Source organism: Marinobacter sp. 1-3A (assembly GCF_016597775.1).
Classification (GTDB): Bacteria; Pseudomonadota; Gammaproteobacteria; order Pseudomonadales; family Oleiphilaceae; genus Marinobacter; species Marinobacter xiaoshiensis.
The window spans coordinates 115,343-168,618 of the sequence record NZ_VCGZ01000010.1 but is presented as its reverse complement, the minus strand read 5'-3'; the positions used below and the strand labels follow the sequence as shown (position 1 = coordinate 168,618).

The 53,276-nt window shown below is 54.6% G+C and carries 73 protein-coding genes, 2 tRNA genes and 1 riboswitch (2 of these 76 running past the window's edge); of the genes, 16 read left to right on the top strand and 59 right to left on the bottom strand.

The features are described from left to right. Positions 1-139, top strand: the 3' portion of a protein-coding gene (locus FE848_RS15590; protein WP_200204775.1) for a lactoylglutathione lyase family protein. It extends 362 nt beyond the left edge of the window; the window shows 139 of its 501 coding nt (coding positions 363-501); its start codon lies beyond the left edge, outside the window; the stop codon is at positions 137-139. 14 nt (positions 140-153) lie between these two features. On the opposite strand, the gene FE848_RS15585 is transcribed toward FE848_RS15590, so the two are convergent. Both FE848_RS15585 and FE848_RS15580 read right to left on the bottom strand, forming a co-directional pair. Further along, positions 154-753, bottom strand: coding sequence for a DUF938 domain-containing protein (locus tag FE848_RS15585; protein WP_200204774.1), 600 nt, complete (start codon positions 751-753; stop codon positions 154-156). A 45-nt stretch (positions 754-798) separates the two neighbouring features. Further along, positions 799-1,746 (bottom strand): AEC family transporter, encoded by a 948-nt coding sequence (locus tag FE848_RS15580; RefSeq protein WP_200204773.1) that lies wholly within the window; start codon positions 1,744-1,746, stop codon positions 799-801. A gap of 132 nt (positions 1,747-1,878) precedes the next feature. On the opposite strand from FE848_RS15580, the gene FE848_RS15575 reads away from it, so the two are divergent. Continuing rightward, positions 1,879-2,283, top strand: coding sequence for a DUF1330 domain-containing protein (locus FE848_RS15575; RefSeq protein WP_200204772.1), 405 nt, complete (start codon positions 1,879-1,881; stop codon positions 2,281-2,283). A 9-nt stretch (positions 2,284-2,292) separates the two neighbouring features. On the opposite strand, the gene FE848_RS15570 is transcribed toward FE848_RS15575, so the two are convergent. Then, positions 2,293-2,643: a branched-chain amino acid transporter permease gene (locus tag FE848_RS15570; protein WP_200204771.1), complete on the bottom strand. Its 351-nt coding sequence runs from the start codon at positions 2,641-2,643 to the stop codon at positions 2,293-2,295. Then, positions 2,636-3,340 carry an AzlC family ABC transporter permease gene (locus FE848_RS15565; RefSeq protein ID WP_200204770.1) on the bottom strand — a complete coding sequence of 235 codons (705 nt, stop codon included), beginning with the start codon at positions 3,338-3,340 and terminating at the stop codon, positions 2,636-2,638. The genes FE848_RS15570 and FE848_RS15565 overlap by 8 nt, the downstream gene beginning before the upstream one ends. Positions 3,341-3,427: 87 nt before the next feature. Here FE848_RS15565 and FE848_RS15560 point away from each other — a divergent pair, with 87 nt between their 5' ends. From FE848_RS15560 to pgsA, 4 genes are all read left to right on the top strand, one after another. Next, a complete protein-coding gene (locus FE848_RS15560; RefSeq protein ID WP_200204769.1) occupies positions 3,428-3,679 on the top strand; it encodes a hypothetical protein in 252 nt (83 codons plus the stop codon). A gap of 98 nt (positions 3,680-3,777) precedes the next feature. Continuing rightward, entirely contained in the window at positions 3,778-4,437 is a 660-nt protein-coding gene (gene uvrY / locus FE848_RS15555; protein ID WP_200204768.1) for a UvrY/SirA/GacA family response regulator transcription factor, read from the top strand. After that, on the top strand, positions 4,421-6,283 hold the full coding sequence (gene uvrC, locus FE848_RS15550; protein ID WP_200204767.1) for an excinuclease ABC subunit UvrC: 1,863 nt from the start codon (positions 4,421-4,423) through the stop codon (positions 6,281-6,283). Before uvrY ends, uvrC begins: the two co-directional genes overlap by 17 nt. Positions 6,284-6,290: 7 nt before the next feature. Next, on the top strand, positions 6,291-6,842 hold the full coding sequence (pgsA, locus tag FE848_RS15545; RefSeq protein ID WP_200204790.1) for a CDP-diacylglycerol--glycerol-3-phosphate 3-phosphatidyltransferase: 552 nt from the start codon (positions 6,291-6,293) through the stop codon (positions 6,840-6,842). Here pgsA and FE848_RS15540 read toward each other — a convergent pair. The 7 genes from FE848_RS15540 to thiB are packed head-to-tail and all read right to left on the bottom strand — an operon-like array spanning position 6,839 to position 13,806. Then, positions 6,839-7,465 (bottom strand): ABC-type transport auxiliary lipoprotein family protein, encoded by a 627-nt coding sequence (locus FE848_RS15540; protein WP_200204766.1) that lies wholly within the window; start codon positions 7,463-7,465, stop codon positions 6,839-6,841. The genes pgsA and FE848_RS15540 overlap by 4 nt on opposite strands. Then, complete coding sequence (locus FE848_RS15535; RefSeq protein WP_200204765.1) at positions 7,462-8,400, bottom strand: MlaD family protein; 939 nt, start codon at positions 8,398-8,400, stop codon at positions 7,462-7,464. The genes FE848_RS15540 and FE848_RS15535 overlap by 4 nt, the downstream gene beginning before the upstream one ends. Positions 8,401-8,406: 6 nt before the next feature. Beyond that, the gene (locus FE848_RS15530; RefSeq protein WP_200204764.1) at positions 8,407-9,234 is read right to left on the bottom strand and encodes an ABC transporter ATP-binding protein; all 828 of its coding nucleotides are present in this window, start codon (positions 9,232-9,234) and stop codon (positions 8,407-8,409) included. Positions 9,235-9,237: 3 nt separating this feature from the next. After that, positions 9,238-10,419, bottom strand: coding sequence for an MlaE family ABC transporter permease (locus tag FE848_RS15525; RefSeq protein WP_413785016.1), 1,182 nt, complete (start codon positions 10,417-10,419; stop codon positions 9,238-9,240). Positions 10,420-10,460: 41 nt separating this feature from the next. Next, positions 10,461-11,075, bottom strand: a complete 615-nt coding sequence (locus FE848_RS15520) for an ATP-binding cassette domain-containing protein (RefSeq protein ID WP_200204763.1) — start codon at positions 11,073-11,075, stop codon at positions 10,461-10,463. Continuing rightward, positions 11,068-12,792 carry a thiamine/thiamine pyrophosphate ABC transporter permease gene (gene thiP / locus FE848_RS15515; RefSeq protein ID WP_200204762.1) on the bottom strand — a complete coding sequence of 575 codons (1,725 nt, stop codon included), beginning with the start codon at positions 12,790-12,792 and terminating at the stop codon, positions 11,068-11,070. The genes FE848_RS15520 and thiP overlap by 8 nt, the downstream gene beginning before the upstream one ends. Positions 12,793-12,801: 9 nt before the next feature. Beyond that, a complete protein-coding gene (gene thiB, locus FE848_RS15510) occupies positions 12,802-13,806 on the bottom strand; it encodes a thiamine ABC transporter substrate binding subunit (RefSeq protein WP_200204761.1) in 1,005 nt (334 codons plus the stop codon). Between the two features lie 67 nt (positions 13,807-13,873). Then, a riboswitch (TPP riboswitch) is annotated at positions 13,874-13,971 on the bottom strand. 52 nt (positions 13,972-14,023) lie between these two features. Here thiB and FE848_RS15505 point away from each other — a divergent pair. The 4 genes from FE848_RS15505 (at position 14,024) to FE848_RS15490 (ending at position 18,127) form a co-directional block, all read left to right on the top strand. After that, on the top strand, positions 14,024-15,157 hold the full coding sequence (locus FE848_RS15505) for a metallophosphoesterase family protein (RefSeq protein ID WP_200204760.1): 1,134 nt from the start codon (positions 14,024-14,026) through the stop codon (positions 15,155-15,157). Further along, a complete protein-coding gene (locus FE848_RS15500; RefSeq protein WP_200204759.1) occupies positions 15,154-17,802 on the top strand; it encodes an AAA family ATPase in 2,649 nt (882 codons plus the stop codon). Before FE848_RS15505 ends, FE848_RS15500 begins: the two co-directional genes overlap by 4 nt. Positions 17,803-17,914: 112 nt before the next feature. Then, positions 17,915-17,990: transfer RNA gene (locus FE848_RS15495), tRNA-Gly, on the top strand. 63 nt (positions 17,991-18,053) lie between these two features. Next, positions 18,054-18,127 (top strand) — tRNA-Cys (locus tag FE848_RS15490). 109 nt (positions 18,128-18,236) lie between these two features. Here the strand turns inward: FE848_RS15490 and FE848_RS15485 are convergent. The 23 genes from FE848_RS15485 to FE848_RS15375 form a co-directional block, all read right to left on the bottom strand. Continuing rightward, a complete protein-coding gene (locus tag FE848_RS15485) occupies positions 18,237-18,836 on the bottom strand; it encodes an antA/AntB antirepressor family protein (protein WP_200204758.1) in 600 nt (199 codons plus the stop codon). Position 18,837: 1 nt separating this feature from the next. Then, on the bottom strand, positions 18,838-19,077 hold the full coding sequence (locus FE848_RS15480) for a hypothetical protein (RefSeq protein WP_200204757.1): 240 nt from the start codon (positions 19,075-19,077) through the stop codon (positions 18,838-18,840). Between the two features lie 248 nt (positions 19,078-19,325). Then, a complete protein-coding gene (locus FE848_RS15475) occupies positions 19,326-20,579 on the bottom strand; it encodes a hypothetical protein (RefSeq protein ID WP_227715388.1) in 1,254 nt (417 codons plus the stop codon). A gap of 1 nt (position 20,580) precedes the next feature. Further along, complete coding sequence (locus tag FE848_RS15470; RefSeq protein ID WP_111496118.1) at positions 20,581-20,820, bottom strand: hypothetical protein; 240 nt, start codon at positions 20,818-20,820, stop codon at positions 20,581-20,583. Beyond that, entirely contained in the window at positions 20,817-21,107 is a 291-nt protein-coding gene (locus FE848_RS15465) for a hypothetical protein (RefSeq protein ID WP_200204756.1), read from the bottom strand. The genes FE848_RS15470 and FE848_RS15465 overlap by 4 nt, the downstream gene beginning before the upstream one ends. Then, positions 21,100-21,276: a hypothetical protein gene (locus FE848_RS15460; RefSeq protein WP_200204755.1), complete on the bottom strand. Its 177-nt coding sequence runs from the start codon at positions 21,274-21,276 to the stop codon at positions 21,100-21,102. The genes FE848_RS15465 and FE848_RS15460 overlap by 8 nt, the downstream gene beginning before the upstream one ends. Further along, the gene (locus tag FE848_RS15455) at positions 21,269-21,502 is read right to left on the bottom strand and encodes a hypothetical protein (RefSeq protein ID WP_200204754.1); all 234 of its coding nucleotides are present in this window, start codon (positions 21,500-21,502) and stop codon (positions 21,269-21,271) included. The genes FE848_RS15460 and FE848_RS15455 overlap by 8 nt, the downstream gene beginning before the upstream one ends. Beyond that, a complete protein-coding gene (locus FE848_RS15450; protein ID WP_200204753.1) occupies positions 21,499-21,909 on the bottom strand; it encodes a hypothetical protein in 411 nt (136 codons plus the stop codon). Before FE848_RS15450 ends, FE848_RS15455 begins: the two co-directional genes overlap by 4 nt. Next, on the bottom strand, positions 21,906-22,403 hold the full coding sequence (locus FE848_RS15445) for a hypothetical protein (RefSeq protein ID WP_200204752.1): 498 nt from the start codon (positions 22,401-22,403) through the stop codon (positions 21,906-21,908). Before FE848_RS15445 ends, FE848_RS15450 begins: the two co-directional genes overlap by 4 nt. Next, complete coding sequence (locus FE848_RS15440) at positions 22,396-22,818, bottom strand: hypothetical protein (protein WP_200204751.1); 423 nt, start codon at positions 22,816-22,818, stop codon at positions 22,396-22,398. Before FE848_RS15440 ends, FE848_RS15445 begins: the two co-directional genes overlap by 8 nt. After that, positions 22,815-23,045, bottom strand: coding sequence for a hypothetical protein (locus FE848_RS15435; RefSeq protein ID WP_200204750.1), 231 nt, complete (start codon positions 23,043-23,045; stop codon positions 22,815-22,817). Before FE848_RS15435 ends, FE848_RS15440 begins: the two co-directional genes overlap by 4 nt. Then, positions 23,042-23,647 carry a hypothetical protein gene (locus FE848_RS15430; protein ID WP_200204749.1) on the bottom strand — a complete coding sequence of 202 codons (606 nt, stop codon included), beginning with the start codon at positions 23,645-23,647 and terminating at the stop codon, positions 23,042-23,044. The genes FE848_RS15435 and FE848_RS15430 overlap by 4 nt, the downstream gene beginning before the upstream one ends. Continuing rightward, complete coding sequence (locus tag FE848_RS15425) at positions 23,631-23,867, bottom strand: hypothetical protein (RefSeq protein ID WP_200204748.1); 237 nt, start codon at positions 23,865-23,867, stop codon at positions 23,631-23,633. Before FE848_RS15425 ends, FE848_RS15430 begins: the two co-directional genes overlap by 17 nt. Continuing rightward, a complete protein-coding gene (locus FE848_RS15420) occupies positions 23,864-24,238 on the bottom strand; it encodes a hypothetical protein (protein ID WP_200204747.1) in 375 nt (124 codons plus the stop codon). Before FE848_RS15420 ends, FE848_RS15425 begins: the two co-directional genes overlap by 4 nt. A gap of 10 nt (positions 24,239-24,248) precedes the next feature. Beyond that, positions 24,249-24,470: a TraR/DksA C4-type zinc finger protein gene (locus FE848_RS15415; RefSeq protein WP_200204746.1), complete on the bottom strand. Its 222-nt coding sequence runs from the start codon at positions 24,468-24,470 to the stop codon at positions 24,249-24,251. Beyond that, on the bottom strand, positions 24,463-24,690 hold the full coding sequence (locus tag FE848_RS15410) for a hypothetical protein (RefSeq protein WP_200204745.1): 228 nt from the start codon (positions 24,688-24,690) through the stop codon (positions 24,463-24,465). The genes FE848_RS15415 and FE848_RS15410 overlap by 8 nt, the downstream gene beginning before the upstream one ends. Before the next feature lie 73 nt (positions 24,691-24,763). Continuing rightward, entirely contained in the window at positions 24,764-25,057 is a 294-nt protein-coding gene (locus FE848_RS15405) for a phage antirepressor KilAC domain-containing protein (RefSeq protein WP_200204744.1), read from the bottom strand. Between the two features lie 13 nt (positions 25,058-25,070). Next, positions 25,071-27,776, bottom strand: a complete 2,706-nt coding sequence (locus tag FE848_RS15400; protein WP_200204743.1) for a toprim domain-containing protein — start codon at positions 27,774-27,776, stop codon at positions 25,071-25,073. A gap of 15 nt (positions 27,777-27,791) precedes the next feature. Continuing rightward, positions 27,792-28,130, bottom strand: coding sequence for a hypothetical protein (locus FE848_RS15395; protein ID WP_200204742.1), 339 nt, complete (start codon positions 28,128-28,130; stop codon positions 27,792-27,794). Further along, positions 28,127-28,657, bottom strand: a complete 531-nt coding sequence (locus tag FE848_RS15390; RefSeq protein ID WP_200204741.1) for an ogr/Delta-like zinc finger family protein — start codon at positions 28,655-28,657, stop codon at positions 28,127-28,129. Before FE848_RS15390 ends, FE848_RS15395 begins: the two co-directional genes overlap by 4 nt. After that, complete coding sequence (locus FE848_RS15385; RefSeq protein WP_200204740.1) at positions 28,654-28,842, bottom strand: hypothetical protein; 189 nt, start codon at positions 28,840-28,842, stop codon at positions 28,654-28,656. The genes FE848_RS15390 and FE848_RS15385 overlap by 4 nt, the downstream gene beginning before the upstream one ends. A gap of 12 nt (positions 28,843-28,854) precedes the next feature. Beyond that, complete coding sequence (locus FE848_RS15380; RefSeq protein ID WP_200204739.1) at positions 28,855-29,076, bottom strand: hypothetical protein; 222 nt, start codon at positions 29,074-29,076, stop codon at positions 28,855-28,857. Positions 29,077-29,096: 20 nt separating this feature from the next. Next, a complete protein-coding gene (locus FE848_RS15375; RefSeq protein ID WP_200204738.1) occupies positions 29,097-29,300 on the bottom strand; it encodes a hypothetical protein in 204 nt (67 codons plus the stop codon). A 100-nt stretch (positions 29,301-29,400) separates the two neighbouring features. Between FE848_RS15375 and FE848_RS15370 the strand changes: the two genes are divergently transcribed. Genes FE848_RS15370 through FE848_RS15355 form a run of 4 tightly spaced genes read left to right on the top strand, consistent with a single transcriptional unit; the run spans position 29,401 to position 32,794 of the window. After that, positions 29,401-30,069, top strand: a complete 669-nt coding sequence (locus FE848_RS15370) for a S24 family peptidase (RefSeq protein WP_200204737.1) — start codon at positions 29,401-29,403, stop codon at positions 30,067-30,069. 27 nt (positions 30,070-30,096) lie between these two features. Beyond that, positions 30,097-31,038 carry a hypothetical protein gene (locus FE848_RS15365; RefSeq protein WP_200204736.1) on the top strand — a complete coding sequence of 314 codons (942 nt, stop codon included), beginning with the start codon at positions 30,097-30,099 and terminating at the stop codon, positions 31,036-31,038. After that, positions 31,035-31,922: a hypothetical protein gene (locus FE848_RS15360; RefSeq protein ID WP_200204735.1), complete on the top strand. Its 888-nt coding sequence runs from the start codon at positions 31,035-31,037 to the stop codon at positions 31,920-31,922. Before FE848_RS15365 ends, FE848_RS15360 begins: the two co-directional genes overlap by 4 nt. 2 nt (positions 31,923-31,924) lie before the next feature. Next, the gene (locus FE848_RS15355; RefSeq protein ID WP_200204734.1) at positions 31,925-32,794 is read left to right on the top strand and encodes a hypothetical protein; all 870 of its coding nucleotides are present in this window, start codon (positions 31,925-31,927) and stop codon (positions 32,792-32,794) included. On the opposite strand, the gene FE848_RS15350 is transcribed toward FE848_RS15355, so the two are convergent. From FE848_RS15350 to FE848_RS15225, 25 genes are all read right to left on the bottom strand, one after another. Further along, positions 32,791-33,777, bottom strand: coding sequence for a contractile injection system protein, VgrG/Pvc8 family (locus FE848_RS15350; RefSeq protein ID WP_200204733.1), 987 nt, complete (start codon positions 33,775-33,777; stop codon positions 32,791-32,793). The genes FE848_RS15355 and FE848_RS15350 overlap by 4 nt on opposite strands. Beyond that, complete coding sequence (locus FE848_RS15345; protein ID WP_200204732.1) at positions 33,777-34,262, bottom strand: phage tail protein; 486 nt, start codon at positions 34,260-34,262, stop codon at positions 33,777-33,779. Before FE848_RS15345 ends, FE848_RS15350 begins: the two co-directional genes overlap by 1 nt. A gap of 6 nt (positions 34,263-34,268) precedes the next feature. Further along, a complete protein-coding gene (locus FE848_RS15340) occupies positions 34,269-36,380 on the bottom strand; it encodes a hypothetical protein (RefSeq protein WP_200204731.1) in 2,112 nt (703 codons plus the stop codon). Next, positions 36,380-36,496 (bottom strand): GpE family phage tail protein, encoded by a 117-nt coding sequence (locus FE848_RS15335; RefSeq protein WP_200204730.1) that lies wholly within the window; start codon positions 36,494-36,496, stop codon positions 36,380-36,382. The genes FE848_RS15340 and FE848_RS15335 overlap by 1 nt, the downstream gene beginning before the upstream one ends. A gap of 23 nt (positions 36,497-36,519) precedes the next feature. Beyond that, a complete protein-coding gene (locus FE848_RS15330) occupies positions 36,520-36,804 on the bottom strand; it encodes a phage tail assembly protein (protein ID WP_200204729.1) in 285 nt (94 codons plus the stop codon). A 14-nt stretch (positions 36,805-36,818) separates the two neighbouring features. Next, positions 36,819-37,328: a phage major tail tube protein gene (locus FE848_RS15325; RefSeq protein WP_200204728.1), complete on the bottom strand. Its 510-nt coding sequence runs from the start codon at positions 37,326-37,328 to the stop codon at positions 36,819-36,821. A gap of 13 nt (positions 37,329-37,341) precedes the next feature. After that, positions 37,342-38,517, bottom strand: coding sequence for a phage tail sheath protein (locus tag FE848_RS15320; RefSeq protein WP_200204787.1), 1,176 nt, complete (start codon positions 38,515-38,517; stop codon positions 37,342-37,344). A gap of 720 nt (positions 38,518-39,237) precedes the next feature. Next, positions 39,238-39,978, bottom strand: coding sequence for an SGNH/GDSL hydrolase family protein (locus FE848_RS15315; protein WP_200204727.1), 741 nt, complete (start codon positions 39,976-39,978; stop codon positions 39,238-39,240). Positions 39,979-40,125: 147 nt separating this feature from the next. Then, positions 40,126-42,315 carry a phage tail protein gene (locus tag FE848_RS15310; protein ID WP_200204726.1) on the bottom strand — a complete coding sequence of 730 codons (2,190 nt, stop codon included), beginning with the start codon at positions 42,313-42,315 and terminating at the stop codon, positions 40,126-40,128. Beyond that, positions 42,308-42,934 carry a phage tail protein I gene (locus FE848_RS15305; protein ID WP_200204725.1) on the bottom strand — a complete coding sequence of 209 codons (627 nt, stop codon included), beginning with the start codon at positions 42,932-42,934 and terminating at the stop codon, positions 42,308-42,310. The genes FE848_RS15310 and FE848_RS15305 overlap by 8 nt, the downstream gene beginning before the upstream one ends. Then, a complete protein-coding gene (locus tag FE848_RS15300) occupies positions 42,927-43,838 on the bottom strand; it encodes a baseplate assembly protein (protein ID WP_200204724.1) in 912 nt (303 codons plus the stop codon). The genes FE848_RS15305 and FE848_RS15300 overlap by 8 nt, the downstream gene beginning before the upstream one ends. After that, positions 43,838-44,200: a GPW/gp25 family protein gene (locus FE848_RS15295; RefSeq protein WP_200204723.1), complete on the bottom strand. Its 363-nt coding sequence runs from the start codon at positions 44,198-44,200 to the stop codon at positions 43,838-43,840. Before FE848_RS15295 ends, FE848_RS15300 begins: the two co-directional genes overlap by 1 nt. Before the next feature lie 7 nt (positions 44,201-44,207). After that, positions 44,208-44,405, bottom strand: coding sequence for a hypothetical protein (locus FE848_RS15290; protein ID WP_200204722.1), 198 nt, complete (start codon positions 44,403-44,405; stop codon positions 44,208-44,210). Between the two features lies 1 nt (position 44,406). Continuing rightward, positions 44,407-44,967, bottom strand: a complete 561-nt coding sequence (locus tag FE848_RS15285; protein WP_200204721.1) for a phage baseplate assembly protein V — start codon at positions 44,965-44,967, stop codon at positions 44,407-44,409. A 73-nt stretch (positions 44,968-45,040) separates the two neighbouring features. Next, positions 45,041-45,499, bottom strand: coding sequence for a phage virion morphogenesis protein (locus tag FE848_RS15280; protein WP_200204720.1), 459 nt, complete (start codon positions 45,497-45,499; stop codon positions 45,041-45,043). Continuing rightward, a complete protein-coding gene (locus FE848_RS15275) occupies positions 45,489-45,953 on the bottom strand; it encodes a phage tail protein (protein ID WP_200204719.1) in 465 nt (154 codons plus the stop codon). The genes FE848_RS15280 and FE848_RS15275 overlap by 11 nt, the downstream gene beginning before the upstream one ends. Continuing rightward, entirely contained in the window at positions 45,950-46,210 is a 261-nt protein-coding gene (locus FE848_RS18795; RefSeq protein WP_265091952.1) for a hypothetical protein, read from the bottom strand. Before FE848_RS18795 ends, FE848_RS15275 begins: the two co-directional genes overlap by 4 nt. Before the next feature lie 318 nt (positions 46,211-46,528). After that, positions 46,529-46,738 carry a hypothetical protein gene (locus FE848_RS15260; RefSeq protein WP_200204716.1) on the bottom strand — a complete coding sequence of 70 codons (210 nt, stop codon included), beginning with the start codon at positions 46,736-46,738 and terminating at the stop codon, positions 46,529-46,531. Continuing rightward, entirely contained in the window at positions 46,735-47,538 is an 804-nt protein-coding gene (locus tag FE848_RS15255) for an N-acetylmuramidase domain-containing protein (protein ID WP_200204715.1), read from the bottom strand. The genes FE848_RS15260 and FE848_RS15255 overlap by 4 nt, the downstream gene beginning before the upstream one ends. Continuing rightward, positions 47,535-47,978, bottom strand: coding sequence for a hypothetical protein (locus FE848_RS15250; RefSeq protein WP_200204714.1), 444 nt, complete (start codon positions 47,976-47,978; stop codon positions 47,535-47,537). The genes FE848_RS15255 and FE848_RS15250 overlap by 4 nt, the downstream gene beginning before the upstream one ends. A gap of 2 nt (positions 47,979-47,980) precedes the next feature. After that, entirely contained in the window at positions 47,981-48,187 is a 207-nt protein-coding gene (locus FE848_RS15245; RefSeq protein WP_200204713.1) for a tail protein X, read from the bottom strand. Next, positions 48,187-48,648 (bottom strand): head completion/stabilization protein, encoded by a 462-nt coding sequence (locus FE848_RS15240; RefSeq protein ID WP_200204712.1) that lies wholly within the window; start codon positions 48,646-48,648, stop codon positions 48,187-48,189. The genes FE848_RS15245 and FE848_RS15240 overlap by 1 nt, the downstream gene beginning before the upstream one ends. 103 nt (positions 48,649-48,751) lie before the next feature. Further along, positions 48,752-49,414 (bottom strand): phage terminase small subunit, encoded by a 663-nt coding sequence (gene gpM / locus FE848_RS15235; RefSeq protein WP_200204711.1) that lies wholly within the window; start codon positions 49,412-49,414, stop codon positions 48,752-48,754. Between the two features lie 11 nt (positions 49,415-49,425). Further along, positions 49,426-50,430 carry a phage major capsid protein, P2 family gene (locus tag FE848_RS15230; RefSeq protein WP_200204710.1) on the bottom strand — a complete coding sequence of 335 codons (1,005 nt, stop codon included), beginning with the start codon at positions 50,428-50,430 and terminating at the stop codon, positions 49,426-49,428. Positions 50,431-50,442: 12 nt separating this feature from the next. Continuing rightward, complete coding sequence (locus tag FE848_RS15225; RefSeq protein WP_200204709.1) at positions 50,443-51,258, bottom strand: GPO family capsid scaffolding protein; 816 nt, start codon at positions 51,256-51,258, stop codon at positions 50,443-50,445. 159 nt (positions 51,259-51,417) lie between these two features. Between FE848_RS15225 and FE848_RS15220 the strand changes: the two genes are divergently transcribed. Beyond that, positions 51,418-53,181 carry a terminase large subunit domain-containing protein gene (locus tag FE848_RS15220; RefSeq protein ID WP_200204708.1) on the top strand — a complete coding sequence of 588 codons (1,764 nt, stop codon included), beginning with the start codon at positions 51,418-51,420 and terminating at the stop codon, positions 53,179-53,181. Continuing rightward, positions 53,181-53,276 carry the beginning of a phage portal protein gene (locus FE848_RS15215; protein ID WP_200204707.1) on the top strand. Its footprint extends 894 nt past the window's final position, so the window shows 96 of its 990 coding nt (coding positions 1-96); it begins with the start codon at positions 53,181-53,183; its stop codon lies off the right edge, out of view. Before FE848_RS15220 ends, FE848_RS15215 begins: the two co-directional genes overlap by 1 nt.

Here is a 53,276-nt window from a genome sequence, read left to right as displayed (position 1 = left end):
GAAGAGAATGGAAAAGCCGCGGTACTACTACCCAGGCGAAAAGCCTTACCGCATGATCTATATGGAAGACCCGTTTGGTAACATTGTGGAGATTTATAGCCACAGCTACGAGCTGATATACAGCGAGGGTGCATACTGAGGCCGGCCCCGATGCTAGCATCGCCTCCAGACCAGCAACCGGTTGTTGGCAGGCATTTCGAAGTCGGATTCCAGAACCAGCCCGATCGCATCGCCGGTTCGTTTGAGGTCATCCATATCCCGAATACCCATTTCCGGGTTTCGCTGCTTCAGATGAGTATCAAACTGCCGGTTGCTGGGGCTTGTGAATTGGCCTCCGTAGTTGAAAGGCCCGTACAGGCAGAAGGCTTCGCCCGCATCGAGAATGGCAGCCACGCCCCGGAACATTGCTTCAACCTCAGGCCAGGACATGATGTGTGCTGTGTTGGCAGAGAAAACACCATTGATTGGCGGGAGTCGCCAGTCAGGCGCGCTGACATCCAGAGGCAAGGGGGTGTTGATGTTTGGCAGGTTCGCATCTTCCAGCCAAGGCATACACAGCTGAGCGTTATTTGGGTGGTCGCTGGGCTGCCACTGAAGGTGCGGAAGGTGCTGGGCAAAATGAACCGCATGCTGCCCGGTACCTGTGCCAATTTCCAATAGAATTCCAGGCTCATTGAACACAGTGGCAATCTTTTCGAGAATAACTTGTTTGTTGTTCTCGCAGGCTTGGGAGTACGGCTTTCCGTCAGTCATTGGAGGCTCTGATTGGTTGTTGGAGGTTCGAGCGTAGACAGATGTTTATATCAGGCCAGCGCCCTTCAGGACAAATACTCCCAAGGTTACGGTGACGCTTGCCATCAGTGTGGTTATTGCAATGATGTTCGCCGCCAATCGGTCGTTGCCGCCAAGCGCCTTGGCCATCACAAAGCTTGCAGCTGCTGTCGGACTCGCGAAGAACAAGAACAGTAGGCCAAGCTCGGGCCCCGAGAAACCCACCGCCCAGGCAGCGCCAGTGCACAGTGTTGGCAAGAAAACCATTTTCATCAGGGATGAACTAAATGCCGTTGAGCTGTCATTGCGCAGGGCGCTGAAGGACACGGTTGCGCCGATGCATAACAAGGCCAGTGGAAGGGTGAGCGATGCAAAGTAGTCGCCACTGGTAAGAATCCATTCTGGCAATTGCAGATCAAGCCAGGCCACAGGGATGGCGGCGAATACTGAAAGTATCAGCGGATTGCGCAGGATATCCTGAAAAATACGGTGCCATTGGGCGGATTGCCCGGGCTGATAGGCAGTGAGTACGATCACAGAAAGCGCATTGTAGGAAAGAATGACTACAGCCAATAAAATGCTACCCGCCGAAAGACCAAAGTCTCCGTAGAGGTTCGCTGCCAGTGCGAGCCCGACAATACCGCAGTTGCCCCGGAAGGCGCCCTGAACATACACACCGCGATCTTCGTGGGCAACGCGCCAGCGCGCCCATAGCCAGGCCAGGGCGAAGCTGGCGAGGGTGGCAAAAAGATAGAAAGTTAGCAGGCGCAGATTCAGTGAGGTGCTGAGATCAGCTTTTATGATGCTCAGAAACACCAGTGTTGGCAGTGTGGCCTTGAATACCAGTGCAGAAGCTGTGTGAACGAACGTATCGTCAATCCAGCCAACCCTTCGTAATCCAAGCCCGATAAACACCATGGCAAAAACCGGGAGGGTGGTTTCCAGTGTTTGTTGGAAGAGTGTGATCAAATCCATGTAAGGTGGCCGAAAAGCTGAAGAGTTGAGTGTGTATGATAGATCTGACGGAACGGTAATGAAATCACTTGCCGAAGCCCGTAAAGGGTGGGCTATAGTATGGTGCAACCGATAACATCAAAAAGGCCCAGCATGAACGCCGTTAATCCTACGCCGGAACAGCTGAAGAAGGTTCTGGCTGATACGCCCAAAGACCAGCCAGTGGTAATGCTGAACCTGCTACGGTTTCGCGACAAAGCAAGTTATGTCGATGAATCCGGTGAGCGAAGCGGTCGAGAGGCATACCAGCTTTATATGCAGGAAGCGGCTGCGTGCGTGAGCGCTGTGGGTGCCGAAGTTATCTGGTCTGGTCGTAGTGTTGGTTCTCTTATTGCACCGCCTGATGAATCCTGGGATCAAGTGCTGCTCGTGCGTTATCCGTCAATTGACGCATTTATGGCAATGATTCAAAGCTCTGAATACAAGGGTGTGGTTAAACATCGCACCGCTGCTTTGAGTGATTCGAGACTGGTTGCCAATCTGGAAGGTCAGCGCTGAGGCAATACTTCAGCCCGCGAGCCCTGAATCCAGTATGCCAGTCTGTCGTATCAGCATGTATGCCGCTGTGCCTGCAGCGATAGAAAGTAGGGCATTGCGGCGCCAGAGATGAATAATCACCACAAGCATTCCCGCCAGAATGGCATCAAGCCCGGGCACTGTGGCTGACCAATCCCCTGAACGCTGCAAAAACACAGTCGCCAGCAAAGCCATAACTGCCGCCGGTAAGTATCGCCCCAGGTGCTTGATGAGTGGATGCTCGGTATGACGTTCAAAAAACAGAAACGGTATGATTCTGGTTGCGAAGGTTGCGATTGCAGCAACAGCCACAAATGCCGCCAGATACACTGTATCAGACATGACTGTGGCCCTCCGCGATGGATTTGGTGCGCAGGTGCCGGTACTGCAGCAGTAGCACAGCAGTCACTATGGCTATAGCGCCAATTAGCTGATGCGCCGGTGGTAGCAGGATCATGGCAACACCGGCAGCTGCTGCGCCAGCCCACACCGGAAACGCATCCCCCAAGGCTTTGAACTGTTCAATTGTGAGTACGATAAATAGCGCCACAAGTGCAAACTCGATTCCTGTGCTGTCGAACGCCACGTTACGACCCAGAAGCGCCCCCAGAGTGCAGCCAATCACCCAGTAAACCTGATTGAAGGCCGTTATACGGAAATCCACGTCCAGCTCATGAAGTCTATCCTGAGTGCGCGCCCGGCTGGTGAGAAGTGAGTAGGTTTCATCGGTAAGGCCAAAAATAAGATAGAGCTTGCGCCAGCCGGCCCCTCGGAACTGCCCGAGCAGAGACAGGCCATAGAAAAGATGGCGGGCGTTGAGTACAAACATAGCGATGAATACTTCCAGCAAGCCGGCGCTCGCCGCTAACAGGCTGACCGCGAGAATCTGGCCGGCCCCAGCGTAGATTACTACGCCCATGAGCGGTGCTGCCCACCATGCATAGTCGAGCTGAGTTGTGAACAGCACCCCGAAAGCCATGCCCAATGGGAGGTAGCCGAACAGGATTGGTAGTGTGAGGCGAAAAACCAGAGAGTTCATTAGCATCCAAACATTCTGAAAGTGAAGGATGATAGAGAATCGATCCGAATTTTGAAAGTGGGTATAGTGGCCCGTACAGGAGATACTATGAATCATGAAACCGGGCACCAGTCACAATCCGATCCTCGCGAGGAAAAGTTCATTGTAGACAAGGAGTTGTTGGCCGAGGATCAGTTGCTTGGCTTGGCAGAAGAGTACTGTACTCGCTACCATGGTCTAAATGATAACGAAAACCCCTTGGCAGAACTGAGCGGCGTGCAGGCGGCAATCAAGAGGGGAGATCTGGTGGTTTGGTTTGATCCGGTAGAGAACACTGCCGGGCTTGGCGTACCGGAATGAGTGCTCAACCTCGAAGAGTATTTCGGTTTGCACCTACCCGGGGGCGACCGTAACCGGTACAATCGCGCAGTTCTTTGAAGCGGTTTGCGAGGTGAAATTTGATCAGGGTATTGGTTGTAGATGACCATGAGCTGGTTCGTTCCGGGATAACCCGGATGCTCGCGGACAATCCCGATATTGATGTTATTGGTCAATCTCCATCCGGAGAAGACGCCATAGAATTCGTGCGTAAAGAACGCCCGGATATCGTATTGATGGACATCCGGATGCCTGGCATTGGCGGCCTGGAAGCTACCAGGCGCATCCTGCGAATCGATGACTCTATTCGTGTGATCGTGGTAACCGCCTGTGCCGACGACCCTTATCCAGCTCGCGTAATGCAAAGCGGAGCCTCCGCTTACATCACCAAAGGTGCGGATATCCGGGAAATGGTTCGTGCCATTCGTATGGCCCACTCGGGCCAGCGCTATATCAGCCCCGAAATAGCTCAGAAAATGGCCCTCAAACAGCTGGGTGGCGACAAGGAAGAGGAAGGCGAGCTATCCATGTTTGATCGCCTGTCTGAGCGCGAGATGCAGATAGCCATGATGGTAGTGGACTGCCAGAAAGTGCAGGACATTTCAGACAAACTCTGCCTTAGCCCGAAAACTGTTAACAGCTATCGTTACCGGATTTTCGAAAAGCTGGAGATCTCCAGCGACGTTGAGTTGGCCCTGATGGCAGTACGGCTCGGGTTGCTCGATGCCCACAAGGTCTGATTCCACCGGTGAAAGCAGCGAGGGGTTTGACAGCAAGCACTTCCTGAAACAGCTAACCGAGCGACCTGGCGTCTACCGAATGTACGACGACGGTGGCTCGGTGCTGTATGTGGGTAAGGCCGGAAATCTGAAGAAGCGGGTCAGCAGCTATTTTCGGAAGACTGGCCTGGCGCCCAAAACGGAAGCCCTGGTCGCAAAGATTGCCTCCATTGAAGTCACTATTACCGGAAGTGAGACAGAAGCTCTACTGTTAGAGCAGAACCTGATCAAGTCTCTGCGCCCGCCATACAACATCCTGCTTCGGGATGATAAATCCTACCCCTACATTTACGTGTCTGCCCACAGTGATTATCCCTCGCTGACCTTTCGGCGTGGGCGCACCAAAAAGGGTGGAGGCACCTGGTATGGGCCGTTTCCGAGCTCGGGTGCCGTCAAGGAAAGTCTTAATGTATTGCAGAAGGTCTTCCGGATAAGATCCTGTAGTGAAAGCTATTTTCAGAACAGATCGCGCCCCTGTCTGCAGTATCAGATCAATCGATGTACGGCGCCGTGCGTTGGATATATTTCGCCAGAGGACTACCTCCAGGATATCCGCCACGCCACCATGTTTCTCGAAGGCAAGAACCCCGCCATTATTCGTGACCTGATGGATGCCATGGAAAAGGCTGCCAAAAACCTCGAGTTTGAAAAGGCCGCTGCCTACCGTGACCAGATCAATCATCTGCGTCATGTACAGGAACAGCAGTCGGTGGATGGCGAAGGCGGGGATGCGGATGTGGTTGCCATTGCGCAGGATGCCGGTGTTGTGTGTATCGTGGTCATTATTGTGCGTGGTGGCAGGGTTTTGGGAACCAAGGATTACTTTCCCCGCTATTCTCTTGAGCAATCAGAAGGCGAGTTGTTAAGTGCGTTTCTGGGCCAGTACTACTTCGGTGGCAACACGCGCCGCGAGATTCCAAAAGATGTGCTGGTTCCGGTTGATGTTGACGGCCAGGAGTTGCTCGCTCAGGCGCTTTCTGATGCAGCCAATCGGGAAACCCGCATTCGTGGTAATGTTCGCGGGGAGCGGCGGCGCTGGCTGGAGTTGGCGATGACCAATGCCCGGCAAACACTGCTTACCCATATCGCCAGCAAGGAAACCGTTTATCGTCGTTTGCTGGCCCTGCGAGACATGCTGGAGCTGGCGGAAACGCCTTCGCGGATGGAGTGTTTTGATATTAGCCACAGCCACGGCGAAAACACCGTCGCATCCTGTGTTGTTTTCGATGAGAATGGTCCCCTTAAAAGTGATTACCGACTGTATAATATCGAGGGCGTGAAGGCAGGAGACGATTACGATGCCATGCGCCAGGTTCTGACTCGACGGTACCGCCGAATGGTTGCAGGTGAGGGCAAGCGCCCGGACCTTGTGTTTATTGATGGCGGTAAGGGGCAATTGAATATTGCCCGGGAAGTATTTGATGAACTTGGGGTTTCTGATATTCCCCTTATTGGCGTGGCCAAGGGTGTTACCCGGCGCGCAGGTATGGAGCAGTTGATCGATGCGATGACCGGTGACGTGTTTCGTGTGCCTGCTGATTCACCGGCTTTGCATTTGATTCAGCACATCCGGGATGAATCTCACCGCTTCGCCATCAGCGGACACAGGGCAGGACGCGATAAAAAGCGCCGCCAGTCTACACTTGAAGGTATTGAAGGGATTGGTCCCAAAAGGCGCCGGGAGCTGATTCGTTATTTTGGTGGAATACAGGAACTTCGCAAAGCCAGTGTAGACGAGATGACCAAGGTTCAGGGCATCAGTAAATCACTGGCTGAAAACATATACGCAGCATTGCATGACGAGTAACAACCGTATGAACTTACCAAACCTGCTCACACTCTCCCGCATCATTATGATTCCGGTCTTTGTGGCGGTGTTCTATCTCCCCATGCACTGGAGTTATATGGCAAGTGCGGCGATTTTTGGGCTGGCGGCGGCAACGGACTGGCTGGATGGCTATCTGGCTCGCAAGCTTGACCAGAGCACACCGTTCGGGGCTTTTCTCGACCCGGTTGCTGATAAATTGATGGTGGCTGTGGCTCTGGCGATGTTGATTCAGGAATACTCGGCAATTCTACTGACCATTCCAGCCACTGTAATTATCTGCCGTGAAATCGTGATTTCCGCATTGCGGGAATGGATGGCTGAAATCGGCAGCCGGGCAAGTGTTGCCGTGTCTTACATCGGTAAGATTAAAACCACCGCGCAGATGGCGTCGATTGTGGGCTTGCTGGCGTTTCCCCCCGGCCAACTTCTATCCGAAATTGCCGTGGGGTTATTGTATATTGCCGCCATTTTAACGCTCTGGTCTATGGGGTTGTATATCAAAGCGGCCTGGCCAGACCTGTTCCCCGAGAAGGGTTAGCTCGGAGTCGCTTCACAGCTTGTTGCCCAGGCAATAAGCTCATCTGCAAGTTGTTCTCCTGCGTTGCCAAAGGCCAGTACTACCGCATCAATGCTCGTGTCCTCCGCGGGTGTAGACACGGTGAAGCTCCTTGAGCACAGAATCCCCTGTGAACGGTTATTAACCAGCTGCCCGTAAACCGATACGGTTACCCGAGTACTGTCTCCCTGATTGATCGCATGAAAGGCGTTAATTTCTGTAGAAAGGCTCAAGTCAGCACTGCCTGGGGCAGGATCCATGACCACATGCTGAAAGCTTGCGCTGGCTCTGAAAGCGCCTGCCAACATGTCCCTTACCAGAACCGGTACCGTATCTCGCCACCGCACTCCGCCATACACTCTGAACTCCCACGGCTGAGGTTTTGCCAGAATCCGTGAGCTGTTGTACGGGTCAGATGCTACCGGCATATCAATCCTCAGGCTTTTGGATCTGCTGATGGCGTTGCTGTCGGGTTTAAGAGGGGTTGGGAAATCCATCACTCTGGGCGCTTCAGGTACCGGGAATACCGTGCAAGCGGCCATTGAGCCAGAAATTACAAACGCGACACCCGCAGCCTTTAAACCCTTGATCGCTAAACGGCTCACTGTGATACCTCCTTGATCGTTGGGGCGCCCAAGAGAGTGCCTCTGGGGTCTTCTTCCAAACGACGGGTAAATTGGTTCAGGTTTCTAAGGGTGCCACGAAGTTCTCTCAGTGCCGGTGCTAATTCGCCCATTCCCTGGAGCCCTGAATCCAGAGCACCTTCGTTTTTCCGGGTTAGGTCGTCGATACGAACAACCGCTTCCTGAACACGGGTCATGGCTGAACCCATGCTGCTTAATACCGATTTTGTCTCGTTTTGCAGCAGGGCGTTGGCGTTATCCGAAACCTTGGATACTTTTGATGCAGCTTCAGCGGCACGTTGACTGGCATCATCCATACGTTCGAGAAGGGCCGTCAACTGTTCACGGCTGTCCAGTAAGGATTCACTCGCTTCGCGGGTGTTGCGGAAAATCGCTGTCAGGTTCTCGGTGTTTTCCTTTGAGAGCAAGGTGTTCGCGCTGGTCAGCAGTTGCTCTGCCTTTGTCAAAAGGACCTCGCCATTGGTCAGTAGGCTTTTAAACGCTGAAGGTTCGGCAGTAATCTGCGCCGGATCAGTTCGGGTGCCCGTCAACACTGGGCTATCCTTGGTGCCACCGCTGAACTGAACGCTCATGCTGCCTGCAATATTAGCCAGCACCAAGCCCGCACGGGTGTTTTTCCGTACGGGAACAGTCTGTTCAACCCGCACCAGAACTCGCACGTGGCCGGGGTTGTCCGGGTCGAGTTTCAGTTCCAGTACATCGCCCACAGCAACGCCACTGTAAAGAACCGGGTTGCCTTTGGCGAGACCGCCCACGGCCTGGTCAAACACGATTTCGTAATAGGACCATTCGCGGTCTGCAGAGGACTTGACCAGCCACAATGCGAACAATAAGGCCGCCAGCACCGCAGTGAGCGTAAAAAGCCCAATAATAAGATGGTGTGCTTTTGGTTCCATAGCCTCTTACTCCGGTAACCGTCTCGTATCTTGAGCGCGGAATGCGTAACTGGCGGCCCGCCCGCGGGGGCCCTGAAAATAATCCTGAATCCATGCATCGTCTGTTGCAGCGACGTTTTCGATGGAGTCTGCAACCAGAACCTTCTTTTGTGACAGCACTGCCACCCGATCGCAGGTTGTATACAAAGTATCCAGATCGTGGGTGACCAAAAACACAGTCAGCCCCAGAGCATCCCGAAGGGTAACGATCAGCTTGTCAAATGCTGCAGCGCCAATAGGGTCGAGCCCGGCGGTTGGTTCATCCAGAAACAGAACTTCCGGGTCCATTGCCAGCGCCCGCGCCAAGGCAGCGCGTTTGACCATGCCGCCCGAGAGTTCTGACGGGTATTTTAGGGCGGAGTCTGCTGGCAAGCCCGTAAGAGCAAGTTTCATGTGGGCAAGCTCTTCCGCATCCGGGCGGGACAAGTCGCAGTGCTCAATTAATGGCAGTGAAATATTCTGAAGCAGATTCAATGAGGTGAACAGCGCGCCTCTTTGAAACAGAACGCCAAAGCGCTGCTCGGTTTGCGAGCGTTCTGCAGCGCTCAGTTCATCGAGATCTTTCCCGAAAACCCTTATACGGCCGGCTGAAGGTTTGAGGAGGCCCACTATGCTTCTCAGGAGCACCGACTTGCCCGTTCCTGAACCGCCTACAACACCCAGGATTTCACCTTTGACGAGATCCAGATCCAGGTTTTTGTGGACTACATGACTACCAAAGCGGTTATCAAGCCCGCGCACTTCAATAACGGACGCTGGGCGAGTGTTGGCTGCGTGAATGGTCTGCTCTGCCATGGTTTACCAGCCCATTTCCATGAAGAAAAGTGCAGCCACCGCATCAAGAAGAATAACCATAAAAATCGACTGCACTACAGCAGACGTGGTGTGCACGCCAACGGACTGAGCGCTGCCGCCCACTTTGAATCCTTCAAGGCAGCCGATGGCCGCGATCAAAAAGGCAAAAATGGGCGCTTTCGACATACCTACAAGAAAGTGCTTTAGCGCAATGTCCCGCTCTACAATCGCCATGAATTGAGTTGGAGTAATGTCCAGAGCAAGAGCGCAGACCATGCCACCGCCAACAAGACCGGAGATAATGCCCACGAAGGTCAGAATCGGCAGGCTGACCATCATCGCCAGAACTCGCGGAATGACGAGCAATTCAACCGGGTCCAGCCCCAGAGTGCGGATGGCATCCAGCTCCTCGTTTACTTTCATGGCACCGATTTGTGCAGTGAAGGCGCTGGCCGTTCGGCCTGCAAGCAAAATGGCCGCAAGCAACACACCAAACTCCCGAAAAAATGAGAAGGCCACCAAATTGACCGTATAGATTGTCGCGCCAAAGTCCTTCAAAACCGTGGCACCTAAAAAGGCAACCACGGCGCCAACCAGAAAGGTGAGCAGGGCAACGATAGGTAGCGCGTTGAGGCCGGTAGCCTGAATTGCTGCGACAAACGGCGTGATACGCCAGCGTTTGGGTCGTGGCAGGATATACACCAGCATTGCGATAATCTGGCCGACAAACCCGGACAACAAGTAGGCAAGATGCCAAACGGCAGCAACTCTCTTGCCGGTTTCGGTCAGAAACTCAGCAACTGGCGTAAGACCCTCAGGCTCAGGGGATGGCTCTTCTCGCATTGCATCTGCCACTGCTTGCAGCAGTGCGCTTTGTTCCTGAGGCAGGGTTGTCGGGGTGTTACCATCCTGTTCAGTCAGCGAAATGAGGGTGTCCGGCCCAAGCAGGGTGGTCAGAAGCGATGCGCCGGCCGTATCAACTTTCCCCAGACCTTTCAGGTCTATGCGCTCAGCGGCCCACTGTTGGTCGGAATTCGCCTCAACACGCTTTTTGAGTGCTTTATAGTTGGCCAGAGTCCAGTCGCCCTGAATAACCAAGTTGCCATGTTCACTCGTCAGAGATCCTGGCTGACGGTGATTCAATGAGAGTTTTTCGTGTTCCGGGGAGCTGGCACTGATGGGCACGGGTGTCAGAATTCCAAAGGTTGGTTTATTAGCTTACTAGCTTAGAGTCTGTGAACGCTATCTGCCAGTAACTGGCGGTCTTCCTTATCATGGCTGGCGAGCACAATGAGTGTACCCCGAGCTTTCTCATCTAGCAGCAATTGTCGAAGAAGATCCCGTGCTTCGCTGTCCAGGCCCGTAAGTGGCTCATCAAGAAGCAGTATTGGCTTTTTGCGCAGCAGCGCCCGTAATAAGGCAACACGCTGTCGCTGGCCGCCAGAAAGGTCTCCGGGTAAACGCTTGCCAAAGCCTTCAAGACCAACGCTGTCCAGTCCCTGCTCGATAGCCTGCTGGTTCTCAGGTGTGAGTTTTAGCCCGGGGTGGATGCCAAGGCCGATATTCGTCTCAACATTGAGGTGTTCAAACAGGTTGTGCTCCTGGAACACGCTGGTGAATGGTCGTTGCCAGGGTGCCTGTTGGCGCAGGCTTTCATCCTGCCAAAGGATGTCGCCCGATTGTGGCTCAAGAAAACCTGCCAGCAGGTTCATCAGTGTGGATTTGCCCGATCCGCTGGCGCCGTGAATCGCAATGCATTGCCCTGGCTCCACGGTGAAATGAAAATTCCAGGGAGATTCCTGGTCCGGGTATGAAAATACCAGATTCCTTACTTCAAGCATGTTCAGGCTCCGGAACACTTCTGGGTGATTTGGTTACCAAACCGGTTTGGTGTAACGGCGATCCCAGCCTGTTAAAAACGCTAAACAGCACGAGCAAAAGTAGCACAAGCCAGAGCCCGGTGGCGGCCGCGGCATCCATTCGGTAACTGCCAAGCTGCTGATACAGCAGCACTGGCAGGGTAGGATGGCCCGGTGTGCCGAACAGCGCAATAACCCCGAAATCACCCAGCGATAAGCCTGTGCCGTAGGCCATGGCTAAAGCCAATGGCTTGCGCATTCTTGGCCAGTGCAGCCATCGCCAGCGATACCAGCCCAGCACGCCAAGCTGATCTGCTTGCTGGCGGCTGGCGGAGTCGAGGCTCCCCAGTGGGCCTTTGAGCATCTGCAATACAAAGGGCAGAGCCATCATCGCGTTGATTAGCGTAACCAGCACCAACCCTTCACTTGAACTGCCAAGGCTGGGTCGGAACAGCAGAAACAGGCCTGTGCCGAGAACCAGCGGTGGAATCATCAAAGGCAAATACGCTGCCACATCGGTTAGCTGAGTGATTGCAGGTCTCTTCGATACCGATCCCGAAGCCAGCATTAGTAGAGCAGCGCATACAGACATCAACCCGGCGGGCAGGGCGATTGCCAGGCTTCTCACTGTGGCGTCAAGTAAAGCTGGATTGACCGAGAAGCTGCCTTGCGGAAAGAAAGCGCTGCCCATACCGGGAAGGCCTCTAATTAAAATGGCCAACAGCGGCATTACCAGAAAGAGCACAAACAATCCGAGGACGGTGCCATCTGCCAAGCGCGCATGGAGGGAACTGCCTGCTTTGGTTCGGTGCGACGCAACGCGCCTGTCCGGCAGTAGAGAAGCCGTAAGCCCGCGGCGGGCTGCCAGCCACCAAAGGAACCCGCAAATAATAAGCTGAACCATGGCAAGAAGAGCAGCTTGGCCGGAATCGAATTCGAATCGCAAAGACTGGTAGATCGCAACTTCAATGGTGGTTGCCGCTGGCCCGCCGCCCAAGGTCATCACTATGGCAAAGCTGGTAAAGCACAGTGTGAATACCAGTGCCGCAACGCCAGACAAGACAGGCTTGATGGCAGGCCACTCCACCGCTCGCCAATACCACCAGCGCCCAAGCCCGAGCTGGGCGGCAACCCTGAGTTGCGATGGGGGTGCACCTTCAATTGCCTGCAACAGAATCCGTGCGGCCAGCGGCGCGTTGAAAAACACATGGGCCAACACAATGCCGTTGATGCCGTAGAGGTTCCATGATGCGCCAAGCCAGTCATGGGCAAAGCCGGTGAACCAACCTTGGCGCCCGTACACACCAACCAATCCAGATACCGCAACAATTGAAGGGAGCACCAAACTAAGCTCCATGAGGCGAAGAAGCACGGCGCGCCCGGGAAAAGCCGTTTGTCTTGCGAGGATTCTGGCAATCGGAATAGCCACAAGCAGGCTGAGTAAAACCGAAAGAAACGCCTGCCAAATCGTAAAGGTAACCACGGTGCGCAAATAGCGGCTTTGCCAGAGTTGGCTGATATCCGGTAGTGAAGCCTCCCAGATAAGGGCTGCCAGCCCCGCCACCGAAAGCAGCACCAGCGCACTGGCGATCGTAAGCCCGGGCCAGAGCTGCCACCCGGGGCGGCTGAAAGGTGCAGGCCGCCCGGGTGTCGAGTGCGAAGGTAACGCGTGTTGCTGGCGCTTAGCGAGGCTGCTCATGGGCCTTGATTACCGTGTCATGGCATCCAGCCACTCGTTCATCCATTGGCGGCGGTTATCGGTTACGGTTTTGGGGTCAAAATACAGTGCTTCTTCTGGCTGAATCAGCTTGTCGAAAACGGATGGCAATTCATCGCCCAAATCGGTAGCCGGGTACATCACGTTTTTAAGGGGAATGTGCCTTTGAAAACCCGCGCTCAGCATAAAGTCGAGAAATTCACGCCCGAGTTTTTTCTGATCGGATGAATCAACCAAGGCAGCCACTTCAACTTGCAGATAGTGACCCTCTTCGAACTGAGCGGCCTGGTATCGATCTGTTTTATCTACGGCCATGTGGTAAGCCGGGGAGGTGCTGTAGGAAAGGATCATCGGCGCTTCGCCATTCATGAACAGCGAAAAATAGCCGTCGCTCCAGCTTTTGGTTGTGGTGAGAATCTTGCCGTTGAGTTGTGCCCATTTTTCAGCCGCCTGGTCGCCGTATACATGGCGCATCCAGAGCAGCAATCCAAGGCCGGGGGTGCTGGTTCTTGGGTCCTGGATGATGATCTTCAGGTCGTCAGGGGCAGCGATCAGTGCTTCCAGACTTTTTGGTGGGTTAGGCAGCTGTTCGGTATCGTAAACGAACGCAAAGTAGCCCCAGTCGTAAGGTACAAACACCGGATCCTCCCAGTTGATAGGCAGGTTCAGGGCTGAAAGATCGGTTTCGTGGTTTGCCAGCAAGCCGGTTTGCCGGGTTGTTTCCATGGTGGCGGTGTCCAGGCCCAGCACCACATCGGCCTGAGTGCTTTTGCCCTCAAGGCGCAGGCGTTGGAGAATGTCACCACCGCTGTCCAGCACCACATAGTTGATCTGGCAGTTGCAGGTTTGCTCAAAGGCTTCTTTAACGGCTGGCCCCGGGCCCCATTCTGCGGCGAAAGAGGGGTGGGTATACACAGTAAGGATGGCTGCCTTTTGGGCGTGTGCAGGCGCAAACGCCAAAGCAAGCAGAAACAGTGCAAACGCTCGGATGAGCATGGTGGTATAACCTCCGCAACAAGTTAAGGGTGGCGATAATTGGCAGCCATGTCGCGGGTCCCACCGAGGGTGGTGAGTGCTCAATCCCTTCGCCGGCATAATCCGGATCAGGTTCCGCGGGTATGGTCTCAGCCCGGCATTTGCCCGGCACCCCGTTGAGTTGAATAAAGTGTACCATGCTGGCGGTTGGCAATGGTAAGAGGCAAGGAGAACGCAGGTGCCAAAGTTTTTACATACAGCAGATTGGCAAATGGGCCGAACCTACAGCCGGTTTGACGCCGAAGATGGCGCTGCATTGGTTGAGGCACGATATGAAGCCATCGAGCGGCTGGCGGCGCTGGCCACTGAACATCAGTGCGATGTGGTGTTGGTGGCGGGCGATGTGTTCGATGCCCAAACGGTATCTGATCGAACCATCAGGCGCGTTTTTAATGCCACCAGTGGTTTTACGGGCCCTTGGGTAATGCTGCCAGGCAACCACGATGCGGCACTTGCAGAGAGTGTATGGTCTCGGGCAAAGCGGTTGGGAGCCGTTCCACAGAACGTTTACCTTGCGCTTGAATCCGGAGTTACATCTTTGCTGGACCAGGGTATCGCTGTGCTGTCGGCGCCTCTTACCCAGCGACACACCTATGGCGACCTGACCCAGCCTTTTGCCGAAATGGAAACCGCACCTGATTTGCTCCGCATAGGTTTGGCCCACGGCAGCGTTCAAGGCTTGCTGCCGGACGAAATTGATTCAACCAACCCCATCGCCCCCGACAGAACCACCACAGCTAATTTGGATTACCTGGCCTTGGGCGACTGGCACGGCGTTAAGCAAATAAACGAGCGAACCTGGTACAGCGGCACGCCTGAACCTGAGCGTTTTCGCAATAACGATGCCGGGTATGTGCTGATTGTTGATATTGAAAGTCCGGGGGCGACACCTCAAGTGACCCGCCATGAAACCGCCCGCTATCAATGGCACCAGTGGCGGGAGACTCTATCTGTGCCATCCGATCTGGACGAACTGCTGATTCGCATAGGCCAATTGCCCGAGGCTTCGGTTCTGGACTTGAAGCTTAGCGGCACACTCACGCTGGCCGGTGACCAAAAGCTGACCGAAGCACTGTCTGTCGCAGAAGCCCGCTACCGCAGTGTTACCTGTGATCGAAGCGGCTTGCAGTTGGAGCCCACAGAAGAAGATATTGCCGATCTGCACGCAGATGGGTATCTCGGAGAAGTGGTTCAAGAGTTAAGGGAGAACCAGCAGGCGACTGAAAAGGGTGAGGAGGCTGCCGTAGTACGGGACGCGCTCGGCATTCTTGCCGGCCTGCTCAAACCAAAAGACGCGGAGGTGGCCCAATGAAACTCCAGCGTTTACGTGTTGAGCAGTTTCGCCAATTCAGGCAAGGCCTGGAGCTGGAAAGCCTGCAGCCCGGCATTAACCTGATTCACGGCCCTAATGAATCCGGTAAGAGTACCCTGGTTCGCGCCATCCGTGCCGCTTTCTTCGAGCGTTACAGATCCAAATCCGCTGAAGATCTTGCCCCTTGGGGAGATTCATCCGCTGCCCCGACCGTTGAGCTGGTATTCGAGCACAAAGGCCAGCGCTGGCAGTTGGACAAGCGTTTCCTCAAACGCCATCGCTGTGACTTGAAGGTTGATGATGCAGTGTTCAGCGGTGAAGAAGCCGAAGAAAAGCTTGCCGAGTTACTGGGCTATCAGTTCCCCAAAAAAGGCGCCAGTAAAGAGGAGCACTGGGGAATCCCCGGTTTGCTTTGGGTTGAACAGGGAACCGGGCAAAACATTGAGAACGCCGTACTGCACGCCGGTGGACACCTGAAATCCGCATTGAATAGACTGGTAGGTGAAGTCGCCACCACCGGTGGTGACGAGATTATTCAGGCCGTGGAACAGCAGCGCAAAGAACTGCTGACATCAACCGGGAGGCCAAGAGGCGACTATCTGGAGCTCGCGAATACTCGGGAGACACTGCAGCAGCAGGTATCGGACCTGAAATCACGGGTTGAGCAATACCAGGCTCAAGTGGATAGATTGGGAACTCTGGCCGCTGAACATGAACAAGCCAGTCGCGAACGGCCTTGGGAAGAGGCTCGGCGCGAGATGCAGCTCGCAGAAACAAAATACCGTGAAGTTGAGGCGCTGCAGGAGCAACAAGCTCGGGGAATCGAGTCGCAAAAGCAGATTCAACAAAACCTCTCCCTGCTTCAGCAAAGCCAGATTCACTGGCGTAACCAAAATGAACAACTTGAGTTACGCCATCAGAACTACCTGAAGGCCAAGCAACAACTGGAAAAGGAAGAGCTCGCCAGCCCTGAGTTGGTTAAGCAGGTTGAGGCTGCACGCAGCCAGTACCAGCTTGCCAATCAAACCGTGCAGCAGGCCCATCTTAGAGATAAACGGGAGCGCCTGGAGAATGACTGCGCCAGACTGAAAGCGGATCTGGCGCAACTGAAACAACGCCAGGAAGAGGCCAAAGGCATTCAGGTTTCGCTGGACTCAGCACGAAATACCAGAAAGATAAACCTAATAGATATCGGCGCATTACGAGAACTAAAGAAGAATCAACGTGAACTTGACGATGCGAATATTCGAATCCAGACCGTAGCCACCCGTGTTACCTGGAACCTGAAGCCAGGCACATCACTGGATCTGGATGGGCAGAGCGTTGAGGGGCAGGGTGAGAAGCTTCTGCTGGAGCAAGGCGTGCTGGCGATCCCAGGTATCGGTGACCTTGGCATTCAGCCCGGTGGCGCCGATCTTGCCAGCCTCCGACGACAGCTCGAGCGGTTGGCGCAATCTGTGACGCAGCAGCTCACAGAGCTGGCAGTTGAGTCTGTTGAGGCGGCGGAATTGAAGCTGACGCGACTTCAAGATGCTGAAGCACAGATACAGCGCTTTGATGCCCTTCTGAGATCCTTGGCGCCCAAAGGCGTCGACCAGCTTGGCTCTGAGCGATCTGAGATTGAGTCCGAATTGCTCGCCCGAACCACTGAGCTTGAAGCCTTGCCAGAAGCTGCAGCGTCCGCTGGTGTCGCCAAGCCGCTCAGCCAAGCAGAGGCGGAGCTAAAACAAGCGGAAGTACGATTGACGGAAGCGGAGACCGGGCAGAGGAATCAGGAAGGCCTGCTGCATAAAGCCCGCTACGTTAGCGAAACGGCAATGCGGGAATGGCAACGCATGCAGGATGAGCTGAACAGCCCAGAGCGCCAATCACAGATAGAAGGCATAGCTCGCGATATTGCTACTGCCGAAAAGCAGAACGCAGAACTCGAAGCCTCCTTGAAAGACCGTGAAACCCTTATTCGAGAAGCTCGCCCAGAGCTTTTGAAGCAAGACATAGTGCGCTACCGCGCTACTGCTGAGCACCAGGAAGCTGCCCAACAGAAGCGGGCCCTGGAACTGAGTGAAATCCGTGCAAGACTGGAAGCCTGGGGTGCCGAGGGATTAGAGGAGAAATATAACGAGCTGCTTGCTGAGTTGGAGCACGTCAACCGCCGGTATGTGGAGCTTGATCGGCGAGCAAAGGCTCTGGATCTGCTACTGAATCTGTTAACTGAAAAGCGCCAGGCGCTCACACAGCGGTTGCAGGCCCCTTTGCAGAAACATCTCGATCATTACCTGACCGTGCTGTTTCCCGAAGCCAGCCTGGAAGTTGACGAAAACCTGATGCCCGGCAAATTCAGCCGGGGCAGCGAACTAGGGCAAATGGCCGAGCTGAGCTTTGGCGCCAGGGAGCAAATGGGCCTCATCAGCCGCCTGGCCTACGCAGACCTATTGCAGGAAGCAGGGCGACCCACGCTGATCATTCTGGATGACACCCTGGTACACAGCGACGCTGGGCGCCTGGACGGCATGAAGCGTATCCTGTTTGACGCAGCTACCCGCCATCAAATACTGCTATTTACCTGCCACCCGGAAAAATGGCGGGACCTGGGCGTAGAGCCGAGAGACCTTGAGGCACTAAAAACCCAAGGAGAATCTGGTTAAAAAATGCTCGCAAACCTCCACTAAAACAAAAACTTAAAAAAAGGTATTGACGAAACCGCCGTAATCCGTAGAATACGCATCCGTTGTTGAGGCATTGCTTCAGTAGCTAAGAGCGGGAATAGCTCAGTTGGTAGAGCACAACCTTGCCAAGGTTGGGGTCGCGAGTTCGAATCTCGTTTCCCGCTCCAATTTCTTCAAGTCTCTCAATGCCAACCTGAGAGCACAAAGACTCGATTCCTTCGATCTTTTTAGGCGCGGTGGCAGAGTGGTCATGCAGCGGACTGCAACTCCGCGTACGCCGGTTCGATTCCGACCCGCGCCTCCATTATTTCCCTTTTAAATCCAGTACTTTGCAGCGTTGATCGTTTGCGGATTTTCGGATGTCGACATCATGTCGACATCATGTCGACATCCTTTTGCTCAAAAACGCTGTTTTATTTCTCTGGAAGGGCAATGGCATCCAGCGGCAACGTGGGTATTCCCAGGGCTCCGTTTATCTGTCTGAGCTGGCAGTGTAGGTTGTATCGTTCGACAGGGTCGGTCTCCTGAGACAGCTTCTTTGCTGTGGCTCGGCTCTGCTCCTGCAATATAATCAGGAACTTAAACTTGCCGTTGTCTTTAATACGGTCTTTAACCTGCTCGATCGGCTGCACCTGGTTGGCCTGCTCTTCAAGCATTCTTCGTGCATACTCTTCGACTTGGATGAAGTATTGTCTTACCTGTCGACCAACCTCAGTCCTTTCCACCATGGCCAGCTCCTTAGCCATGTTGAGCGAGATTTGATATTCAGCCCGCGCTTTACCCTTTCGAGAATCGTTCCTATTTCCCAAAAATGGGAAATAGTCCTGACCTTCAACGAATTGATACTCAGAAACTCGACGCTCGAACCATGTGGCAAAGCGGGTTTCAACTTTGAGCGCTGAGTGAAGCTCCCTGGCATCACAGAATTCTCGCGCCTGCCCATTTCGATTTTCGTGGATGATTTCCACTGCATTATTAAACGGGTTGTTGTGGTATTTGGTAGGCATAGTCATCTTAGAAGCTCCTCTTTACGGATATAAGCTGCTCACTGATCGCCCCGATATCGCTGGTGAGTCGATCCGCGACGATATCAATCAGGTTTTCCAGGTGTTCGCCGTCCACCTGGTCGTTGTCGACCACGAAGTGAAGCCCAGCGGCGAAGCCGTGGAGGGCACCGATTCGGCGTTCCAGGTCTTCAATCTTGTTGCACAGGGAAAGGAAAGTGCTGGCAGGGATAGTGATGTTCTGGTCCATGGTGGACTCCTTCGATTTCTTGCTACAGAAATGTGCCCAAATAGGGCGGCCGGGAGGGTAGCAACGGCTCGAAGAGACCGCCTTGCCTATTCCCCTTTCGGGTATTTTATTCGGCAAGACTCCCGGCCATAAACTGGCAGGGGTGCGCCTTATTTCAGGCACAAAAAAACCGCGAAACTGTCGGGTGCGGCTTACCGCTTCGAACGAGGTTGCTACGCCTCTTGAAGCGAACACTAGCCGCAGCCCGGTTAACTGTCAACGATTCCGGCTTCCTTCTTAATAGATTTCAGCGTAGACCTGCTCCGCTCCGGCGGCGTAATCAGGCGGTAGTGCCGGCGCATTGCCTCGGTCTGGTGGCCACCCTTGTTGTTTTCGCCCTGGGAAACGAACTCGTCTGTTAATCCCTTCTTTCTGAGGTCCCGGAGCTGGTATTGGCCGCTGTAGCCGGCATCCTTGCAGGCCTGTGCCCAGGAACCCTGCATGAAGCGATGTTTCACCGGTTGGTGCCGGCTGCGCATGTCGAAATAGGATGGGTACACCATCAGGTAAGGGGAGATGATGCCCTGCTGTCGCTTAAAGGTCCTGAACCAGTCCACCAGGTGGCGTAAGTCTTCGTTCATTTCGAGGATGATGGCTACGCCCGTTTTGTGCCTGGCAAAGTGGATCTCGCCCATTGGGCCTTGGTCATCGTGGATCTGGTCTTCTCGTAGCCCGAAAACATCAATCGGCTGCTGGCTCATCATATAGATCATGTCGCAGATCTTGGCGCGCCAGGTACCATCGTGGGTTTGGCGCTGCAGTTTGTGCTTGAGCAGGTGGGCTGATATCTCGGCATAGGCATCGTCTGGAATGAGCACTTCCCGCTTGGGCTCTGTCGCTTTTTTTACGTCCGGCATGGGGTTTCTGTCGATCAGTCCGGCCTCGACGGCATTGCTGAAAACACGAGAAAGAGTATTTCGGAGTCCGTTATAGTGAACAGGCTTGGTGTTCCAGGGGGACAGTAAGCGTCGAACCTTTCTCAGGATAGCTGGGTCAGCCAAGGTAAAATGGGAATGTTCGCTGGCTTCCAGCTGCTGCGCGTCGTTCGCGTAATCCCGGCGAGTTGGTATGGCGATTGGTCGGCCACGGTTGCGGCCGCGCTCACTGAGAACGTGGCAATCAGCCCACTCCACCCGGCCATTTACCACGCGATGACCCAGAACTTCAGTGCGCCAGCGCTTCAAGTATTGCCGCATGGTTGTGCGGTTTGCCGACTGGTGGGGTCGGGCAGCGGCCATATTGCCAGCCATCAGCTGCGTGTCGAAGTCTGTTGATGATTGCTCCCACATTTGCTGGAGCATGGCCCAACGGCGAATGGCTATTTGCCTGTCTCTGGTTTGGAGGCTGCCTTGCTTGCGGGTAACAGGATGGCGCACATGAAACACGCCATCCCGAGAATTGATGTAAAGGCCAGGGTAGCGGGAAAGCCACTCCTGGCCGGGTTTTCTGCGTGGTGGGGCCATGTTATTGCAACTGTTCTGCCAAATCCTGAATTAATCCTAGCTCCTGAGGGCTCTCCGGCATACCCCTGATTCGCCGCTCCATGGTCTCGAAGTAAGTATCAAGATCGATTCGCCAGCGCCTGCCATCGCGGAACGCGCCCGGGATTTCCGGGCAGCGCCTGCGAATGGTGGCCAGCGAAGGCGGCTCATTGTCGTCGCAATAGACCACCTCGATGAAGGTCTGAATGGAGACCGGTCTCACTGGTTCGCTACCTCCCGCCGATCCTGCCGGCTTTTCCACCGCTGGAAGTGTGACTTTATCTGCCGGAACTTGGTGGCGGCCCGGACGTTATGATCCAGCTCCGCACGGCTGCTGATCTGGCAGGCGGTGGTGATCAGGTCCCGGGCATCCTCTTCGGTGTGGGTTCCGTCCGGAATCTCGACGTTGCCCTTCACGCTCTGGGCTCGGTCGAGATAGAGCCGGAACGCTGGGTCCTGACAGAGCATGGCTGCCGATCGGGCCAGGTGGCCGCCTTTGACGTTATCCACACGGGCCTCCCTCGCATTCTTCCGGCTGGTCTACGACCATGATGTAATCGACACCATAGCCCGCGAATCCGGAAACAGTGGCCACTCCAAGTGTGGCGCCGGCGGCGAACCAGAAGCCGATGCCAAAAGCCATGGCTGCGGCGTTGATCAGTTTCTTAAACTCAGTCATCGCCGGAGCCCTCCTCGAAGCCCCAAGGGTCATCACTGGAAAGCTCGTTATCAATGCGCTCTTTGAGCTGCGCGATCTTGTCCCTGACTGATTCTGCGCTATCTTCAAAACCGGTCAGACACTCCCTGCCTTCATCGTTGAACACGCTGTAATAGAGCGTCGACCAACCACCCATGCATTTTTCCCGGCTCACATCGATTTCATGGCCCTTGTATTTGACTTTCATGATTCCTCCTGAGCCGTGGGGTATTGGCGGTGGGCCTCGATGGCATTGCTGAATGTCTTCTTGAGAACGTCCAGCCGTACGCGATCAAAGCCTTGATCCTGAAGCGCCTGGCACCGCTTCACCGCCCATTCCAGCGTTGGCATCCATGCATCATCCTCCGGCACACCTTGCTGGGTGCCCCTTGTGCCGGACGCCATCAAAGCTTGATATGCCCCTTGCAACTCAAGAACAGACTTAAACTCTGTTTCCCGAAGATATTTTTTAATCCATTCCGGCGTATCATCTGCGATTTCGATGTGATCAGAACCCTGACCACTCTGAGCGAGAGCGGCTTGCAGTTCCTGGTACGCAGCTCTGGCAGCCTGCTCACTGCTCTGAAAAGTCGCTCTCCAGCTTTCGTAACTCACGCCTTTTCCTCCTGTTCCGAAGGTTCGTTGAAGCCGCATTCACCGCACCAAAAGATTTCACAGAGTGGATCCTCTGGCTTTGCTTCGTTCATCACGGATCCACATTCAGGGCATGCTGGCAATACTGTCGGCTCGCCGAACTCCTGCTCAGTCTGTTCTTTTGGAGTGGTTGGTTTTGGAACCTCGAAACCGAATGAGTACCGGCAGATTCCTTTCTCGAATGCTTCCGCCATTGCCTCGCGGGTTGGGAACTCCAGGACAAGCCCGTATTGAACGGTCTCTTTGTTCCCGGGCTCATCTTCGTCATAGAGATCGATCATGCCGGCGCATTTAAGGCGAGTTTTCGGTATATCGTCCTTAATGCTGGCAGTTAGAAGTCGATTCGCGTCACCGAGCATTGCCTTGATATACCCGCGGTCATACTCATCGGTGGCGTTCCGTCTGAGGTTTTCTAAGCCGTTGATCAGGGACTCTACAATCTTTTGATTATCCATTGGACTTCTCCTCGAGCGCCTTCTTCCGCTTCTGATCGATGAACTCCTGGCGCCAGTCCAGCGCTTTCTCGCAGGCTTGTTCGTAGGTCTCGGCATAGATCCACTTCATGCTGTAGTAGCCCCAGGACAGGCGGTGTGAATCAGCTTTGATGTCCTGAGGTACCGGAGTGGCGAACTTGACCAGGTAACCGAATTTCCGGTGATCAGTAAGGTGCTCGAAGATCAGCCCTTCGTCATCGAGGTCGTATGGCGGCTCGATTCCGATCTCCTCCCAGATCCGGTCTGGCTCGTCCTTCATGAACGCTTCCCGGGCAATGTCCGGCCATGCGTCCTGAGCGAGCATGGTAGGGATGTGGATGATGGCCTCAGCACGGAGGTTGTTCTCAAACATCATGTCGATCATTGATTCTTTCAAACCTTATCCTCCCCAATGCGTTCAACAGTGATTCGATATTCCGGTGTTCCATCCGCTCTGCTGATTTCAACTGGATGGCCGAACTTCAAGGCATGCTCAGCAACTGCAACCAATGCTTCCACCGTCACGTCTCTTTTATTGGCAGCCCAGGTACGGCCATTTTTCAGCACGGCGCCGGCATAGATTGTTCCGGTTAGTGGGCTTGCGGCCACATGGATGTACTTCACGCTGCGTTCTCCTGTTCCAAAACTCGCTTCCTGTCTTCCAGATACTCCCGGTTAACCTGCTGCCACCGGTCGTATCGCTCCTGGCTGAAGCCCGGGCCGGCCATTCGGCGTATCAGTTTTTCATCGTTGGTTGCCTGGCGAATGATCCCCTCCGGCGCGTAGTGGTAGTGCCAAAGCTCCATCGGGTCTTCGGGCCTTTTGCCGGACCAGGTCTGGCAGATCCAGCCCATGTCGTACACCTGGCTGGTGCGTTGGGCGGCCAGGGTGTCTGCCCGGAGCTCGTGGTATGCGTTGGACACCTGCTGAATGTTGCGGCTGGGCAGGTCGATCAGACGGCTTTCCATCCATTCGGCACCATCGGGAGCGCGGCACAAGGCGCGCACTCCTATGAACCAGTTCCGTGGCCGCTTCACCAGCTGCTGTGCAAGGTCGTGTGGCAGCACTGTCCAGCCGAACGGGGTTCGGTTTTCGGCGGTGGTGTATGCCTGGCCGTTATCGGGGCTGGCCAAACCTTCCCAAGTCCACACGCGGGAGTTAGCGAACAGGCGCTGGTCTCTGGCCAGCGCGCTGTGGGGCTTTCGATGATTACGCTTTTGCGCCATCTCGGGCCTCCAGGTTCTTTAGTGCTTTGCGGGCGTGTTTGGCTGCCAGCTTACGTAGGGTTTTGTGTTCTTCCTGGTTGCAGCCGGAGATGCACCACCAATTGAAGATCGCGGCCACACGCTCCAGGCAATCAACCGGGCGGCGCTCTGCGCTGTTAGCGAGGTTGATATCCGCTTCGGCTACGGACTGGCTGAATTCAGATGGCCGCTCGATGCTCATGCGGCCTCCTTTTTGATCTCTGCTTCGATCCGCTTCCCGGCTGTGATGAGGTGGTCCAGATAACGAATAAACAGCTCGATTTTCTCCATCTGTTCACTGTAGAAATCTTTGCATTCGTCCAAATCATCGTTGTCCCAGAACTTCAGCTTGATATCCAAAACTCCAAGCGGTTCCGGGCGCTCAACACCCTCCCGGTGAACCGTGTTTGCGGGCATTATCTTCACATTCATATTTTCAACATGTGGATGCATGTAAATGAAAGCCTGCACAAGCTTACGGCGATTCAGAATCATGCATTGAAGCGTTACTTCCTCCGCAGCCAGGTACAGGTCATCAATCATTTCTGTTTTTGATAGCGTCAGCTTTGTCATCGTTATTTCCTTACTTTCCGAAGGATTTGTTGTGGTGTTCCAGTGCCTGCTGGCAGTCCACACAGGTGGCGCAGCCGGGCAGGGCTTCCCGCCGTTTGGCGGGGATTTCTTCGCCGCACTCTTCGCAGTCCGGGTCGGTGCCCACTCGCGCGGGCTGGTTTTGGTGTTTTGCCAGGGCCATTTCCAGCTCTCTTTCTATGTACTCACCGGCAACGTCTGCTTTGTCAGCCATGGTTCAAGTGCTCCACAACGTCAGCTTTCAGATCGTTGGCTGGCACCAAGCGCACCAGTCCGGCTTCCATGCAGGCGGCCGCTTCTTCGATTGAGTCGAAAATCAGAACCATGGCCACGCGGTGGTGGCAGCGGCCGTGGTCTTCGTTGATCACGGTCAGCTCGCCAACATCGTGCAAGCGGGCTTGCGGGGCGTCGGGTGTGTTGATTGCTTGTTGCATACTGCTCTCCTGATTTTTAAGAATGGGTTACCCCAGTCCTATCACGTGATTTCAAAGTGCAACCCCTGGGGGCCTAGTTAACCCAGCCAGTTGCGGGCCGGCCCACTTCTGGCCGGTACCGGGATAAGCCCAGCTTTCGGCTTACGGCATTCAGCCCATTGGCAGTGATCACCGTGCGCCCGTAGTGGCAGTAGCCCGTTACAGGGTGTCGGTACATGCGGGTGATGACTCTGAACACGCCGCGGCCACGCCAACGACCCGTGGGCAGGTTGTCCTGGCCCAGCATTCCTTCCTCGCGCAGGCGGCGAATCAGGCTGTTACGGCCCATATTCAGAAGTGCGGCGGCTTGGTCGAACGTGTATTCCACGGCGTATTCCTCCTTACAGCTCTTTCTCAAAAATCCAGCAACGCACCGACTTGGCGGCCACTACATTGGCGTCCATCCGGAGCCTGGAATTGACGGTGCGGCTGGGTTCGACGAACTTGCGGCCGCGTGATGTTTTGAGGTGGCGCTTCAGTTCGCTGATGGGCGGTATGCGCAGCTTGTTCTCTGCACACACATGCTCGAAGTGCTTCAGGTTGACGGCGATCAGCTGGCCATCGATGCCGTAATGGTTCAGCGTTGGTGTTCCGCTCAGGCCCTCGATGTAATCGAACGCTTCCCAGAACTCCTGAACCATGGGGTGGTCAGCATTCACGGCGCTCTGGCGCTCTTGCGCCATCTTCTGGACGAGCTCCCGGGCTGGTTCCAGAAAGGATTCAGGCAGAAGCTTCAATCCTTCCGGGCCAAGGCAGTCCACCAGGGACATCATCTGGCCGTGATTTTTGGCAATCCGGTGAATGCGAATGTCGGGGAGTTCAGCCAGGGCACGCTCATAGATCGGAGACCGGTCTTTAACCAGCTTCATGATCTTGTTTTCGTTGGTGGTGGCTTGCAGCACGAACCCGCTCACCGACTCCATGGGTGTGCGTTCGAGGCGTTCAGCCAAAGCCTTGGTGATTTCGCTGTGGCCTTCGCGGGTAATCTTCAGGTGCACTATCCGCTGAAGTACTGCATCGCTGGCGTTCACATCGGCGTTCTGGCTGATCACAATCGCGCCGCGAAACGGCGGCTCATACGTGTCGTTGCCGTTGTTTTTGTGACCCCGGCTGCGCACGCTCCGGCCGTTGTAAGCGGTTTTCAGTTCATCCCAATCGAACTGGCGCTGCTTGGCCCCGGAATCCTGATCTCGGTCGGACTCAATGAGCACCACCGGCAGGTTGGATACCTGGGCAAAGTTCCGCGCCCGGGCGGCAAGGGTGGCTTTGCTGGGGTCAAAGCCTTCGTAATCCTGACGGCCAACCAGCTTCCAGAGGAATTCAATCAGGGTGGATTTACCAGAACCTGCCTCGCCGACGATTTCCACAAACGGGAACGACTTGTGCTCCTTCCGGATCTGCTCGGCAAACAGCGTGCCCAGCCAGAAGGCGAGGGCCACGATACCTTTCGGCCCGAAACAGTTGGCCAGGTCTTGAGCCCAGCCCCGCTGATAGTCCGCGGCGTTTTTATTGATGTTCAGAGACACCGATTCAGACAGCGTTTTAACGCTCATGCGACCGATGTCGTAATAGTCTTCGTTGTTGAGCTCGTGTGTTTGCCCAGCGTGTACCGCAAGCTCTGGGAATACCCAGGTTTCGTGTTCCTTGCTGTAGCCAATAAAGTCGATGGTTTCGACAGTCTTGATGCCGCTGATCTGTTGCTTCAGTAGGCGATCAAGCTGGTGGCTGGAACCCGTCCACACAGCACCAGGTGCAATGCCCAGTAACCGCTTTTTGAATTCCGACGCGCTGGCCAGCTGGCCGCCACTGAACGTGTTCTTTACGGGGCGGCCATCGTGGGGAAAGTCCACGCGGTAGTAGTACCAGCTTTCGTCTGTGATCTTGTTCGCCAGGTAGTACAGGGCGCTGGGGTAGCAGTTGGCGATCTCCACCACAGCGTTGCACTGTTCCAATGCTTTGGTGGTGATCTGTTTGTCTGTCAGCGGCTCGTCGCTTTCCTCGAGGTCGCGGCAGGCCTTGTGGAATTCCTCCATGTTCAACTTGAACCAGAACAGGCGGTTGTTGAAGCCGAAGGGAAATTCGTTGCGCCCGGTGTGGCTGTAAATCCGGTTTGCTTTCTCGCTGGCACTGCGGGCAATGACCAGGTCGCCCTGGTACAGAAATTCTTTTGTGGTTGGCTCGCCATGCTCGTTGATCAGTTCACCGCGCTGCCAAGCGTCGTTCCAGTCGCGCTTGCTCTTGCCTTCCTGTGAGATAACTGCAGCGCCAACTTTCCATCCGTCCGCCCGGGCGATGTTGGCGAACTTGCGGATGTACTTCACGCCGGCGTTATCGCCGTCCATAGCCCAGATGATGCGCGGGGCTTGCTCACCGGCTTCGTCGCGAGCCTTTTGCAATTCGGATAAGAAGCGCTCTGGATAGTTGTTGCAGCTGAAAGCGGCAACCGCCGGAATGCCTGAGTGGTAAAGGGCAATCGCATCGAATATGCCCTCTACAACCCAGAGTTCTTTGCCCTGAGCGAGATCCAACCCGGGCGGTACCCACGCCAGCCCCTTGAAGTTTGCGCCACGGTTGAAGTGGGCTTTCTTCTTGCCAAACCGCTGGGGCTTATCAATCAGGCGCTCCCAGTAGTCCCGATCGTTGATTGGGAAACGCACGGTGGCGCTGCTGATGTTGCGCTCGTAATCCCAATAGGTTTCCTGGCTGTACCAGCCTTTAACCGTTGCCAGATCAAAACCGCGACCATGGGCCATGTAGGCGTCTGCAACTTCGGTACCAGTGGATTTCTCTCCCGGCTTTAGGTCTTTTCGGGCGTAGCGCTCTGTCCAGCTGTCGAACAGGTCCGGGAACAGCTCCTTAACATGGTGCTGATCACCGCACTTGCTCTCACGGCCGCACTTAACCATCCATGGGCTCTCTGTGCCCACGAAGGCCTCGCGCTTACCGCAGGACGGGCAGCGAAGGCGGCGCAGGAAAGCGCCACGTTCTACACCGTCAAAGTCGCTTTGGAGCCTGAGCAGGATGTCGGCCCGTAGTTGGTCTTGCATTCGGAAAGCTCCGGATCAGGCGTTGATGGCGATTGGGTTTACTGCCTGGTCACGCAGTTGCAGCAATTCGCGTACAGAAAAAATAGAGGTGCGGCCGGTAGCTGTGTCGTGAATCACCACGGAGTTACCGGTTGTTCGGCTCACATCGATGTAAGCGCTCTTAGCGCCCGCGGCTTCCAGGTCATACCAGGCGGCTGTCACTTTCAGCACGGCCTGTCGCCGGGAACAGCCAAACTCTTCCATCAGGCTGTCTGTGGTCATTTCGACGCATTGGGCGCCGCTGATGTTGTTTTTCCGCAGGGCGATCAACTGTGAGTAGGCGGCGTCAGTCATGTTTTTTTGAATAGCGTTCATTTCACGGTGTCCTTCTTTTTGAGTGAGAACCTTTCATGAGCCAGCTGCATTTCCTGCTGGCACTGCTCGCGCACTTCCGGCGCAAGCGGTATTTCCCGGACATTGCCTTCTGGGTCCAGGGACAGGCGATCGGTGTGCGTCAAAAACACCACGCCCTTGTATCCGCAGTGCTCGGTGTCCTGACAGAACACGTAAAGCTGTCGTTGGGCTGAAATCATCTGAACGCTGGTGCGAACACGGCACACACCAACGCAGTGGGGACAAAGAATCTTGAGGAACGAGTTCCGAACCCCGGCCTGCAGCTTCTGTTGGCTGTCTGGGTCAGGAGCTTTCGGGTTCATTGCCTGGAGCACTGGGCCGTAAGACAACTCAACGGAACCGCGATACCCGCATTCAATGTTCCGGCACTGAACGAACGCATCTTTGCCTCTTTGCTGAATGCTTCTGCTGGACTGGATCGAGCAGGATTCGCCGCATGCTGGGCAACCAATGGTCAGGTAGTTGCGTGTTATCTGGTTGAGCTTCACTTTCGTGGCCCTCCTACGGCGTGAAGTGCCCGGTTTCTGCCGGTTAGCTTCAGGCTCGCGCCTCGCATGCGTTGTTTGATTAGCCATTCAGCGGCCTGATCCATGGTTTCCAGGCCTTGTTGCTCCCGAACGGTGTTCAGCAGTTGGGCCTGTTGTTCTGTTAGTTCCAGGGTTAGTTCGGGCATCTTTTGAGGGCCTCAAATGGTGCGAATGTGGGCCTCGGAAAGTGGCGCGCCACCGGCCATGCTTTGAGTTGTGGGCAGAAGGGCTGCTTCCGCTTGGGCGATCAGCATCTGCCGCAACAAGCTGGCTCGATCAGTTCCGGTGTAATCCACCAGAGCGTTGATCACGGCGGCCTCGTAGTCGTCCAGATTGAGGCTTACACGGTGTTTGCGGATTCGTTTCGGGTCCTGATACATCGGGCTACTCCTTCAGGGCGTCAGGCAGATTGGTTGCGCTGGTATTCGTTAAGGCCACGCAGGAAGAAGATGCGGGCCTGGGATGCCATGGAGCGCCCCTCTGCCGAAGCTGCTTGCTCGAGGGCACCGCGTTCTTCGGTGAGTAGGCGAAGCGCGATGGGCTTCGCAGTTAGCACACCCACGGGGGCGCGGTGGCTGGAGTTGGGTTTTTTTGCACCTTGCATGGTGTATCCTCTGTGTAACGCTGAATTACACAGAATGATAGACGTCATACGGTTAATCATGCAACAGAATGACTGATGATAATTAACTATGGAAAACCACATGACCGATAGAAGTCGTTTAGGTGATCTGATAATTAACAGGATGAAAGATGTGCTCGGCGTGGCGATGGATAAGGATGTCGCTGAGCATTTCGGGATTAAACAGGCGAGTGTTACAAATTGGCGAAAGCGCGGAACAATTCCGATTGACCAATGCATTCAGCTGCGCCAAGAAAAAGGCGTCAGTCTTGACTGGCTTCTATTGGGCCTGGGCGAAGGTGAGGTTGATGCAGAGTATGTGTCCCAGACGGGTGACCCCTTCTACACCGAAGTACCCCTATACGATGTTGAAGCCAGTGCGGGGAATGGTGCTTTCTTTGACCAGGAACAGATAGCCAGTCACCTAAAGTTCCGAAACGATTGGTTGACCCGTGAAGGGTTGCATGCAAAAGACTTGGTGGCCGTTCGCGTTTCCGGCGATTCCATGGACGGCACGCTCTCCAACGGCGATACCGTTGTGATTGATCGCTCCAAGAAAAAGCCGGATGGCGTGTTTGCGGTTCGGATGGGTGATGCTCTGAGGATCAAGCGCCTTCAAAAAATGACCGACGGAAGCCTTCGTGTTTTCAGTGATAACGCAATGTACCAACCCGAGACAATCCATCCGGAGAATATGAGCCAGATAGAAATTATCGGGCAGTGTTATTGGCGGGCTGGCAGGGTTTTTTAAGGAAGTTGTAGATTAGGGAGGTAGGCAATGGATCTGATAGTTGTGCTTCTTATGCTGGTTTTTATCGCCATGAGCTGGCGCTTGATATGCCGGTTCTGGATTGGTCGTGGCGGTAAAAGGTGGGTTGGGCATGCGCTTGGCTTCATCTTTGGGCCTCTCATTGGCATATTTGCGTCCTTGCCAGTGGTGCCAGGTAGTGAAAGCCCAGCCACAACCGGTAACCTGATTGCCGGCCTGATCATACTCGCGGGTTTCGTGTTCCTAGAGTACAGAGCAAGTAGATCAGCATTGGTGCCAGCAACGGTTAAGCGTTCTAAGCGCGCCGTGAATAAGGAGCCCAGCCAAAGTCGTGAAGATCCTGCAGCTTCCTCCGCAACCGCAACCACCTCAGAGCTTTCCTTCTCCCTTAGAGATACAGCTGAGCTGATTCTTGCGGATGACATGGTTGATCAGCGTGAGGCTGAGCTGCTGCTAAAATTGCTCGATAAACAGGACATTATAAGGTTTGACCCAACCTGTAGAGCTCTGCACCAGGTATTGATTGCCAGCTTGGAAGATGGCGTTCTGGACAATGACGAGGCGGAGGAAATTAAAGCTCTGCTGAGTGAGATCTGCGATCGCCCGATTGCTCGTCCAGAGAAACCTTCGGTCAAGAAATCCAAACCCAGCAAACAGCCAGCTGCCACCAAGAAAAAAACTGCGCCACCAAAAAAACGTGCTCCAAGGGTAGCGAGGGAAAAGAGCCGGGCTCCACAGCCAGATGACATCTTGGCCTTTATGTATACCGACTCCAAAGGCGATAGCTCCGATCGTGAAATTCTATACCGCAGTGCCTCGCAAAAAGGCGGGGTGACCTACGTGAAAGGTATCTGCCAAACGCGGAAAGCTTTCCGCACATTTCGCGCTGATCGGATTGAAATGCTTTGCTTTGTTGATACGGGTGAACTGGTAGATAGCTTCGGGCGTTGAGTCTGGAATCCACGGTTTTCGTCGGATCGCAGGCAGGCCTGGAGTGTTTTGTATGCATTGGAGCAATAATGAAAAATAATATAGAAGTCCTTCACCAGAGCAGACTGGCCAACGTTTTCAATGTGGTAGGCGAGGGGAAAACTGCGGTTACCCTGCTGACTAGCGTTATTTGGAATGATGGTAAACCTCGCAGAACCTATCTCAAGATGTTCTCAAAGTCGCTGGCTCTTGGGGTGCTGAATGAGATCACTGGTTATCTACTGGGAAAATCCTGTGACCTTCCTTTGCCTTCCCACGCAGGAATTATCCAACTACCTGGTGGTTTGCTTAAAAATCAAGATGAATTCCTGCCAGTCGCATTTGTGATAAGTGAGGCCCCAGGCCGCACACCCACGACGATCTGCCAGATAACCGATCCGATCACTCACACGCAGCTTGACTCCGTGATGAATATGATTCGTGATTGGCCGAAATTGAATGACACGGTGGCGTTCGACGACTGGACTGCAAACACAGACAGGAATCTTCAGAACATCGTGGTAGATGGCCCCGGGAGAATATTCCTTATCGACCATTCCAATTTGCCGATAAGCCCAACCTGGTCAGCCGCAGATTTGGATGCCGGCGCTGAATACCGAAATGTTCTAGCCGTGATACTGAAGATTGGCCAGAATGGTACGTTGCCGCAAAAGCGCGCCATTGCCGTAGCTGCAAGCCAGCATACCGATGCCTATAATGGCGTTTTTGATGAGCTAAAGTATTGGTGGGATAAATTTCTTTCGGGTGACCCATCCAGGCGCAAGGCTCTTGAAGATTTCCTTCGTATTAGAGCGGATGAAGGGCACAATCGAATCAGTTCAAATTTTTACCTCATGGCGGTGTAACGATGAACGGCCTCGAAGAACTCTTTGAAAAAGCTGCCGCAAAATCTGGTATCCAGGGAAAATGGTTTGCAGCTCGCTGGCAGCCCGACATTGCAACCGGAGAAGTCTTAAACATTGGTGTTGGTTTTGTTTCTAATGATGGCGAGCTGACACTTCGACTTCTCAATGAATTCGGACGTCTTGAGTGCCTGTTCGACAGCAATAATGCTGCGTTTCATGCTGAGCTTGCTTGTCAGATCGTGGAAGAATGCATGCGAGCAGACCCACAACGAAGGGGAAATCTTCTCGCCGGGGTGACCATAGAGGAACAGGGATTCGCCCAGGGTTCGGACAACGAAGGCATAATCGGGCGCCTGTACTCAGAAGTTGTGACCCTCGGTAGGGCTCGACCAACCAAAGGGAAAAAGAAGCCGTTTGTTCCGGTGTCCCGGGACTACGCTTACGAAAACCTAAGAAAGCAGTTAAAAAAACGACTCAATCTGGATTACGAAAAGCATGTTCCGAAAGACCCCTTCAGAGAAGTAAACGATGAATTTGGCCGCGATCGGCTTTACCTTCCTTTTCAGAGGGAGCACGGTGTCGCAACACTGGCATCAGCTGCGTATGCAGACCCTTGGCGTGTTAAAAGCCACCTTTGGGAAGGGTTTAGATCGGTAGAAACTGCCTTGAAAAATGGCTTGAGCGACGAGGGCGCTCTTTTTGTGGTCATGCCTGGAGAAGGTCTCTCAACGGATGTTTTCAAAACTCTGGAGCACCAATTTGAAGAGTTTTATGCCTTCGTGAAGCGGCATGATATTCAGATTGAATCCCATGAGCACCTTATCGAACTCGGAGAGTCAATTTCTAATTGGTGTCAGGCAGAAGCGGCCTAATTCTGTTGCGTTTCCGCATCGATACTGGTGACCAGACCACTATCACTCAAACTGTGACTCGCGCGCGTAACTACCCAATCCCGGCTGTTGATTTGCGGCTTTAGCCCGAAAACCTTCAGCCGGTATTCTGGCCCCACCTCTGGCCGCCCCTTGGCCAACGTGATACCAAACTCGGCTTCACCCCGCTGGGAACGCTTCAGGTCTGCCCAGGCCGCAGCTTCTGCCTCTGCAACATTCGGGAATGTTCCCCTCAGTCGCTTAACGCGCTCGTTTGTGCCGGCGAGCACCTGCACCTGCTGCCCCAGATCCAGATCATCGTAGAACGCGATTACACCGGTGTAGCCTTCACGATCGGTTTCCCTGTAGCTGTACTGATCGCCATCTGCCGGTGAGATAGTGATGGTGGGGAGTGGGGTACCGCTGACGGTCTCTGCCTCGCCACGGGGTGTGAACAGCAACCGGCCAGATTTTACGGCGGCGATTGCATCGTGCTTTTGGCCCAGGCGGCTGAGAAAGTTGAGGTCGGACTCGTCGGTTTGGTCCAGGTGCTCGATGGTGGTGGAGGCAAGGCGATCCTTTACCACCGCTTCCAGTTCGTTGTTTGCCGCGATGGTTTTCACTATGTCGCCAATGGTGGTCTGGTGCCAGCTGCGAGTTTGCCGGGTGGGCAGTTGCTTGCCCATATCGGCACTTCGGGCGGTGATGTTGATTTGGTCCGGTGGCCCGGCAAAGCTGGCTTCGTCGACGATGAACAGCCCTTTCTCTACCAGTGGTTGCCCGCGCCAGCCAATAGCCAGCTGAATCTCTGCGCCCTTGGGTGGGATTTCCACGGCGCTATCGTGGTCGCTGATGGTGATGCTGAGGGTGTCTGCCTCGTCACCCGGGGTTTCATCCAGGGTAAGGTCGATCAGCCGCCCGTTTATGGTGGGTGTGATGTTGGTTCCGTTAACGACCAGACGGTACGCGGGTGCCAGGTGCTGCATTAGGCAATCATGCCTCCGCCGTTATTGCTTCGCCGTGGTGAATACAGGCCCAATCCTACGGCGGCATCCCGGCTGGTTGCCGCGCGATCGCGCAATGATTGGAAGTCTGAATCGTCCACGCGCACCAGCTGGATGGTGAAGTCGATCTTGCGGGGCACGCCATCGCTGAAGAATACGCTGTTGGTTTCCTGCACGTCGGTGACGCTCCAGAATCCGTACACCCGCCCTGATCCCTCGATGAGCGGCCAGGCTTTGCCTTCGTCAGCCATTACGCGCACGTCGTCCAGAGTCATACGGCCGCCGGTGATCTCCGGTACCAAGGTTCCGGAGAGCGTGATCCGATCTTCGCCCGGGCCCAGGTATTGATAGGCAGGGCGTTGGCCAACACGGTTCTGGCTGCTGTGGCGCCATTGAGTGGATCGCTGCAGCTGCTGGTAGGGCAGGGACTTTACTTCAAATACGAACATGCCCAGCGTCATCATCATTTTGGTCTACTCCCGATCATAAAGGGCGCTGCCTGCGCGGGTGGCTTTGCGGCGATCACGCTCCTGGAGGATACGCTGCACCTGCGCTGCGATTTCCTGAGCGCTCTGCCCGGGGGCGGCGTACACGTTGAATGTGTATTGATCACCTGCGCCTTGGGTTGCTGACGACGCTTGGGCGGCCACGGGTGGCCGTGAATCAAACTGTATGCCGGCTGCAGCAGGCAGAGTTGCGGCACCAATGGCGATACCGGCGCCGGCCTGGCGAACGCGCTTACCAAACCCGCTGACCTGCTTTAGGGTGTTCGGTTCCTGTTTTTTGAGGCCTTGCCGGTAGCCTTCAAGCGTGTCCTGCCCGGCGCTCATGAAAACACGGGATGGGGACTTGATACCGAGCACGTTTTTGAACCAGCCGATGGTTTCTTTCCCGGCATTGACGATGGTGTCCTTGACCTTTTTCAAGCCACCGAGCAGGCCGCCTACCAGGCCATCCATGATCATGGAGCCGAAGCCTGAGAACTTGGCCGGCAGGCCTTTGAAGAAGTCCATGATGGCGCCCCAGTTCTTGTAGATCAGGTAACCAGCACCGGCAATGGCCATAATGATCAGCCCGATGGGGTTTGCAGTGAGCGCCAAGCCGATCGCTTTTATACCTGCAGCCACAGCGGGGAGACCGCCTGCCAGCCCAACGATTGCGGAACCTGCCATGAAGATAGCTTTGCCGAATGCCAGAATGGCCAACACAGGCTTTAGTGCAAAAATGAACGCCAGAATCATGCCCAGGTTATCAAACCCGCCAACCATTGTGGCCAGGTTGCTGGTGATCACGCCCAAGGTTTTTGCGGTGGAGGCGGCTCCGACTGCGATATCACGCAGAATAGGCAGGGCGCTCTTCAGCCTGGTGCCGAACTCTTTGGCAAAGGCTTTCACGTGGTCGCGGTTCTCCCGCATCCACCCGGATAGGTCGCCCATCAGCTCTGTGACGGCTGGCATCAATTCAGCGCCGATGGTGTTTTTCATGCCAGCCATGCCAAGCTGGGCATCCAGCAAGGCATCCTTGAAGGTTTCTGCGTCTCTGGCGGCGCGCTCACTTAGCACGTAACCGGTGGCCTGTGCATCTCTGCGCAGTTGTTTGAGCCCTTCACTACCGCCTTTAAGCAGGTTTATCATGTCGGCGCCATTGTTGCTTCCGAACAATTGGCTGGCGATGTCTACCTTCTGATCGTGGCTGGCAATGGAATTCATCCGGTCGGAGATGATGCCTAGCCGCTCAGCTACAGGCATTTCGGAAAGCTCAGCAGCAGATAGTCCAAGTGCCTCATAGGCCTGCTGTGCAGCACCAGAGCCCCGCGCAGCCTCTCCTGTACGCTTTACAAATCGACGCATGCTGGCGCTCATTGAATCCTGTGCGATTCCGGATCGCTCGCCGGCGTAGAGCATTTCCTGGTACGCCTGAATAGGCATGCCCAGTTTGTCAGCCGTTTTAGCGGCTTTGTCACCTAAGCTGGCCGTTGAGTTGGCGATTCCGAAGATACCTGCGGCCACACCGGTGGTTGCCACCAGGGCGCGTTTTCCGAATCGGCTTACCTCACTGGTCATGTTGTTGAACTTGCCGCCGACATCAGCTTTTCCAAGTTGCTCCAGGTACTTCTTCTGGCGCTGGATGCGGCTGTTCGCTGTTTTCATCTGATCAGCCAGCTTTCGCTCTTCCTCTGCCAGGTTTCGGGTGCTGATACCGGCATCTTTCAGGCGTTTACGAACGGCACCCAGCTCTTTGCGCTGTTTCTGGCCTTTGTCGTTGAACTGCTCTACTTCTTTGCGGGCCTTGTTGTATTCGGCTCGCAATTTGGCTGTCGGCTGTGCAGTAGACTTTAGCTCTTTGCCCAGTTCGCGCACGCGCTGCTGTGAGGCAGACAGTGCAGCGGCGTTGTCTCTCAGGGCCTTGTCGGCTTTGCGGTAAGAGGATATATCCTTCTGGGCCCGCTGCAGATTGCGGGTTTCAGCCTGAGCCTGTTTTAAGGCCCGGGCTGTGTTTCCGGACGTGGCGTTAATCTTCTTGAGGGGCCCGGTGACCTTGTCACGGGCAGCGAGGATGACCTTTAGGTCGAGGGACTTGGCCATTATTCCTCCGGCTGGCTACGCTTGCGGGCCTGTTCCCGCCACGCCATGAGTTCGCTGATCGGCATGTCAGCCATATCCGCGGGCCGCCAATGGAAGATGGCGGCCACGTCAGCCATGGCGTCTTCAACGCGGCGGGGGATCAGCCCTTGTGCCGCTTCTGTAGCAAAAAACCGGCGATCTCCTTACCAAACTCGGTCAGGTCTGCCGGGTCCATGTTGCGTACTTCCTGCTCGGAGAGAGTAGGGTTGCTGATACGCGGTACCAGCTTGGTGATGCTGTCCACGTCCAGGTTGATGACTTCGGCCAGGCTTAGGCCTCGCAGCTCGCCAGCCATTGGCTTGCGCAGTGTCACCTTATCGATTTTCTCGCCTTCACGGGCAATGGGCGTATCCAGTGCCACGGTAATGGTTTCAGGTTTGCTCATGACTCAGGGGTTCCTTACAGGCCGATGTTGTTGCGGTGTTCTTTCAGGCGATCGACGCCACGTATCTTCTCGACCATGCCGATCACGTCGATTTCCACCACTTCTTCACCGCCAATGGTCAGCTTGTAGTAGCTGACGGTGGTGGTGATGCTCTGGGTGTTGTCGCTGCCAGATTCCGCATCGCCCATGTTGATTTCGCGGTGACGACCACGCACAACAATCTCTACCGGCACGGTTTCGGCGGTGTCGTCGCGCTGGTAGCTGCCAGCAAAGCGCAGCATGTCTTTGTCCAGCTGGCTCGTGCCGAAGTTGTCGAAAAGCTCGGGGATCAGCCCCGCTGGTGTCCACTGGAACTCCAGCTTCTCCATGCCGTGATCGATGTCGACCGGTGCGTTCATCCCACCGCCGCGGAATTCTTCCATCTGGCGTACCAGGGGCGGTAGTGTTAGCGATGCAATCTGGCCTTGCCAGTTGTCGCCGTTGCCGAACAGGTTGAAGTGTTTGAGCTTCTTTGGGAGTGCCATGGGTCAGTGCTCCTTATGCGTTTACGCGGCTGGCGAAGTCGACCAGGTACTGGTCTGTGATGCGCTGGCGCAGCATCAGGTTTTCCAGTGGCGGTACCGGGGTGTAGTCGTAGTCGATGTACAGCTTGCCCGCCTTGAGTGTGTCTTTGGTGTTGATCTCACCATCGAACCAGGCACGGGCATCGATGATCAGCCCCAGATTCTTCAGTTCACGGAACTTGGCGTTGATCCCTTCGATGATGTCCTTGGCCAATGAGGGGTGCATGGGCTTGTCTACCGCCCACATGTGCGCCTCGGCGATTGAGTCGGCCAGGATCTGGGCGGTGCGGGTGTAGTTCTCGAACGCGAACAGCGGATCAGAGCTGCAAGTGCGCGAGCCCCAGAACCGGAAACCGTCTCGCTGAATCAGTGTGGTGACATCGTTCGCGTTCAACAGACCGGCATCGGTGTTTGGATCCTGCAGATCCCAATAGATGTCTTTGTCGATACCAGTGACGCCGTTCACGGCAACGTTGGACAGGGTTTTGTGCCAGCCCACGCTTTGGTCGATCTTCGCACGCATACCCATTGCCCGGGCGACGGCATGGGCAGTGCCAATACTGGCGCTGTTTACGTCGAACGAGGTGAAGTCTGGCCAGATGAGCATAAGCTCGCGAGCACCAAAGCCGTTGCGGTAGAGAATGGCATCTTCCAGGGTTTCGCAGCCGTAGCAGCTGGCGTACACGAACGCTCGGAGCTTCTGGGCAATGCTGATTGCCTCAGCCGTCACGTTTTCGGTATCCAGACCTGGTACACCAATGATGCGGGGTTTTACACCAAGGTTCTGCTCAGCAGCCAGAAGGGCCTTTAGGCCTGTCTTCTTGCCCTGGGCATTTGTGGTGCCGATGACGTTGGCTTGCATGGTGGATTCATCAGCGCCTTCCTCAACGCGAACGACAACCACCGGTGCACTGGCTTGGTCTGCGATTGCATCGAGCGCGGAGGGCAGGGTGCCGGTAGTTCCGGCATCTCCGATCGCGCCGGATAGGTCGGTGATGAGCACCGGTGTATTGAGGGGGAAGGGCTCATTCTCGCCGCCGGTGAGCTGCGTCCAGTCGATAGCGTTGACCACGCCAGTGCCGTTATTGCCTGGTTCAAGTGCAACACCAACTAAGGCCGCCGCCGGTGTGCTGGCCTCAATGGCTGTCATAACATTCGAGGCGGTGCTGGATATATCACCAGTCGCACCGGTGCCCAGGCTGACGGTAATATCGTTGCCCGAAACTGTTACGGAGATTGAAGAGGAATTTGCACCTGGATCCACATAGCGGACTCGGATCTTATTGCCCTGAGTGCCGATCTGCTTCGCGGTGAATGCAATGTCACCGTTCTGGGCAATCGGGCTCAGGGTTGCTTCAGCGGCCAGGCCGGCCAGAGCGTCAGGTGCTGTTGCAACCAGCCCGATAATGGCTGTTGCAACAGTGCGAATTGTGCGGGTGCCTTCATTGATTTCAAGCACCCGTACGCCGTGGTGGTATTGGTCGGGCATGACGCCTCCTGGTGTGATTTACCTGGTAATAGGTGTCATGATGACCGTTAAGCCATGTGCTTCCAGCGTTCCTTTTTGTCATGCTCGCACAGACAAATTATTGACAATAACGTGCTGTGCTCGATCCAGAAGAATGGATCTTGTAGATCTCTACAATATTAACGTGATTATCGGAAATCCTATGCGATTTCGAAGCTCCTCCATGTGGCTTTTTTGCGTGGCCTTTGCCCCCACTAAATGGTCGTCAGCCGGGGCGGAGCACACTGTTTCACGCTTACACACTAGGAGAATGCTTAGGTAGGTATGGCGGTGCATTGTGCAGAACAGAAAACATGGTCGCCAATGAGATTGAATTTTTAGCCTCATTCAGCGCAGTGCTCGCTAATCAAAAACACGGGCCTCCTGAAAACACCGAAACAATCTCTGGCTTATTTCATACATCCCCTGATCGCTAGGATGGCGTGCTACCCCGGCGTTTTCGAACTGGCCAACGGCTGTGTTTTCAATATTATCGAATAAGTCTGAAATACGGCAAAAGGTGTAGTTTTGTTCTTCTGCAGTAGTTTTAATTGCTTCATTCATTGCTGGATTAGGCATGAATGTATCCGTAATGATAACTGGGGAGGACTGAGTACCATCAACATATTCGATCAATTCTTTTAGGTGAGCACGGAAATCATCATTAATGTCCACTTGGGGGACGTTTTCACCGAGCCTTACGACAATTATGTCAGCATTAAAGCTTTGCAGGTTCTGTAGCTGATCGATCTCATACCCCAAATAATCCCGTTCCCACGCGGAAACATTTCGAGGTTGGTACACCATCTCTGACTTATAGTGCTGAAAAACGTCCTCAAGCTGATGTACATAGTCCCCATGCAGATTGCTTGCAGCCATGCCCCAGTCGCCGTACCATCCAATTTCCTTGCGAGGTACATGATGAGTAATGCTATTTCCAATAAATGCAATCTTGTAAGAATCCCCATCGCTTGGATAGGTTAGCGGCACTTGGGGTGGTGGTGTTTGGGCGGAGGGTCGCTCTTCAGAACTTGAACTATCTCCGCCCCCGCAGCCGCTTAAAACTAAAAACGTAAGGCATAATAACGTCACTTTAAACCGCATTTTTACTCCAATTTTTCATTCGTTATCGGTGCAGCTTAGCCCATTTACGCCTTTAATCGCTACCAACCCCTGCTGACCAATGCTGTATAGACAAGGCCAGCCTGCAGGATTCGCCCCAATTTTTAAAACGTAAGAGTTCCTCAGGTCTTAAAGTGCACCCGCGCGCATTTTTACAAAGCCTTCACTGGTCATAATGAACTCCACATAAGTGCCAGCTGGTACGGAAATACCACCTCCTACTATCCCATCAACAACTTGAGTCCCCCCTGTGTTGTTGTGAAACGCGATGAGATGGCCGTCGGGTGTATTTTCAGCTGTTAAATTGAATTGTTTTGGGCCTGTAGAGGTATAGTTAGCATTGATTATGGCTACCTTATAGGTCGGATGGGAGGTTGTTCCTGCCGGCTCAGTGCTAATTGTGGTGACTTCTGTAACAGGAGCACCCACACCTGTCAGTTTGTAGAAGCCTTCCCCAATTATATTCTGACCACGAAGATTGTCGTATTTGATCATCCCAGCGGAACCATTGGCAGAGCTGTAGTCGCTGTTCAGGTTTATCCCAAGCAGGTTTGTCCGTCGTGACGATGCTCCGATCAGTATGAAATCAGTGGCAAATGTGGTGTTTCCATCTGCAGCGGCGGCGATGACTCCATTGATGCTCAGGTGCCTAACATCGGCCATGTTGATGGCCCTGCCACCTATTTGGGTTAGAGCAATATTTGAGGTTGAAAGAGAGTAAGCCAACCCGGTTTGTCGTATGGCATCCCCAGAGATATTGCTGCCAACCACATCAGAAATAACAATATCACCCGCAAGCACGTTCCCCGCTACTCGGTACACGCCGCCCGAGTCCCGAACGTTAATACCCGACACATTAATCCGACGTATATCGTCATCGCTACTTTCTATTTGAAGGCCAAGTCCTGATGCGCCCATGCCATCATGAATAAAGCCCTTTAGTACAATATCTGAACTGTCCCCGGATGCGGTATCGGCTTTGATGATGCCACCGTACAGTCCGTTTTCAATGGTCGTTATGTTGCTGGCGTTGACACGAACCCCTTTGATCACTGCGCCATAATAGGTCCGCACCCCAATGATGTTCCGCGCTTTGATGTTCGCGTAGCCTTCGATTAATACAGCGTGATATTGATCTTCCGGCGCGCGCCCAAGTCCTACTATATTCTCAACGTTCACCGCTTTTCCGGTATTGGCTGTGGCAGGGGATACCTTAAAAGCATCGCCGGCATCGGTTGGGAAGGCTGCCGAGCCGTGGTCAACACCTAAATTTTCAATATGAACCTTGATGGACCGGCTAAGGAACGTACCCTCGAAAATTGAACCATTTTCAAGCGACGATCGACTATTGCCAACGTTGGGCATTCGTTCGCCTATCAGAGTTGTTACCGCAGACGAAATCACGCCATTATACTTATAACGTCTTGCAGGCACATAGACGGGCCTGCCATGGGAAGCCTCTATCGCATGGTTGATGATCGCTGTTGATACTGAAACAGTTTGACCTTCAAATGCTCCAAAATCTTCAATGGTGACTTTTTTAGATAACCGAATGAAACACCCAGAACCAGCCGGGTTGGTTTCACCGACGCCTTTCAAAAAGTCAGGAATATATTGCCATGGAACTGTGTTGCTAATCACGGTGCCGCCATCGTGATCGGATTTTAACCGGGAGGAATCCCAGTAAAATCGCCCGCCACCAGTGTCTGAGTCCAAGCGGTAGCCTGTTAAGTCGTAGTGCGCTCCCTCAACCGGAGCGGCGATACCTATTAGATCCGCAACACCTCTAAGATAAATTGTGCGTTGGTTTAATCTGCTTTCAAATTCCTGAGCATGAATAGAAAGCACTTCCTGAACATATTTCCGGGTGGCCAAAACCACAGATGGATCGACTTTCAACGTGACGGCAGCAGTGTCTGAAACGATCGAAGCCATCCTTACCACTTGAGTCCGTCCACTGCCTTCACTCAGCTGTGGCTTGTAAGTGGGAGGCGTGTTACAGACAAAGATCATATCGCCGTCTTGATCGTACAATCCCATCTCCCGGATCCACCAGCCGCCCACGGTTTCCGGAATAACTTGCTCAGCTATAAGAACGTTTGCATTGTCTGGATCGACCGAAAAGGAATTCAGCGGTGCACGCCGGCGTTCAGAAACCAGTGCCACCGCCTCAGGGTTCGGGATTGGCGTTCCGCGGGCTCCACTACCTTCACCATCACCCAAAGCCAGCTCCGTAATGGCAAGCGGAGTGCCTAACGCTAATGCATTGGCCATTTTGGCTTCGCCAATGTTGGTGGGGATAACGTAGTAATCAGCCATGGTTCACGCTCACTGTATCGATGATGTATTGTCCGGTGCCGACGTAAGCGTTTCCGCTCACCTCAATCGGGCCTGGTGGTAATGGGTAAACGGTAAGCTCATCGCCCGAGTATTCTGTTGCGCCAACGTACAGGTGCCCCCGAGATTCGAGTTTGATTGCAAGCCCAGTCAGATGCCGACTAACTGGCTTTGCTTCAATGATCAAACGCTCCATCTCTTGGAGCGTGCTTTCGGTTATGCCTTGCTCCTGAACACTGATGTCCAGAGAAAATGTTCCTGGCAGGCCTTCGGGCTGCAGCTGCCACCACTCGTCGACTTTCACGACAAACCCGAAGGGTTCAATCACTCTGCGAAGCGAGCTTATGGTTCCTTTTTTCTTGTGGACGTAGAACGATGACGCGATTACTTCCCGCTTCGCTTCTTCTGTCCAGGTGGGATCCCAGCGATCAACGCTGAACGCCCAGGCCAGATAAGGCAGGAGGTGGGCAGGGCATGTTTGGGGATTCCATAGTTGGCGAAGGGTCACCGGCACTCTCTGTATTTCGGCCAGAGCCTCAGCCGCTGCTCGTTCAAGCGGTGTGGTGTTGTTGGGTAGTAGAGGCTGTTTCTGGTTACTCATCGCTGCCACCGATCACAACAGCGGAGGATGTGCAGAAAGCCGCCTCTGTTTCATCGAGCACTACGTCAACTGTCGGCTGCGCCAGTTCTACCCTTTGGACTCCTTCGACATGCAGCGCTGCATGAATTGCTGATATGCGAATATCCCGGCCAATTCGGCGCTGAGTGCCGATGTATTTCTGCAGAGAGGCTTGCGCAGCCAGAAGGATTGGTTCTTGCTCTGGGCCGGGGTAAACAAAAAGGGTGGCATCTACCTGGTAATTCACAATCGTTGCCGACTGGACAGTGAGCCGGTCACCCACTGGACGTGTGTCCTCGTCAGATAGTGAGGCTTCAACCCGATCTATAACTTCCTGGCTTACTGTGCCATCGCCTTCGTTTGCCAATAGCGTAACAACGACCTGGGCAGGTGAAGGGCTGGTGGCCGTGGCATCAGATACGCGTCCATCGGCAGAGAGCGCTTTGTACTCGTAGGCACCACGGGGCCCGGCCACGCTCAAACCTTCCCAGGCTTGCTGCGCTCGCAATCTCAAATCTTCGTCAGATTCCAAGGTGGCCGGTACCGGGGGCAATGCATCCGGGTTACCCGGATCAATAATGAGCCTTTCAACATCGTAATTGGCAACCAGGTTATCGAGGTCTGCCTGACTTGAATGGGCCAACATGACGGCTTTTGCCGCTTCGTTTACGCGCTGCCTCCACTGAATTTCGCGGTAGGCGTTTTCCTGCAGCAGTTTGGTTAGCGGCTCGCTCTCTATTTGCAGCGTGGCTTCAACGCTGGACCGCTGTTCGTCGCTGACCAATGAGAGCAGGGATTGCTTGCGTTCCTCGAGGACGGTCTCGAAATCCAAGGTTTCAACAATGCGAGGTGCTGGCAGTTGCGCCAGGTTAATCGTTCCTGACATCAGGCTGACCCTCCGCGACCCAAAGCGACATTAATGCGTTCGGCTGTTGGCTGGGAACCATTAACAAGTACAACATCCATTTCCAGCATCGCTGTTCCTGGCTTGTCAGCATTTATCAGGTTAACGATTCGCTCCAGCCGAATACGCGGCTCCCACTCGTTGATGGCCACGACCACCGCAGAGTAAGCGCGCAGGAGGTTGGCGCCATTTAGCGGCTGATCGATGAGCGAAGGAAGCAGGGAGCCGTATTCACGGCGCATCACACGGCTGCCAATCGGTGTTGTGAGAATGTCGGCAACGCTCTGCTTGATGTGATCCATACCGCTTATTGATTCGCCTGTTGCGACGTTCATTCCGGTCATTTCTGCCTCACGTTATGGGCCATGTGCCGGCGCTTGATCCGCTGGTAACACTGGCGTTGGCGTTCGCTTTCACTTCATCCACAACGGCATTGGCGATAGCTTCCGCCATTCTTTCCACCCAACTGTGTGGCCCGGCTGGCTGAGCTCCTTGGGCAACCATTTCGGCGATAATCCGACCCTTCAAAGAATCTTTACTCAGCGCCATGTCACTTACCTGCCGATACGGTTGTTGAACCGTCTGTGTGCGGGGTGCCGGTGAAATGGCAGATGTGCGCAGTGGTCACCACGGGCGCGCCACCATTCAAAAGGACTTTCACCGCATTAACCTTGCAGATGCCTGCAACGGCGGTCGTTGCATTGCCACCGATGTTTACCGTCGCGTCTCCGGTGATGTTCACGTTCACCTTGCCTGCAAAATTTGCGACCAGCTCTTTTTTGGCGTGGTCATAGGTAATCTCGCTGCCGTCTGGATACACACGCTTGTGCTCGTCTGCGCTTGTCGACGGGGCGTTCTGGCGAAACAGGCCGGTGATGATGATGGCTTGGGCCAGGTCACCGGATGGTGAGATGAGAACAACTTGTTCACCCACGGTTGGTGGATCCCAGTCGACGGTTGTCCCGGCACGCATGGTCATCCAGGGCTGCCAGCCGGTCAGGTTGTCACCCGCTTTTACCCGTGCACGGGCACGCCCATGATCCACTTCGGAGACGGTACCGATTCGGATCAAGTTGTTTATCAAGCGGAAGGCTTCAGCAAGTGTGTTCATGGGGCCAGTTTGTGCGGGATGGCTCGCGTACGTGAAGGCGGGGCAGTTGTCTGCGGATGCGTTACAAAATCCGCTAAGGTTCTATGTGCTCGAGGACGCGATCGGCGATTAATTCCAGGTCGTTTCGACTAAATCCGAGCAGGCGTCGGGCGGGGTAGTCGTAAACTGGGCCGTTCTTATCGACTTTGGCTCGCAGTCCGTAATGATGGATAGCAGCAATTCGTCCTGATAGTCCGGTAAAGGCGAGACCTGCGCTCTCTGAATCTGTTCTGATCTTGAGATATTTTGCTGTGCGCAGCTTGGTGAACATGGCTTTTTTGCGAATGGCGCCTTTTTTGCCTCGCAGGTTTTGGGGCTTTCGAGGCTCCCATTTATCACCGTCTGGGCCTTGCTGCTTTTGCATCCGCTCTTGGTTGGCTTTCCGAAGGTCTCGGGATACCAGTTTCATCAGCTTGCGGCGTTCAGCAGGTTCCATTTTTCGGAGTAGTGGTTCCATCCAGCCAGAAAGGGCTTCGATGTCGTTACTGGTCATTTTCTACGGGCTCGCTCAAGCCATGAAGATCGCTGATGATTTGCCATTCAGCATCGTCGTTCATAACCAAGGGCGGTTCTGGTAAAACATGCTCAACGTCCAGGCCGGCTGGCGTCGCTTTTACGATCACACGCTCAGTGATATTCACGGTCACACTGATGTCGTAGCTGTCGTTGTTCAGCAGCTCGGCTTCAAAGCTAAGGGTAGTCATTGGGTCGTGACCAGGCTCGCGAATCTGCAGCCAGGAAAGAATCGGGATGATGATATGGTCGACTTCGCCGGCGTAGTCGGTGACGATCAGCCGCACGGGTAGGGTGTAGTTGTGGCTCAGGTTCGCGCCTTGCCAGAATTCGATGTTGCCGTCTTCGATAAACGTCAGCAGCTTGTCCGGGTTACGCTTCAGGCTCGGCACATTGGCAAGGATATGAGCACGCAAATCCGCGAGTTTTTTCATGATGATCCCTGTTTGTTCATCTGCTGCGCTTGATTCTCACAGCTGTCGATTTCGTCCCGGATTTCGCCCATTCTTACGTTGAGCATTTCCAGCTTGGCGTCGTAACGGTCAATCAGATCCAGCAGATCGCCGTTTTTCCGCATCCACTCCCGCCCCGGTGGATTCTCCGGTGTTGCCAGTGCTTTCACGTTCCCGCATACCAGGTAGTCCGTTTTCTGGAGGTATTGAACCTTTCCGGAGCAGGCTGATAACAACATCAGGCAGGTCAGTAGTAGACCAGAGACGATAGGTTTCATTTTCTCTCTCCAGCCGGGCGCGGGTGGCACGCTCAGATTCCAGTTGCGACTCAAGCCGTGCTTCTACTGCCCGGATTTGATCGATACGTTTTGCGAGGCGGTTGCGGGCTTCAGTCATTTCCGTAAGGCGGGTTTTGGTATCGGTGGCCTCTTGCTTCTGCAGTTCCAACGCTTCTGAGGTGGATGCCAGTTTGGTGCTGGTTTCGAGGTTTCGCTCGATGCTGTACCAGAGGGCGCCACTGAGAGCGGTAACCAGAAACCCGATTACAAGGTAAACTTTCATTCCTGGCGCCTCCCGCTGTTTACGTAGAAAGCGAACCACGCCGCAGCGCCTGTCCAGATCACGTTTGCGTAGAGCTGCTGCGCGGTGGTTGGGTCTGGCAGGGCGGTGAACCATTGGTGAGTGTCGAAGCACAGCCATCCGTAAAGCGTCACCAAAAACCGTGGAACCACGCGCCATGCGTCAAGCTTCTGGGGTGTCATGCTCACGATATCCGCCCGATTTCTCTGTGGCGCTGATAGGCGGCGGCCAAACGAGTGTCGTATTGATTCTTGGCGTAGGCCGGGCCGTTGTAGCGTTCGGCAAAATCCGGCCAGTCCCTATCCTTCAGCGCCTTGTGCAGGTGGCTGTCCTGCTTGATGAACCGAACAAACGCCTCCAGCTGCTCACCCTCGCTCAGTATCATTTTGTGATAGAACTTTTGAGCTGACTCGTACCCAAGTGAGCGCCAGTGAAAGCCCATGATTTGAAACAGCCCCCAGCTGGCCGACTCAATGGCCGTGGGTTCATGTATGCCGCAGGCGCGACGAAGGCGGCGCCATTCACCTTCTCCACCCACATAACCACCAGGCTTCCTGTTTACTATGCCCGGGAAGCTAACCGCATTATGGGCGCGCTCGCTCGGTAGCAGGCGGCGATACATGATGTGGCGCTCGAAAAGAATGACTGGGCGGCCCGAAGGCAAAAAGCCCGATTCACGACTTTCGATTTCAGTCACTGCTTTGATAGCAGCGACCTGAACTCCCAGCTTTTTAGCGGCAGCCTTGATGTCTTTTTCTGTCAGCGATTTGCTGGCAATTTCAGATGGGTAGACAGGGTCCAGTGCCGCAACTGTGGCTTCTCCTGCAATACCATCGACGAACAGCCCAGCCTGCTTCTGAAAGCGAACAACGGCCTTTTCGGTTGCATCTCCAAACCAACCATCTGCTTCAATCTTCGCGCCAGTGGCAATCAGCTTCTGCTGGAGAAGCATTACCTGCTGACCAACATCACCATGCCTTAGAATCATGAGCCAATCCCTCCAATCGCGATTGCCAATACCCTCAACACTTCACTTCGAAAGGCGATAATTAGCCCTCCAATACCAAGCACCATCCATATTGCCCCGGCCGCAAACGCCACCTTCGTCGCCAGCCTCTCGACTTTTTCGGTCAGTTTTGTGATCGCCTTCGTTGTCGCGTTCGCCGTATCGTTAAGTGCTTTTACAGTGTCACGGTTTTCGTGATCCATCCGCTTTCGAAAAGCATTCAGAGCGGCGTGGGTTTCTTTGTGTGCTTCCTGTTGTTCAGATCTGGACTCGCGAAAGTCATGCCTGATTTCGGTGAACGCATGCTCCAAGGCGTTAACACGCGGATGCAGCTTCTCCAGATCTCTCAGCCTGGCAGCCAGATCTTGAGCTACGACCTGGTAGAGCCTTTCCTCTGAGGTTTGGTCTTGCTCGGATGCCACGGTTACTCCCAAAGCTGAACTGTTGTGGTGGTGGGTTGTTCGGCCACCTCCGGCATTCTGACCAAGGTTCCTGTGGGTAATACCGGGCCAAGATCGGCCAGGCCCGGGTTTGCCTGGTAAACCGCCTCGGTAACGCCCGCCGTGTATCCATAAAACCGATAACATATGCGGTCGACGGTATCGCCCTGGATCGCGCGCACGTCGGCCATCAAATCAGCTCCACAGTTGTTCGGTGGTGCCCGAGAATGTCAGACAAGGCCCAGGAGGCATTCCTTCTGAGGTCATCACTGGTTAAATCCATGCCGTCTGCCTGGTCGTGACCAGATCCGGTGGCATCGTAATCCCGGTACCGCTCGATCAAATCTGCTTTTGCCAGGCACCAGACAGCTCGCAAGTAAAGGCGCACGCCGGTTCCCAGCGGTTGCCAGTCGGGATCAGGCACGTCTTCCAGCGTTTCAAACCCCTGTTCTTTGCGGGCCTTCATGAACACCGATAACGAGCCGTTAACGTGGAACATGGCAGCCTCCAATGCGTGAACTGCGCGCGCATCGGTAACTGTGCCATCAAGGCGCATGGAGTCTCGGAATTCGACCAGGCTAAGGTCTGGGAAAAACGGTGCGTTGGTAATGGTGACGGGTGCGGTGGTGCCGCCGGCTGCAATAAGGCTCACGGTATGCTCCAAAGAAGGCGGTGAACGGGGCCGTAGAGTTGCAGGCAAAGCCGCAAATCATGGCCCCGTGCCGCCTTGGCGTCGGGGGCCGACTCGGTACCGGCTATTCGCCGGAATCTTTCAGCTCACGCTCAAGGCGCTCTATGTCCTTTTTCACGCCTACGCGCTCGTTCAGTTCCAGAGCACGGTTGAGGGCTGCGAGTGCCTGCTGATCGCTGCCTTGTTCGCGCAAAATATAGCCATAGGCTTTGAACAGTTTTGCCTTAACCTGGTCTTGCATGTCGGCATCAGCAAACAGATCGATTGCCCTTTGCAGTTGCTCCGGGAGATCGTCGGTTACGGTTTCGTTGGCTATCGCCTGCAGGCCGAACCCTGCCACTTCCTCTGCTGCCAGTGTCGCTGTGGTTCGGGCATACTTATCCGGGGTTTCCAGCCCATTCGCCACGGCGTATTCCGCGATATCCAAACCGGTTTTGATATCACCGGTGTCCAGATACCAAACCATCAGTGTTACCAGGACATCATCTTGCTGGCCGGTACCGGCCTCAAGAACACCCTGCACGTAGCTTTCATACTTCGGCAGCATTTCGCGTTTGGCGTCAATTTTGCGCTCGATGCTCTGCAGGTCATGTAAACGGCGCGAGTCTTCAACCAGAGCGATTCGATGCAGCTCATGAGATTCGCCTTGCGGGCGTTCCGGCGTAGTCTGCGCCGCCTCCTGGGCGGCGCGTACTCGCAAGAAGTGCTTTCTTGCTGGGCTTGTCATATCAACCTCGATCAGACGATGGTGATGTTTTCAACGAGACAGCCCGCGCCGAAATCTTCGATCACGTAGGCTTCGTTGGACGACTCGTAGTTCTCGATGCGGTTACGCTTCGGGTTGTCGATAACTTGGCGACGACGAGCACCGGTCTGGTAGTAGATCGACAGGTTTTCCATGGTTGTGATCATCAGCGCGCCCGCAGGGAAGAACGGTGCTGCTACAGCAGGCAGGCCGCCCATGCGCTTCTGGGAAACAATCATGTCGGTCGCTGATTTTTCGGACGGGGTCTGATTGTTGTTGATCAGAGGGAAGTACTTGTCTTGAAGCAATCCGCTGCCGAGCATAACAACCAGATCGGGGTTGCCCTGGTGCCAGGTGTCAATCATGTTGTGCAACGCGTCGTAAACAAGGGCGTCCAAGTTTAAGTAGTCGCCACCAGTGCCCACATTCACTACGCCAGACGCGCTCACTACTTCGGACATCACGCGCTCGGGGGCGCTAGTCCGGTAGTGCTGAAGCCAGCCAATGTTGACGTCTTGCAGTAACTGGTTTGTTGCCCGGTCAGTTTCTGTTGCAGCCGACGTACCGTTGAAGCCGATCATGATCCGATCCAAGGCCTGCTGGCGAAGAATCGCGTCACGAACCAGTGCCTGAAAGTTCGGGAACTTCGCCCAGGCATCGATCTTGGCGTACGGTAGCGCGGTATCAAATTCTGTCAGAACGCACTCGTAGCCATTGGCGCCCAAGTCGCTTACGTCGCGCGGGTTTCGATCCTTGTTGGATACGTTGGTTCGGCCAGCGATGGTGCCAACGCCAAGGCCGATTTTCTCGCCTTTGATTTCGTCCACGCCAATCATGTTGATGGCTTGCAGTAGCGCACTGGATTCCTGAATTCGTTTTTCCAGGGTTTGCTGCACAGACGGTGTTACGTTGAACTGTTCGGCTGGGTTCTCCGCACCATTCAGAGTCGCGATCTGCTGGCGAAGCTTGTTGAAAAGTACTCGGGATTCATTACGCATGGTTTTGCTTCCTCAGCAGTCGGTCAGAATTTCTTCCTGCCCACCGGTAGCCGGTGCGCGTTGGCTATGGTTGTGGGGGCTGGACTCAATCTCGCTTTTCAACGAATTGAAATTGGTTTTAAGCGAGTCCAGTTCGGTTTTCATCTGCCGGTACTCGCCACTCATTTCATCCATTGATGCCCGCAGCTGCTGGCCATCGGTGACGAAAAGCTCCAAAGTTTTTTCGAGGTCTGCACGGAAGTCGCCAAATTTCGCCGCGCTGGCGTCGCGATGCTTGGAGAACAGAGCCTTCACCTTGGTAAACAGGGTTTCGGTATCAGCGGCTGCCGGATCTTCGGCGGTAAAGTCCAACTCCGCTTCCAGGGCGGCAGAAAAGAGGTTTTCCGGGCGCTGTTTACGCGCAGTCAAAGGGCTGTTTTTCGCGGTGCTGCTGAACTGCAGCATTTCGGTGCCCAGAGATGCGGGGGAGTCCGTAACAGCCAGGCCGATAAAGTAGGCCTCACCGCTGCCGGCGAAATCTGGATCTACTTCAATCGATGTATAGATCTTCTGGCGATCTTTCGACATTTTCACCAGATCGTCCGTGGGATCGATTTCAGCGAAAAGCTCCAGCTTACCTTCGGCGTTCTCGCGGGTTTCCAGGCCCGTTACGTCGCCGAATGCTTTAAAGACGCTGTCTGGAAGCATGCCGCGCATGTGCTCAAGCCAAATCCGTGCGCCGTATTTCGCTGGATCGAAGTTGGCAGCCATTTGTTCAATCCAGGTGCGGCTAATTGCGCGGCCATCGGTAGTGGCTCCTTCCGTTGCCACTCGAAATTTCTTTTTCATGTTGCCACTCCAGTGCTTTATGGGCGATTCTGTAAAACCTCGTCATTGGCCCACAGATTCACGGCACAGCCGATCAATTCCAACGTCTTCCAGTTGTGCCGTTTCATGCCACAAAACCCGCACCGATAATGGCGCCGCCGCAGCCATTACGCTGGCTGCATGGATAAAACAGTCGAATCGGATTACAGAGAACACTTTGTCGAAGCTCGCACCCTGTATTGGATGGGCTGGCGAGCTGTGCGCATTTGTGACCGCCTGGGCATCAGCCCGCAGCTGTTCAATAACTGGAAAAAGCGCTTTGGCTGGGACGATTCAGAGCCCATTCAACGTGTGGAGAGTTCCATTGAAGCCCGAATGCTGCAGTTGGTCTTTAAGGACGAAAAGGAAGGCAAGGATTTCAAGGAAATCGATCTGCTTGGGCGACAGATAGAGCGCCTGGCGCGGGTGCACAAGTACAGCGAAACCGGGCGTGAATCAGACTTGAACCCAAACATTCTGGAGCGTAACAAGGCGCCTAGAAAATCGAAAAATGACATCGGTGAAGAAGGCCTGGAGCTGATCACCACCGCGTTCAATGAATCGCTCTTCGACTATCAGCACCGGTGGAGCGTCGCCGCTGGCACACACCGAATCCGAAATATTCTCAAATCACGGCAGATTGGCGCTACCTGGTACTTTGCTCGGGAAGCGATTGTTGATGCGTTCCATACTGGAAAGAACAAAATATTCCTGAGCGCATCGAAGGCCCAGGCACACGTTTTCCGGCAATACATCGTCCAGTTCATCAAAGATACCTGCGACGTAGAATTGAAGGGCGACCCGCTGATTCTGCCCAACGGGGCAACGCTGTATTTTCTCGGCACCAACGTGCGCACCGCCCAGAGCTATCACGGCGATCTGTTCATGGATGAGTACTTCTGGATCCACGACTTCCAGCAGTTCCGGAAAGTGGCCAGCGGCATGGCCATGCATAAGCGCTGGAGCCAGACCTACATTTCCACACCGTCGGCGGTAACCCATGACGCATATCCTTTCTGGACGGGCGAGCTGTTCAACAAGCACCGTGCAAAAGACAAGCGCGTCGTTGTTGAAACCTCCCATGCGGCGCTGGCCAATGGCCTTGCTTGCCCGGACGGCCAATGGCGACAGATCGTAACCGTTGAGGACGCTATTGCCGGTGGCTGCGATCTGTTCGATATCGATCAGTTGCGGATGGAATATTCAGAGGATGAATACGCCAACCTTTTGATGTGCCAATTTGTCGACGATACCCACGCTGTGTTCCCTCTGGCAAAACTGCAACGCTGCATGGTGGATAGCTGGATTGAATGGCGTGACCTGAAGCCTTACACAGATCGGCCTCTGGGTGACAGTCCGGTCTGGATTGGTTACGACCCATCCGGAACAGGAGAGGACGGCGATGGCGCGGGCCTTGCCGTGGTGTCTCCATCCCACTCCAACAGTCGACCACACCGGGTGGTTGAAAAGATACGATTGCGGGGGCTGGATTACGAGCAGCAGTCTGAAGAAATCCGAAAGCTGACCTTCCGATACAACGTTGAATTTATTGGCATTGATGTGACCGGATTGGGCGAGGCGGTGGCCGAACTGGTTGAGAAGTTTTTCCCGGGCGTTACCAGGTACCAGTATTCCATGGACGTGAAAGCGCGCCTTGTTATCAAAACCCAGAACATCATCGATCGCGGCCGGCTCCAGTTCGACGCCGGCGACACCGCGATCGCCCAAAGCTTCATGGCTATCCGCCGTGTAATGACTGACTCCCAAAAACACATAACCTACGCTGCAGGGCGCCGGGGCGACATCGGGCACTCGGATATAGCCTGGGCAATTATGCATGCCCTCGCTCACGAACCCCTTGAGGGCCCGGCCAAGCACGGCGGCAGCATGATGGAGATTTATTGATGAGCGACGGCAAGATCGAAGCATTCACATTCGGCGAGCCTACGCCGGTGATGGATCGGTATGAAATGCTGTACACCGGCTGCTGGATGGCAGGC

Bases quoted from the DNA above. Each gene is read 5' to 3' on its own strand.
- FE848_RS15520 (WP_200204763.1), bottom strand. From the start codon at position 11,075: ATGCTTGAAGTAAGGAATCTGGTATTTTCATACCCGGACCAGGAATCT.
- FE848_RS15255 (WP_200204715.1), bottom strand. From the start codon at position 47,538: ATGATTCTAAGGCATGGTGATGTTGGTCAGCAGGTAATGCTTCTCCAG.
- FE848_RS15385 (WP_200204740.1), bottom strand. From the start codon at position 28,842: ATGCCCGAACTAACCCTGGAACTAACAGAACAACAGGCCCAACTGCTG.
- FE848_RS15400 (WP_200204743.1), bottom strand. From the start codon at position 27,776: ATGCAAGACCAACTACGGGCCGACATCCTGCTCAGGCTCCAAAGCGAC.
- FE848_RS15430 (WP_200204749.1), bottom strand. From the start codon at position 23,647: ATGGCGCAAAAGCGTAATCATCGAAAGCCCCACAGCGCGCTGGCCAGA.
- FE848_RS15585 (WP_200204774.1), bottom strand. From the start codon at position 753: ATGACTGACGGAAAGCCGTACTCCCAAGCCTGCGAGAACAACAAACAA.
- uvrC (WP_200204767.1), top strand. From the start codon at position 4,421: ATGCCCACAAGGTCTGATTCCACCGGTGAAAGCAGCGAGGGGTTTGAC.
- FE848_RS15530 (WP_200204764.1), bottom strand. From the start codon at position 9,234: ATGGCAGAGCAGACCATTCACGCAGCCAACACTCGCCCAGCGTCCGTT.
- FE848_RS15370 (WP_200204737.1), top strand. From the start codon at position 29,401: ATGACCGATAGAAGTCGTTTAGGTGATCTGATAATTAACAGGATGAAA.
- FE848_RS15480 (WP_200204757.1), bottom strand. From the start codon at position 19,077: ATGGACCAGAACATCACTATCCCTGCCAGCACTTTCCTTTCCCTGTGC.
- FE848_RS15535 (WP_200204765.1), bottom strand. From the start codon at position 8,400: ATGGAACCAAAAGCACACCATCTTATTATTGGGCTTTTTACGCTCACT.
- FE848_RS15565 (WP_200204770.1), bottom strand. From the start codon at position 3,340: ATGAACTCTCTGGTTTTTCGCCTCACACTACCAATCCTGTTCGGCTAC.
- FE848_RS15330 (WP_200204729.1), bottom strand. From the start codon at position 36,804: ATGAGCAAACCTGAAACCATTACCGTGGCACTGGATACGCCCATTGCC.
- FE848_RS15380 (WP_200204739.1), bottom strand. From the start codon at position 29,076: ATGTATCAGGACCCGAAACGAATCCGCAAACACCGTGTAAGCCTCAAT.
- FE848_RS15455 (WP_200204754.1), bottom strand. From the start codon at position 21,502: ATGAAAGTCAAATACAAGGGCCATGAAATCGATGTGAGCCGGGAAAAA.
- FE848_RS15320 (WP_200204787.1), bottom strand. From the start codon at position 38,517: ATGACAGCCATTGAGGCCAGCACACCGGCGGCGGCCTTAGTTGGTGTT.
- FE848_RS15325 (WP_200204728.1), bottom strand. From the start codon at position 37,328: ATGGCACTCCCAAAGAAGCTCAAACACTTCAACCTGTTCGGCAACGGC.
- FE848_RS15560 (WP_200204769.1), top strand. From the start codon at position 3,428: ATGAATCATGAAACCGGGCACCAGTCACAATCCGATCCTCGCGAGGAA.
- FE848_RS15300 (WP_200204724.1), bottom strand. From the start codon at position 43,838: ATGTCAGGAACGATTAACCTGGCGCAACTGCCAGCACCTCGCATTGTT.
- FE848_RS15355 (WP_200204734.1), top strand. From the start codon at position 31,925: ATGAACGGCCTCGAAGAACTCTTTGAAAAAGCTGCCGCAAAATCTGGT.
- FE848_RS15365 (WP_200204736.1), top strand. From the start codon at position 30,097: ATGGATCTGATAGTTGTGCTTCTTATGCTGGTTTTTATCGCCATGAGC.
- FE848_RS18795 (WP_265091952.1), bottom strand. From the start codon at position 46,210: ATGTTGTTATCAGCCTGCTCCGGAAAGGTTCAATACCTCCAGAAAACG.
- FE848_RS15230 (WP_200204710.1), bottom strand. From the start codon at position 50,430: ATGCGTAATGAATCCCGAGTACTTTTCAACAAGCTTCGCCAGCAGATC.
- gpM (WP_200204711.1), bottom strand. From the start codon at position 49,414: ATGACAAGCCCAGCAAGAAAGCACTTCTTGCGAGTACGCGCCGCCCAG.
- FE848_RS15410 (WP_200204745.1), bottom strand. From the start codon at position 24,690: ATGCAACAAGCAATCAACACACCCGACGCCCCGCAAGCCCGCTTGCAC.
- FE848_RS15335 (WP_200204730.1), bottom strand. From the start codon at position 36,496: ATGGCTGACGTGGCCGCCATCTTCCATTGGCGGCCCGCGGATATGGCT.
- FE848_RS15290 (WP_200204722.1), bottom strand. From the start codon at position 44,405: ATGGCGCTGAGTAAAGATTCTTTGAAGGGTCGGATTATCGCCGAAATG.
- FE848_RS15275 (WP_200204719.1), bottom strand. From the start codon at position 45,953: ATGAAAAAACTCGCGGATTTGCGTGCTCATATCCTTGCCAATGTGCCG.
- FE848_RS15285 (WP_200204721.1), bottom strand. From the start codon at position 44,967: ATGAACACACTTGCTGAAGCCTTCCGCTTGATAAACAACTTGATCCGA.
- FE848_RS15310 (WP_200204726.1), bottom strand. From the start codon at position 42,315: ATGGCTGATTACTACGTTATCCCCACCAACATTGGCGAAGCCAAAATG.
- FE848_RS15395 (WP_200204742.1), bottom strand. From the start codon at position 28,130: ATGAACGCTATTCAAAAAAACATGACTGACGCCGCCTACTCACAGTTG.
- FE848_RS15280 (WP_200204720.1), bottom strand. From the start codon at position 45,499: ATGACCAGTAACGACATCGAAGCCCTTTCTGGCTGGATGGAACCACTA.
- FE848_RS15345 (WP_200204732.1), bottom strand. From the start codon at position 34,262: ATGATGATGACGCTGGGCATGTTCGTATTTGAAGTAAAGTCCCTGCCC.
- FE848_RS15460 (WP_200204755.1), bottom strand. From the start codon at position 21,276: ATGACTGAGTTTAAGAAACTGATCAACGCCGCAGCCATGGCTTTTGGC.
- FE848_RS15295 (WP_200204723.1), bottom strand. From the start codon at position 44,200: ATGACCGGAATGAACGTCGCAACAGGCGAATCAATAAGCGGTATGGAT.
- FE848_RS15580 (WP_200204773.1), bottom strand. From the start codon at position 1,746: ATGGATTTGATCACACTCTTCCAACAAACACTGGAAACCACCCTCCCG.
- FE848_RS15420 (WP_200204747.1), bottom strand. From the start codon at position 24,238: ATGACAAAGCTGACGCTATCAAAAACAGAAATGATTGATGACCTGTAC.
- thiP (WP_200204762.1), bottom strand. From the start codon at position 12,792: ATGAGCAGCCTCGCTAAGCGCCAGCAACACGCGTTACCTTCGCACTCG.
- FE848_RS15475 (WP_227715388.1), bottom strand. From the start codon at position 20,579: ATGGCCCCACCACGCAGAAAACCCGGCCAGGAGTGGCTTTCCCGCTAC.
- FE848_RS15445 (WP_200204752.1), bottom strand. From the start codon at position 22,403: ATGGATAATCAAAAGATTGTAGAGTCCCTGATCAACGGCTTAGAAAAC.
- FE848_RS15220 (WP_200204708.1), top strand. From the start codon at position 51,418: ATGGATAAAACAGTCGAATCGGATTACAGAGAACACTTTGTCGAAGCT.
- FE848_RS15305 (WP_200204725.1), bottom strand. From the start codon at position 42,934: ATGAGTAACCAGAAACAGCCTCTACTACCCAACAACACCACACCGCTT.
- FE848_RS15315 (WP_200204727.1), bottom strand. From the start codon at position 39,978: ATGCGGTTTAAAGTGACGTTATTATGCCTTACGTTTTTAGTTTTAAGC.
- FE848_RS15350 (WP_200204733.1), bottom strand. From the start codon at position 33,777: ATGCAGCACCTGGCACCCGCGTACCGTCTGGTCGTTAACGGAACCAAC.
- FE848_RS15575 (WP_200204772.1), top strand. From the start codon at position 1,879: ATGAACGCCGTTAATCCTACGCCGGAACAGCTGAAGAAGGTTCTGGCT.
- FE848_RS15375 (WP_200204738.1), bottom strand. From the start codon at position 29,300: ATGCAAGGTGCAAAAAAACCCAACTCCAGCCACCGCGCCCCCGTGGGT.
- FE848_RS15570 (WP_200204771.1), bottom strand. From the start codon at position 2,643: ATGTCTGATACAGTGTATCTGGCGGCATTTGTGGCTGTTGCTGCAATC.
- FE848_RS15500 (WP_200204759.1), top strand. From the start codon at position 15,154: ATGAAACTCCAGCGTTTACGTGTTGAGCAGTTTCGCCAATTCAGGCAA.
- thiB (WP_200204761.1), bottom strand. From the start codon at position 13,806: ATGCTCATCCGAGCGTTTGCACTGTTTCTGCTTGCTTTGGCGTTTGCG.
- FE848_RS15415 (WP_200204746.1), bottom strand. From the start codon at position 24,470: ATGGCTGACAAAGCAGACGTTGCCGGTGAGTACATAGAAAGAGAGCTG.
- pgsA (WP_200204790.1), top strand. From the start codon at position 6,291: ATGAACTTACCAAACCTGCTCACACTCTCCCGCATCATTATGATTCCG.
- FE848_RS15225 (WP_200204709.1), bottom strand. From the start codon at position 51,258: ATGAAAAAGAAATTTCGAGTGGCAACGGAAGGAGCCACTACCGATGGC.
- FE848_RS15425 (WP_200204748.1), bottom strand. From the start codon at position 23,867: ATGAGCATCGAGCGGCCATCTGAATTCAGCCAGTCCGTAGCCGAAGCG.
- FE848_RS15245 (WP_200204713.1), bottom strand. From the start codon at position 48,187: ATGGCCGACGTGCGCGCGATCCAGGGCGATACCGTCGACCGCATATGT.
- FE848_RS15340 (WP_200204731.1), bottom strand. From the start codon at position 36,380: ATGGCCAAGTCCCTCGACCTAAAGGTCATCCTCGCTGCCCGTGACAAG.
- FE848_RS15485 (WP_200204758.1), bottom strand. From the start codon at position 18,836: ATGACTATGCCTACCAAATACCACAACAACCCGTTTAATAATGCAGTG.